This window comes from Frigoribacterium sp. CFBP 8754 (assembly GCF_014841815.1).
Classification (GTDB): Bacteria; Actinomycetota; Actinomycetes; order Actinomycetales; family Microbacteriaceae; genus Frigoribacterium; species Frigoribacterium endophyticum.
Map to the genome: position 1 here is coordinate 1 of NZ_JACYUO010000001.1, position 53219 is coordinate 53219.

63 protein-coding genes (1 of these 63 running past the window's edge) are annotated in these 53219 nt (G+C 73.3%); 31 read left to right on the forward strand and 32 right to left on the reverse strand.

Annotation, left to right across the window (positions count from 1 at the left end; genetic code table 11):
• Positions 1-253 precede the first annotated feature (253 nt).
• The 3 genes from IFT72_RS00005 to IFT72_RS00015 form a co-directional block, all read right to left on the reverse strand.
• Positions 254-706 (reverse strand): hypothetical protein, encoded by a 453-nt coding sequence (locus IFT72_RS00005; RefSeq protein WP_192045220.1) that lies wholly within the window; start codon positions 704-706, stop codon positions 254-256.
• A 156-nt stretch (positions 707-862) separates the two neighbouring features.
• A complete protein-coding gene (locus IFT72_RS00010) occupies positions 863-1810 on the reverse strand; it encodes an SDR family NAD(P)-dependent oxidoreductase (protein WP_192045221.1) in 948 nt (315 codons plus the stop codon).
• Positions 1807-2604, reverse strand: a complete 798-nt coding sequence (locus IFT72_RS00015) for an SDR family NAD(P)-dependent oxidoreductase (RefSeq protein ID WP_192045222.1) — start codon at positions 2602-2604, stop codon at positions 1807-1809. The genes IFT72_RS00010 and IFT72_RS00015 overlap by 4 nt, the downstream gene beginning before the upstream one ends.
• A 55-nt stretch (positions 2605-2659) precedes the next feature.
• Between IFT72_RS00015 and IFT72_RS16525 the strand changes: the two genes are divergently transcribed.
• A complete protein-coding gene (locus IFT72_RS16525; RefSeq protein ID WP_192045223.1) occupies positions 2660-3265 on the forward strand; it encodes a TetR family transcriptional regulator C-terminal domain-containing protein in 606 nt (201 codons plus the stop codon).
• Between the two features lie 155 nt (positions 3266-3420).
• On the opposite strand, the gene IFT72_RS00025 is transcribed toward IFT72_RS16525, so the two are convergent.
• Positions 3421-3753 (reverse strand): hypothetical protein, encoded by a 333-nt coding sequence (locus tag IFT72_RS00025; RefSeq protein WP_055974433.1) that lies wholly within the window; start codon positions 3751-3753, stop codon positions 3421-3423.
• Positions 3754-4737: 984 nt separating this feature from the next.
• On the opposite strand from IFT72_RS00025, the gene IFT72_RS00030 reads away from it, so the two are divergent.
• A complete protein-coding gene (locus tag IFT72_RS00030; RefSeq protein WP_162234626.1) occupies positions 4738-5367 on the forward strand; it encodes a hypothetical protein in 630 nt (209 codons plus the stop codon).
• Positions 5368-5420: 53 nt separating this feature from the next.
• On the forward strand, positions 5421-5954 hold the full coding sequence (locus IFT72_RS00035; protein ID WP_162234627.1) for an RNA polymerase sigma factor: 534 nt from the start codon (positions 5421-5423) through the stop codon (positions 5952-5954).
• 33 nt (positions 5955-5987) lie between these two features.
• On the opposite strand, the gene IFT72_RS00040 is transcribed toward IFT72_RS00035, so the two are convergent.
• Both IFT72_RS00040 and IFT72_RS00045 read right to left on the reverse strand, forming a co-directional pair.
• Positions 5988-6176 (reverse strand): hypothetical protein, encoded by a 189-nt coding sequence (locus IFT72_RS00040; protein WP_192045224.1) that lies wholly within the window; start codon positions 6174-6176, stop codon positions 5988-5990.
• A 113-nt stretch (positions 6177-6289) separates the two neighbouring features.
• Positions 6290-6643, reverse strand: coding sequence for a helix-turn-helix domain-containing protein (locus IFT72_RS00045; protein ID WP_043595645.1), 354 nt, complete (start codon positions 6641-6643; stop codon positions 6290-6292).
• 65 nt (positions 6644-6708) lie between these two features.
• Here IFT72_RS00045 and IFT72_RS00050 point away from each other — a divergent pair, with 65 nt between their 5' ends.
• Positions 6709-7557: an SDR family oxidoreductase gene (locus IFT72_RS00050; protein WP_192045225.1), complete on the forward strand. Its 849-nt coding sequence runs from the start codon at positions 6709-6711 to the stop codon at positions 7555-7557.
• A gap of 171 nt (positions 7558-7728) precedes the next feature.
• Here the strand turns inward: IFT72_RS00050 and IFT72_RS00055 are convergent, their stop codons facing one another.
• Positions 7729-8229 (reverse strand): GNAT family N-acetyltransferase, encoded by a 501-nt coding sequence (locus IFT72_RS00055; protein WP_192045226.1) that lies wholly within the window; start codon positions 8227-8229, stop codon positions 7729-7731.
• 215 nt (positions 8230-8444) lie between these two features.
• On the opposite strand from IFT72_RS00055, the gene IFT72_RS00060 reads away from it, so the two are divergent.
• Positions 8445-9941: an ABC transporter permease gene (locus IFT72_RS00060; protein ID WP_192045227.1), complete on the forward strand. Its 1497-nt coding sequence runs from the start codon at positions 8445-8447 to the stop codon at positions 9939-9941.
• A gap of 86 nt (positions 9942-10027) precedes the next feature.
• Complete coding sequence (locus IFT72_RS00065; protein ID WP_192045836.1) at positions 10028-10708, forward strand: ABC transporter ATP-binding protein; 681 nt, start codon at positions 10028-10030, stop codon at positions 10706-10708.
• Between the two features lie 140 nt (positions 10709-10848).
• Here IFT72_RS00065 and IFT72_RS00070 read toward each other — a convergent pair whose 3' ends face one another.
• Together IFT72_RS00070 and map are read right to left on the reverse strand one after the other, a co-directional pair.
• Positions 10849-12159 (reverse strand): cytochrome P450, encoded by a 1311-nt coding sequence (locus IFT72_RS00070; protein WP_192045228.1) that lies wholly within the window; start codon positions 12157-12159, stop codon positions 10849-10851.
• Between the two features lie 27 nt (positions 12160-12186).
• The gene (gene map / locus IFT72_RS00075) at positions 12187-12963 is read right to left on the reverse strand and encodes a type I methionyl aminopeptidase (protein WP_192045229.1); all 777 of its coding nucleotides are present in this window, start codon (positions 12961-12963) and stop codon (positions 12187-12189) included.
• Positions 12964-13075: 112 nt separating this feature from the next.
• Here map and IFT72_RS00080 point away from each other — a divergent pair, with 112 nt between their 5' ends.
• Positions 13076-13387 carry a helix-turn-helix domain-containing protein gene (locus IFT72_RS00080; RefSeq protein ID WP_192045230.1) on the forward strand — a complete coding sequence of 104 codons (312 nt, stop codon included), beginning with the start codon at positions 13076-13078 and terminating at the stop codon, positions 13385-13387.
• Positions 13388-13497: 110 nt separating this feature from the next.
• On the opposite strand, the gene IFT72_RS00085 is transcribed toward IFT72_RS00080, so the two are convergent.
• The gene (locus IFT72_RS00085; protein ID WP_192045231.1) at positions 13498-14427 is read right to left on the reverse strand and encodes an NADP-dependent oxidoreductase; all 930 of its coding nucleotides are present in this window, start codon (positions 14425-14427) and stop codon (positions 13498-13500) included.
• A 91-nt stretch (positions 14428-14518) separates the two neighbouring features.
• Here IFT72_RS00085 and IFT72_RS00090 point away from each other — a divergent pair, with 91 nt between their 5' ends.
• Complete coding sequence (locus IFT72_RS00090; RefSeq protein WP_192045232.1) at positions 14519-15013, forward strand: MarR family winged helix-turn-helix transcriptional regulator; 495 nt, start codon at positions 14519-14521, stop codon at positions 15011-15013.
• 148 nt (positions 15014-15161) lie between these two features.
• Here the strand turns inward: IFT72_RS00090 and IFT72_RS00095 are convergent, their stop codons facing one another.
• Both IFT72_RS00095 and IFT72_RS00100 read right to left on the reverse strand, forming a co-directional pair.
• Positions 15162-16658: a hypothetical protein gene (locus tag IFT72_RS00095; protein WP_192045233.1), complete on the reverse strand. Its 1497-nt coding sequence runs from the start codon at positions 16656-16658 to the stop codon at positions 15162-15164.
• Between the two features lie 256 nt (positions 16659-16914).
• Positions 16915-17460: a cysteine hydrolase family protein gene (locus tag IFT72_RS00100; protein WP_192045234.1), complete on the reverse strand. Its 546-nt coding sequence runs from the start codon at positions 17458-17460 to the stop codon at positions 16915-16917.
• Positions 17461-17589: 129 nt separating this feature from the next.
• Between IFT72_RS00100 and IFT72_RS00105 the strand changes: the two genes are divergently transcribed.
• On the forward strand, positions 17590-18213 hold the full coding sequence (locus tag IFT72_RS00105) for a DUF6226 family protein (RefSeq protein WP_192045235.1): 624 nt from the start codon (positions 17590-17592) through the stop codon (positions 18211-18213).
• Positions 18214-18249: 36 nt separating this feature from the next.
• On the opposite strand, the gene IFT72_RS00110 is transcribed toward IFT72_RS00105, so the two are convergent.
• The 3 genes from IFT72_RS00110 to IFT72_RS00120 are packed head-to-tail and all read right to left on the reverse strand — an operon-like array spanning position 18250 to position 19954.
• The gene (locus IFT72_RS00110) at positions 18250-18642 is read right to left on the reverse strand and encodes a hypothetical protein (RefSeq protein ID WP_192045236.1); all 393 of its coding nucleotides are present in this window, start codon (positions 18640-18642) and stop codon (positions 18250-18252) included.
• Complete coding sequence (locus IFT72_RS00115; RefSeq protein ID WP_192045237.1) at positions 18639-19292, reverse strand: Asp23/Gls24 family envelope stress response protein; 654 nt, start codon at positions 19290-19292, stop codon at positions 18639-18641. The genes IFT72_RS00110 and IFT72_RS00115 overlap by 4 nt, the downstream gene beginning before the upstream one ends.
• Positions 19289-19954, reverse strand: a complete 666-nt coding sequence (locus IFT72_RS00120) for an RNA polymerase sigma factor (RefSeq protein ID WP_371741112.1) — start codon at positions 19952-19954, stop codon at positions 19289-19291. The genes IFT72_RS00115 and IFT72_RS00120 overlap by 4 nt, the downstream gene beginning before the upstream one ends.
• Before the next feature lie 300 nt (positions 19955-20254).
• On the opposite strand from IFT72_RS00120, the gene IFT72_RS00125 reads away from it, so the two are divergent.
• The 8 genes from IFT72_RS00125 (at position 20255) to IFT72_RS00160 (ending at position 25095) form a co-directional block, all read left to right on the forward strand.
• Positions 20255-21256: a helix-turn-helix transcriptional regulator gene (locus IFT72_RS00125; protein ID WP_192045238.1), complete on the forward strand. Its 1002-nt coding sequence runs from the start codon at positions 20255-20257 to the stop codon at positions 21254-21256.
• Between the two features lie 173 nt (positions 21257-21429).
• Positions 21430-21867, forward strand: coding sequence for an Asp23/Gls24 family envelope stress response protein (locus IFT72_RS00130; RefSeq protein WP_185231464.1), 438 nt, complete (start codon positions 21430-21432; stop codon positions 21865-21867).
• The gene (locus tag IFT72_RS00135; protein WP_056052392.1) at positions 21864-22052 is read left to right on the forward strand and encodes a DUF2273 domain-containing protein; all 189 of its coding nucleotides are present in this window, start codon (positions 21864-21866) and stop codon (positions 22050-22052) included. The genes IFT72_RS00130 and IFT72_RS00135 overlap by 4 nt, the downstream gene beginning before the upstream one ends.
• Positions 22049-22402: a hypothetical protein gene (locus IFT72_RS00140; RefSeq protein WP_056052395.1), complete on the forward strand. Its 354-nt coding sequence runs from the start codon at positions 22049-22051 to the stop codon at positions 22400-22402. The genes IFT72_RS00135 and IFT72_RS00140 overlap by 4 nt, the downstream gene beginning before the upstream one ends.
• The gene (locus IFT72_RS00145) at positions 22399-22980 is read left to right on the forward strand and encodes a DUF6286 domain-containing protein (protein WP_192045239.1); all 582 of its coding nucleotides are present in this window, start codon (positions 22399-22401) and stop codon (positions 22978-22980) included. Before IFT72_RS00140 ends, IFT72_RS00145 begins: the two co-directional genes overlap by 4 nt.
• Positions 22977-23582 carry a hypothetical protein gene (locus IFT72_RS00150; protein ID WP_056052402.1) on the forward strand — a complete coding sequence of 202 codons (606 nt, stop codon included), beginning with the start codon at positions 22977-22979 and terminating at the stop codon, positions 23580-23582. Before IFT72_RS00145 ends, IFT72_RS00150 begins: the two co-directional genes overlap by 4 nt.
• A gap of 147 nt (positions 23583-23729) precedes the next feature.
• Entirely contained in the window at positions 23730-24605 is an 876-nt protein-coding gene (locus IFT72_RS16470) for an Asp23/Gls24 family envelope stress response protein (protein WP_192045240.1), read from the forward strand.
• Positions 24606-24681: 76 nt separating this feature from the next.
• Entirely contained in the window at positions 24682-25095 is a 414-nt protein-coding gene (locus tag IFT72_RS00160; protein ID WP_056052408.1) for a hypothetical protein, read from the forward strand.
• A gap of 94 nt (positions 25096-25189) precedes the next feature.
• Here the strand turns inward: IFT72_RS00160 and IFT72_RS00165 are convergent, their stop codons facing one another.
• From IFT72_RS00165 to IFT72_RS16530, 3 genes are all read right to left on the reverse strand, one after another.
• The gene (locus IFT72_RS00165; RefSeq protein ID WP_192045241.1) at positions 25190-25762 is read right to left on the reverse strand and encodes a hypothetical protein; all 573 of its coding nucleotides are present in this window, start codon (positions 25760-25762) and stop codon (positions 25190-25192) included.
• Positions 25763-25930: 168 nt separating this feature from the next.
• A complete protein-coding gene (locus IFT72_RS00170; RefSeq protein ID WP_192045242.1) occupies positions 25931-26881 on the reverse strand; it encodes an aminoglycoside phosphotransferase family protein in 951 nt (316 codons plus the stop codon).
• Positions 26882-26922: 41 nt separating this feature from the next.
• The gene (locus tag IFT72_RS16530; protein WP_192045243.1) at positions 26923-27561 is read right to left on the reverse strand and encodes a TetR/AcrR family transcriptional regulator; all 639 of its coding nucleotides are present in this window, start codon (positions 27559-27561) and stop codon (positions 26923-26925) included.
• A 137-nt stretch (positions 27562-27698) separates the two neighbouring features.
• Here IFT72_RS16530 and IFT72_RS00180 point away from each other — a divergent pair, with 137 nt between their 5' ends.
• The 3 genes from IFT72_RS00180 to IFT72_RS00190 all read left to right on the forward strand — a co-directional run bounded on the left by IFT72_RS00180 (position 27699) and on the right by IFT72_RS00190 (position 29339).
• Entirely contained in the window at positions 27699-28148 is a 450-nt protein-coding gene (locus IFT72_RS00180; RefSeq protein ID WP_192045244.1) for a hypothetical protein, read from the forward strand.
• Entirely contained in the window at positions 28145-28444 is a 300-nt protein-coding gene (locus IFT72_RS00185; protein WP_056052422.1) for a transcriptional regulator, read from the forward strand. Before IFT72_RS00180 ends, IFT72_RS00185 begins: the two co-directional genes overlap by 4 nt.
• A 100-nt stretch (positions 28445-28544) precedes the next feature.
• On the forward strand, positions 28545-29339 hold the full coding sequence (locus IFT72_RS00190) for an SDR family NAD(P)-dependent oxidoreductase (RefSeq protein WP_185231474.1): 795 nt from the start codon (positions 28545-28547) through the stop codon (positions 29337-29339).
• A gap of 101 nt (positions 29340-29440) precedes the next feature.
• Here IFT72_RS00190 and aztA read toward each other — a convergent pair whose 3' ends face one another.
• A complete protein-coding gene (aztA, locus tag IFT72_RS00195; RefSeq protein WP_371741113.1) occupies positions 29441-30136 on the reverse strand; it encodes a zinc ABC transporter ATP-binding protein AztA in 696 nt (231 codons plus the stop codon).
• Positions 30137-30181: 45 nt separating this feature from the next.
• Here aztA and aztB point away from each other — a divergent pair, with 45 nt between their 5' ends.
• The 4 genes from aztB to aztD are packed head-to-tail and all read left to right on the forward strand — an operon-like array spanning position 30182 to position 34680.
• The gene (gene aztB, locus IFT72_RS00200; RefSeq protein ID WP_197981087.1) at positions 30182-31123 is read left to right on the forward strand and encodes a zinc ABC transporter permease AztB; all 942 of its coding nucleotides are present in this window, start codon (positions 30182-30184) and stop codon (positions 31121-31123) included.
• Complete coding sequence (locus IFT72_RS00205) at positions 31120-32451, forward strand: ABC transporter (RefSeq protein WP_192045246.1); 1332 nt, start codon at positions 31120-31122, stop codon at positions 32449-32451. The genes aztB and IFT72_RS00205 overlap by 4 nt, the downstream gene beginning before the upstream one ends.
• Complete coding sequence (gene aztC, locus IFT72_RS00210; protein WP_192045247.1) at positions 32448-33386, forward strand: zinc ABC transporter substrate-binding protein AztC; 939 nt, start codon at positions 32448-32450, stop codon at positions 33384-33386. The genes IFT72_RS00205 and aztC overlap by 4 nt, the downstream gene beginning before the upstream one ends.
• Before the next feature lie 28 nt (positions 33387-33414).
• Positions 33415-34680: a zinc metallochaperone AztD gene (gene aztD, locus IFT72_RS00215; RefSeq protein WP_192045248.1), complete on the forward strand. Its 1266-nt coding sequence runs from the start codon at positions 33415-33417 to the stop codon at positions 34678-34680.
• 95 nt (positions 34681-34775) lie between these two features.
• Here the strand turns inward: aztD and IFT72_RS00220 are convergent, their stop codons facing one another.
• The 6 genes from IFT72_RS00220 to IFT72_RS00245 form a co-directional block, all read right to left on the reverse strand.
• Positions 34776-35591 carry an ATP-binding cassette domain-containing protein gene (locus IFT72_RS00220; protein WP_192045249.1) on the reverse strand — a complete coding sequence of 272 codons (816 nt, stop codon included), beginning with the start codon at positions 35589-35591 and terminating at the stop codon, positions 34776-34778.
• Positions 35588-36706 carry an iron chelate uptake ABC transporter family permease subunit gene (locus IFT72_RS00225; protein ID WP_235491129.1) on the reverse strand — a complete coding sequence of 373 codons (1119 nt, stop codon included), beginning with the start codon at positions 36704-36706 and terminating at the stop codon, positions 35588-35590. The genes IFT72_RS00220 and IFT72_RS00225 overlap by 4 nt, the downstream gene beginning before the upstream one ends.
• Positions 36703-37746 carry an iron chelate uptake ABC transporter family permease subunit gene (locus tag IFT72_RS00230; protein ID WP_192045250.1) on the reverse strand — a complete coding sequence of 348 codons (1044 nt, stop codon included), beginning with the start codon at positions 37744-37746 and terminating at the stop codon, positions 36703-36705. The genes IFT72_RS00225 and IFT72_RS00230 overlap by 4 nt, the downstream gene beginning before the upstream one ends.
• On the reverse strand, positions 37746-38774 hold the full coding sequence (locus IFT72_RS00235) for an iron-siderophore ABC transporter substrate-binding protein (RefSeq protein ID WP_056052442.1): 1029 nt from the start codon (positions 38772-38774) through the stop codon (positions 37746-37748). Before IFT72_RS00235 ends, IFT72_RS00230 begins: the two co-directional genes overlap by 1 nt.
• 182 nt (positions 38775-38956) lie before the next feature.
• On the reverse strand, positions 38957-39424 hold the full coding sequence (locus tag IFT72_RS00240) for a hypothetical protein (protein ID WP_185231484.1): 468 nt from the start codon (positions 39422-39424) through the stop codon (positions 38957-38959).
• On the reverse strand, positions 39421-40026 hold the full coding sequence (locus IFT72_RS00245; RefSeq protein WP_192045251.1) for a MarR family transcriptional regulator: 606 nt from the start codon (positions 40024-40026) through the stop codon (positions 39421-39423). The genes IFT72_RS00240 and IFT72_RS00245 overlap by 4 nt, the downstream gene beginning before the upstream one ends.
• Positions 40027-40066: 40 nt before the next feature.
• Between IFT72_RS00245 and IFT72_RS00250 the strand changes: the two genes are divergently transcribed.
• The 4 genes from IFT72_RS00250 to IFT72_RS00265 all read left to right on the forward strand — a co-directional run bounded on the left by IFT72_RS00250 (position 40067) and on the right by IFT72_RS00265 (position 43336).
• Positions 40067-41131 (forward strand): spore photoproduct lyase family protein, encoded by a 1065-nt coding sequence (locus IFT72_RS00250; RefSeq protein ID WP_192045252.1) that lies wholly within the window; start codon positions 40067-40069, stop codon positions 41129-41131.
• A 22-nt stretch (positions 41132-41153) separates the two neighbouring features.
• A complete protein-coding gene (locus IFT72_RS00255; RefSeq protein ID WP_156369882.1) occupies positions 41154-41324 on the forward strand; it encodes a hypothetical protein in 171 nt (56 codons plus the stop codon).
• A 71-nt stretch (positions 41325-41395) separates the two neighbouring features.
• A complete protein-coding gene (gene nhaA, locus IFT72_RS00260) occupies positions 41396-42706 on the forward strand; it encodes a Na+/H+ antiporter NhaA (RefSeq protein ID WP_192045253.1) in 1311 nt (436 codons plus the stop codon).
• A gap of 9 nt (positions 42707-42715) precedes the next feature.
• Positions 42716-43336 carry a maltose acetyltransferase domain-containing protein gene (locus tag IFT72_RS00265; RefSeq protein WP_056052449.1) on the forward strand — a complete coding sequence of 207 codons (621 nt, stop codon included), beginning with the start codon at positions 42716-42718 and terminating at the stop codon, positions 43334-43336.
• A gap of 49 nt (positions 43337-43385) precedes the next feature.
• Here the strand turns inward: IFT72_RS00265 and IFT72_RS00270 are convergent, their stop codons facing one another.
• On the reverse strand, positions 43386-43817 hold the full coding sequence (locus tag IFT72_RS00270; protein ID WP_056052452.1) for a BLUF domain-containing protein: 432 nt from the start codon (positions 43815-43817) through the stop codon (positions 43386-43388).
• 248 nt (positions 43818-44065) lie between these two features.
• On the opposite strand from IFT72_RS00270, the gene IFT72_RS00275 reads away from it, so the two are divergent.
• A complete protein-coding gene (locus tag IFT72_RS00275) occupies positions 44066-44671 on the forward strand; it encodes a class I SAM-dependent methyltransferase (protein WP_192045254.1) in 606 nt (201 codons plus the stop codon).
• 4 nt (positions 44672-44675) lie between these two features.
• Here the strand turns inward: IFT72_RS00275 and IFT72_RS00280 are convergent, their stop codons facing one another.
• From IFT72_RS00280 to IFT72_RS00300, 5 genes are all read right to left on the reverse strand, one after another.
• On the reverse strand, positions 44676-45695 hold the full coding sequence (locus IFT72_RS00280; protein ID WP_244634132.1) for a hypothetical protein: 1020 nt from the start codon (positions 45693-45695) through the stop codon (positions 44676-44678).
• Between the two features lie 41 nt (positions 45696-45736).
• A complete protein-coding gene (locus IFT72_RS00285) occupies positions 45737-46663 on the reverse strand; it encodes an NAD-dependent epimerase/dehydratase family protein (protein WP_192045255.1) in 927 nt (308 codons plus the stop codon).
• Positions 46660-47307: a MerR family transcriptional regulator gene (locus IFT72_RS16535; protein ID WP_192045256.1), complete on the reverse strand. Its 648-nt coding sequence runs from the start codon at positions 47305-47307 to the stop codon at positions 46660-46662. Before IFT72_RS16535 ends, IFT72_RS00285 begins: the two co-directional genes overlap by 4 nt.
• Positions 47308-47421: 114 nt before the next feature.
• Positions 47422-49251, reverse strand: coding sequence for an amidase family protein (locus IFT72_RS00295; RefSeq protein ID WP_192045257.1), 1830 nt, complete (start codon positions 49249-49251; stop codon positions 47422-47424).
• Positions 49252-49346: 95 nt separating this feature from the next.
• Entirely contained in the window at positions 49347-50099 is a 753-nt protein-coding gene (locus IFT72_RS00300) for a cohesin domain-containing protein (protein WP_056052467.1), read from the reverse strand.
• A 211-nt stretch (positions 50100-50310) separates the two neighbouring features.
• Here IFT72_RS00300 and IFT72_RS00305 point away from each other — a divergent pair, with 211 nt between their 5' ends.
• The gene (locus IFT72_RS00305) at positions 50311-50751 is read left to right on the forward strand and encodes a hypothetical protein (protein WP_167258177.1); all 441 of its coding nucleotides are present in this window, start codon (positions 50311-50313) and stop codon (positions 50749-50751) included.
• Between the two features lie 75 nt (positions 50752-50826).
• On the opposite strand, the gene IFT72_RS00310 is transcribed toward IFT72_RS00305, so the two are convergent.
• Complete coding sequence (locus tag IFT72_RS00310; RefSeq protein ID WP_192045258.1) at positions 50827-51789, reverse strand: LysM peptidoglycan-binding domain-containing protein; 963 nt, start codon at positions 51787-51789, stop codon at positions 50827-50829.
• Positions 51790-52036: 247 nt separating this feature from the next.
• Between IFT72_RS00310 and pgi the strand changes: the two genes are divergently transcribed.
• On the forward strand, positions 52037-53219 hold the 5' portion of the coding sequence (gene pgi / locus IFT72_RS00315; RefSeq protein WP_192045259.1) for a glucose-6-phosphate isomerase. It continues 545 nt past the right edge of the window; only the first 1183 of its 1728 coding nucleotides appear in the window; the start codon lies at positions 52037-52039; its stop codon lies beyond the right edge, outside the window.

A 53219-nucleotide genomic window follows, 5' to 3' on the forward strand; every position in this document is an offset into this window, starting at 1 on the left:
GGTGACCACGCAGCCTTCTTGGTCGTGACTGACGCGGGTGCCCGATAGGGGATCCCCCAGCGGCGAAGATCGCAGACGATCGGTTCTGGGTGTGGCCGCGGCGGGCTTGGATCAGCTGCTCGCAAACGACGAACGGTTGAAAACGGGGTTTTGGACCGGTTCGGGTTTCTGGGAAGCCCGCAGGCCCGGCGCTCCTCAGACGGTCCTGAGTCGGACGGTCAGCAGTTCGCCGAGCGCGCCTCCTCTAGGTCCGTTATTTGGCCAGGGAAAGAGACACGATGATCAGCCCGTCGGTAGGCACGGGGCAGTCCTCAAGGCCGTCGTAGGGCAGGACGGTGCCAGTCACATCTGCAGTCGCTGTCGAAACGCTGGCCGCCACACCGTCCGGCCCATCCAGATTTACGAGCTCGCCCTCCGCGCTCTGATGACGCTCCACGACCGTGAAGCCCTGATCTTCGAGGGCTTCAATCGCTTTTGGCGCGTTCGCTTCATCGTCGAGGACGACCTGACGGAGGTAGCTGTTTCCGGTTTGATCAAAGGGCCCAGGCAGATACGTAAAGTCGCATTTCAGGTCACCTAGTTCGCTGAGGTCTAGCTCGTCGAATTGCTCGTTGATGGCCGTCACCTGCGGCGCCGTAGTTGAGGTGCACCCGCCAAGAACCGTGACCAACGCGACGGTCATAGGGACGAGTGCTGTCTTCCTCATGAAAACTCCAACGGTTTCGGATTGACCACATTGTTCATGACCTTTACCTGAGCTCGTGCTGTTCGCTATACCCCCCGAGCAGCCGAGGGCCGACGGGAACGGTCACCGCCGCCCGTTAGGGGATCCGCTACCGGGTTGCCATCCGTCGGGGCGAATTCATCGTCGGGTCAGGGCTTCGGACTCTGACCAGAGGCGCTGAGCCACGTCGGGGTCGACGGCATGGCGCATGACGCCGTGGGTCCCGTCGATGATGTGGTCCACGACGTCGGCCGGGCTGCAGTCTTCCCAGTACGCCGGGGCGCCGACGCCGAGCTCCGCCCGTGTGGCGACGAACACCGATGTCGCCGCACCCTGCTCGACAGTCTTGACGCGGTGGGAGTATCGGCGCTTCATCTCGGCCAGCACGGCGGGGTCCCAGTGGCGTTGCAGTCCGGTCCAGATGCCCCCGGGCATCACGGCAGCGGCCGTGATGCCCTCGCCGTTCCATCTGTGCGTGGCCTCGATGCCGAACAGCACGTTCGCGGTCTTCGATTGCCCGTACGCGATCCCTGGGTCGTAGGGCGTCCGACGGAAGTCGAGGTCGCCGAAGCGAATTCCGCTCGCACCGTGGCCGCTCGATGACAGGGAGATGACGCGCGCTCCCTGAGCCATGGCCAGCGCCTGGTGGAGGCCGTTGGCCAGGGCGAAGTGCCCGAGGTGGTTGATGCCGAAGTGCCACTCCTGACCCTCGGGCGTACGTCGTTCGGGGACGTGCATGACGCCGGCGTTGGCGAGCAACAGGTGCAGGGGGCCCGACCACTCGGCGGTCAGTCGACGCACGGAGTTGAGGTCGGCGAGATCGAGCTCCCTCACCCGGAGGGTCGCGGCCGGGTCCTGGGCCCTGATCTCCTCGGCCGTCCTCTCGCCGGCCTCGACGTTGCGGGCCGCTAGGACCACCGTCGCGCCGGCCCGGGCGAGAGCCCGTGCCGTCTCGACGCCGATCCCTGAGCTGGCACCCGTGACCAGGGCAGTCTGGCCGTGCAGGTCTACGCCCTCGACCACGTCGAGGGCGGTCGAGGATGCATCGAACCGTCGGGCGTCCTCGAGTGTCCGGTCGGCGTTCATCCGAGTCGGACCGCAGCGATCCCGCCGTCGACGTCGACGGTGCTTCCGTGCACGAACGCCGCCTCGTCCGAGACGAGCCAGCGGACCGCGAAGGCGACGTCGACCGGTCGGACCGGTCGGCCCGCGACGGTGCCCGCCGTCATCGCGGCCAGGACGTCGGCGCTCTCGGCGTTGCCGGGCGTGCTCGTCGCGCCGGGCGACACGGTCGTGACTCCTACGCCGGAGGGCCCGAACTCGGCCGACCAGGTGCGGGTCATCTGCTCGAGGGCGGCCTTCGAGGCGGTGTAGGCGGCGCCGAAGGGGACTCCGACACGAGCCATCCACGAGCCGATGTTGACGATCGAGCCGCCTCCGCGCTCGACCATCGCGGGGGCGAGTGCTCCTACGAGCACGTGGGGCGCGCGGACATTGACCGCGAGGACGGCGTCGAGGTCAGCGTCGGCGAGGTCGGCGGTAGGGCCAACGGGGTAGATGCCGGCGTTGTTGACGACGACATCGACGTGGCCGCCGAGCGCGTCCTCAGCTGCCGCGGCGATGCGGCGCACCTCTGACGCGGTCCCGCCGAGGTCGCCGACCACGGCGTGGGCGTGACCGCCGGCCGCGGTGATCCTGCGCACGACGGCCTCGGCGCGTCCGGCGTCGCGCCCGTTCACGACGACCTCGGCGCCGGAGGCGGCGAGGACGCGGGCGATGGCCTCGCCGATGCCGCTGGTCGAGCCGGTGACGAGAACGGTCTTGCCCGCCAGGCGGGTGTCGACGGCGAGGGTCTGGAGTTCTTCTTCATTGGACTTCATGGTCCATTCTTAGCATAGGAATGGACTGTGCGGTCCAGGCGGGTAAGATCGCAGCGTGGACGAGACGAAGCTCACCGAGCGCGGCAGGGCGACCCGGCAACGGATCATCGAGGCGACGGGCGAGCAGATCCTCGCGTCGGGCATCGGCGGAACGACCCTCGAGACCGTCCGGGCGGCGACGCTGACCAGCAAGAGCCAGTTGTTCCACTATTTTCCTGGCGGCAAGGCGGAGCTCGTGCGTGAGGTCGCCGTGTGGGAGGGCGCCCAGCTGCTCGAGGCGCAGCAGCCGCACATCGACGACCTCGGCTCGTGGGAGTCGTGGAGCGCCTGGCGTGAGGCCCTCGTTGATTACTACCTGGGCCTCGGCCGGTGGGCCTGCCCGATCGGCTCGCTCGCGACACAGTCGGCCATGACTGATCCCGAGCTCGAACGGGTCATCGCTGAGAGCATGGGTGCGTGGCGCGACCTGCTCGCCGCGGGCGTGCGCAAGATGCAGGGGTCGGGCGACGTCGACCGCGAGGCCGACCCGGAGCGGATCGCGATGGTGATCCTCACGGCGGTGCAGGGTGGACTCGTGATGAGCCAGCCGCTGCGTTCGGCGTGGCCGCTCGAGGCGGCGCTGGACTCGGCGCTCGACCCGTTGCACCGCGCCCGCGTCTGAACTCAGGCCCGACCGTTCGTGCGGGGGCCGCATCGGACGGCCTGCTCGTCGCGGGGCTGCTCATGGCGTGTTGTCACACAACGTTGCACCTCTTGTCTGACTGTCGGAGCCGGAGCGTCCCGTAAGGGGATCGCTCGCCGGTCACCGATGCGTCGTCAGGCGGCGACGGTTTCGTATTCGGCGTCCATCTCAGATGCAAGCCCTTCCAAATCGACGGCCGAGGGCTCACCAGTAGCCACCCCGGTTAGGTCCACCACCATCCAGTTGCCACCGTGCACCAACGGCACGGGGCCTTGTTGGGTATCGCTCCAGAGGTTTAGAGCCTTGTCCAGTGCCGCCTGGTCCTTGTAGAGGTCGATCTGCACGTGGGGCAGGCACAGAACTTGGTCCGTGGGCAGGGCGTCGCCGTTCATCGGGGTGACAGGATCGCCGGCAGGGTCGGTGTCGCAGCCAAGGTGCTCGTCAACGGCGGAGACGAGCTGATCCATCGAAGTGAAGCTTGGCAGGTCGCCGGTCCCCGCCGCAGCAGTTCCGCCGCATCCTGATAGCAGTAGGCAGAGAACCCCTGCTCCTGCAGAAGCTTCGAGGATGCGTCGTCGGATCATCGTGTCCTACCCTTCGCGACAGTGCGGCTGGTGCGGCTGGTGCTGCTGCGAGCATACGCACACCCCTGCAGCTAAACGCAATGTCCTCTGCTCGGTCCGTCCCGATAGGGGATCGTCTATCGGGCACCGTTTGTAACCTCGCTCTAGCGATCTCCGTTACCGATCTGCCGCATCGCCATGCGTTAGCCAGTGACTGATGTCGATGGGCTGAGTTGGTGGCAGGTCAATGTCGTTAGGCCGGATCTGGTGCTCCGTGAGCCTGCCCTTCTGCAAGCTGTTCCGTCATCCAAGGAGAGCGATTGGCTGCCAGCTCTACGGTTAAGCCATGAGGACGCGACGAACTTTCATGGCGCTGGGTGCGGTCACCGGTGTTACGGGCGCTCTCGTCTTGACTCTTTTCTTGTTGCAGCCCTGGCGGTCCTGCTCCTACGACGACCGTCCGTCGGCCTGCGCCATGCTCCCTGCCGACGCATCCGTTCTCATGGTTTCGGCGATTACCACCCTTGCGGGCGTGACAGTTCTGGTGATGGCATGGCTGAGCGCTCAAGAACCGCGGTCGATGCCCGCCAGTCGGCGAGTCACAGTGTTTGGAGCCGTTCCGCTGTGCTTTGTGGTGGCCGTGGCCGGAGTCCTCTACTTCGTCTGATGCGGCGACCCTCCCAAGCTGCTCGTCACACTTTCACTCCTGCCGACATGACCTCCAATAGACGATCTATCTTCGGTGACCGAGTGTTGCTGGGCCACGGCCTGCACTTCGAGGAATTACGAAAGAGGAAAAGTCGATTCACGACGTCACACTTTGGTGCTCACTGGACATTACTTCTGTGACAGCGGAGAGCCCGCGGTCATCGGTTGGATCGGATCACCTTGCCCAAGCACAATGTTGACGAACTCCTCGCTGGGAGCCGCCCGGCGTTTACCACCTCAGTCGCTACGGAGGCGGCACTCGATGCTCTTGTGGCAGAGACTCGCGTTGCCACTGGGAGCCGGCGGCTTCCCCGGCGCCGAAAAGCACTCTGGCTCGTGCCCGGCAGCATTCTTGCCGTCGGAGCACTCACGGCCGGCGCAGTCGCCGTCGACGGGCTGACACGAATCGAGACCCCGATCCCCGTCGAGTACGTCACCGACACTGGGGTCACAGTCTCGTGCACTGCCACCATCGAAAGCTCGTACTTCTCGCCCAGGTTCACCGAGGTCTCCACTTACTACCGAAATGCCGACTTCACCACGAGCGGTCTCGGTCAGCGCATTTACGAATACGCCCTTGTTCTGGCTGGCGACAAGGCAGGCACCCCCGGCGATCTCCCCCAGTCAGTGCAGTCAACAGCGCAAATCCCGGGAATCGGAGATCAGCAGCCCCTCGAAGACGAATCGGCACTGTCCGTGTCCATGCTCGAGTTCATCGTCATGGATGTATCCGACGAACTCGGCCTGCCCGCCGGCACCGTGAGTGGCTGGGCAGAGATCGATTCGGACTGCGACGGACAACTCCATTGACGGGAACGACGAAGCCTCACCCTCACAGAGAAGTAGGCGCAGATCTCGCTGACTTGTTCCGCAACGAGGCTAGAGGGCTGCTCGGGTTCTTCATACGACGTGACGTACCAGCCGAGGACGCAGCGGATCTCGTCAGTGAAACGTTCCTCGCAGCCTGGCAATCGAGCACGACCCGCACAATCGAACCGGACATGCTTCGTGCCTGGCTGTTTGGCATCGCTCGCAAAAAACTCTCGCAACACCTACGAGGTCGAACCCGGCGGACCGCCTTGAGCGCACGCCTTCGGCTCACTGTGTCTGCCGATGCCCTCGAGCAACATGCCTCAACCGAGAACATGGAAAGAGTCGCCTACGTACGAGCGGCAATTGAGCAGCTTCCGGTGGTAGATCGGGAGATCGTGCGCCTCGTCTACTGGGACGGTTTCACCCAGGAAGAAGTGGCTTTAATCCTTGGAAAGCGGGCCACGTCAGTTCGTGCCCGCCTTTCCCGAGCCCGGAAGGTCCTCCACGATCAACTTGCCGACAAGGGCCCGCGTGACGTGCCCGGCGCATTCCGCGGGCGTGTCATTGGCACCACCGATGCCTGATAGGCGATCGGCCATTAGCTAGGGGTTCGCGAGTCAGCTCAGGGCGGCGATGACGCCTGCTACGAGGATTCCGGTTCCGAGTCCGATCGTGATGGTCATGGCTAAGAAGGGGCGACTTCCCGATCGCACCCCGCCTCGCTTCCTGAGGTTGAACGTGTAGGCGAAGCCTGCCGCGACGACGAGAGCGCCGATTACGGTCATGACGAGCGGAACGGTCTCCATGCTCGAACCGTAGTGCAGCTCTGCGAGCGGTTTGGCTAGTCGTCATAGCGGCCGCCCGCTAGGGGGCCAAGGAACGCGACCTCTAGCTTCAGAGTGTCTCGATAGACGATCCTCTACCGAGGAACCACCTCGATCTCTGCGTCGGGTGTCGGCGGGACGGACAACGCCCAGGCGTTCATCGACTCAAGCACGGGCCGGAGCCCCTGCCCCGTCGGGGTGAGCTCGTAGACGACGCGCGGCGGGATCTCGGAGTACGCCGTCCTGGTGACGAGGCCCGACGTCTCGAACTTCCGGAGGCGGTTGGTGAGGGTGTGCGCACTGATGCCGGGCAGCGCCTCCTTTAGCTCGGTGAAACGAGCCGGGCCCTCGAGGAGCTCTCGCACGATGAGCGTTGCCCAGGGGCCGTCGAGCAGTGTCAGGAACTTCGCGATGCCGCACTCGGGCCAGATCTCCCCACAGAAAGCCATGAACATGGACAGTACGCCATTGGTGCAGTTGACGTAACTGGTGCACCAGATGCATTGATAGCTTCATGACCTATCTCATCCACGGCGCTACTGGCGCCCAGGGCTCCCCCGTCGTCGCATCCCTTCTCGCTTCCGGCGCCGCCGTCACCGCGGCGGTCCGCGACCCGTCCGCCTATGAGGGAGGCGGCGCGCCCGTCGCCGTCGACCTGATGTCGGTCGCGTCCCTCGCGGCGGCCTACGCGGGCGTCGACGGCGTCTTCGTGCACCTTCCGGTCGGCGACGCCGCCCAGCAGCTCGCGCATGCCCGGACGGTCGTCGCAGCCGTCGAGCAGGCACGGCCGGCCCGGGTGGTCGTCTCGACCAGCGGGTACCCGACGGAGGGCGACGGTGCGGCTGAGAGTCCCGTCGGCGTCCTCACTGCCGGTCTGCGGGCGACCGGGGTCTCCGTCGCCGTCGCGGCCCCGCGCCTCTTCCTCGAGAACCTGCTGCTGCCGCCGGTCGCCGCGGGCGTGGAGCAGGAGGGCGTCCTCCGCTACCCGATCCGTGACGACTACGCCGTGTCGTGGAGCTCGCACCTCGACGTGGCCGACGTCGTCGCGCGACTGCTGCAGGACGGCTCCGTGACCGGTGTCGTCGGGGTCGGTGCGCTGCCCGGCCTCGTGGGCTCCGACCTCGCGGCTGGCTTCGCCGCAGCCTCGGGCACGAGCGTGCGGTTCGAGGCGCAGGACGTCGACGACTTCGGCCGCGTCATCGAGCCCCTCTTCGGCTCAGCCGGAGCGGACCCTGTCGTGGCCTCGTACCGGTGGCGGGCCACCCTGCCCTCCGAGCTCATCGACCCTGCCACGAGCGCACAGCAGCAGCTCGGGCTGAGCCCGCGCACGGTCGAGCAGTGGCTCAAGGACCTCCGGGCCTGACCCGTTCGCTGTACGACAGCAAGGGCTGCTCCCCGACCAAGGCGATCTTCAGTTGGGGAGCGGTTCTGATCTGGCCAGGGCCCGCTCGTGGTGTTCGTCGGCGCTAGTCACAAACGATCGTTTCTGCATGCCCGATAGGGGATCCGTGCCTGGGATGCTAGCGACGTCGGGTCAGGTTCGTCGTTCCATGCAGATCAGGTCAGGACGCGGGTCCCATGAGGCAACGGCTTGAAACCCTCGTCTGGAGTAGAGCCTGATCGCGTCATCCCGCCACCTCCATACTGTCAGCCGGAGCGGGCGCTGCTCGTCACGTGTCAGCGCTGCGTTGAGGAGCGCAGATCCTGCGCCAGTTCCGCGAGCAGCTGGATCGACCCACACTCTCTTCAGTTCGTCCGCGTCCTGGTCGCTGTGGACCACAGCGACGCCGACTAGGTGGCCTTGCAACTCGGCCACGTACACATCGGCAGAGGCATACGCGGAGTAAGGGTCGTCGACTTCGTGGCGGTACTTTTCAGGCAATGGCGTCGGACCGTGGGCGCCGTCTAGGTGCTCGGCCTTTTCCCGCTCGGTCTGGATGAGGTAGTCGGCGATGAGCTTTCCTACCTGCGCTGCGTCACTTCCGGTGAGATTCGCACGACGGACGGTCGGCACGAGTTGCTCGGGGGTGGACATGCCACCATCATTTCGTGCCGCGCGGAACACTCGTGCACTGCCCGATAGACGATCGTCCAGCGGCCGCGGCATGGCTCGTGGACCCTCGACAGGTCCGGCCATGACGGCGGGCTGGGGGTCTGGGTGCCATAGGGGTCTCTTAGCAAGGCCATCGGGTGCTGAGGGCGGTGTTTCTTACCGTGTTCCTCGTCCTGATCCCTGCACCGAGGAGAACCGTGTTCCTGACCTACCTGCTCAGAGAGCTGAGCAACAGACGCAAGCAGACCGTGATCATCGCGGCGGGCATGGCCCTGGCCATCGCCCTCGTGATGATCGTGAGCGGGGTGGCGGCCGGTGTGAAGAACGCCCAGTCGACCGTCCTCGAGTCGGTCTACGGCGTCGGCACCGACGTCACCGTCACGCAGACCGCCGAGCCGGGCGCCGACGGGCCCGGCCAGCAGTTCGCCTTCGGCTCCGGCGACGGCACCACCACCGACGACGGCAGCACCGAGGTCGCCCAGAGCACCCTGTCCGCCGCGCGCGGCACCGCGACCTTCGACTCGTCGGCCCTGACCACCGTCGAGGGCGTCGACGGCGTCTCCGCCGCGACCGCGACCCTGAGCCTGCAGGCCTCCAGCTTCTCGGGCACGGTGCCCGACTTCTCCCAGGGGGGTGCAGGAGGCGCGGGTGCCGACGGTGCGACCGGTGACGGCACCGACGCGGGCACGCAGGCCGCGCCTCCCACCGGCGGGGCCGACGGCGCGGGCGGCAGCGCGTTCGACGTCGACCAGTTCTCGGTCACCGGCCTCGACCCCGCGACGAACGCGGTCGGACCGCTCAGCAGCGCCTCGCTAGTCGACGGCCGCAGCTTCACCGCCGCCGACGCGGGGGCCGACGTCGTCGTGCTCGACCAGACGTACGCCACGAGCGCCGATCTCGCCGTCGGCGACACGCTCGCGATCGGCGGCACCGACTTCACGGTGGTCGGGATCGTGGCGTCCACGTCGTCGGACGCCGCCACCGCCTCCGACACGTACGTGCCCCTCGACACCGCTCAGGCACTCAGCGGCCTGACGGACCAGATCAGCGACGTGTACATCACGGCGTCGAGCGCCAGCGGCGTCGACGCCCTGAAGTCCGACCTGCAGGCCGCATTGCCGGACGCCACGGTGAGCACCCAGTCCGACCTGGCGTCGAGCGTGTCCGGCTCGCTGTCGACCGCGTCCGACCTGATCGGGAGGCTCGGCACCTGGCTCTCCGTGGCGGTGCTCGCCGCGGCGTTCCTCATGGCGATCCTCTTCACCGTCTCGGGCGTCGGTCGACGCACCCGCGAGTTCGGCACGCTCAAGGCCATCGGCTGGAGCGGCTCCCGCATCACCCGGCAGGTCGCGGGGGAGTCCCTCGTGCAGGGCCTGATCGGCGGAGTCGTCGGAGTCGCGGTCGGCCTCCTCGGGATCCTGGTCGTGAACCTCGTGGCACCGACCCTGTCCGCCGCGGCCACCGCCCAGGCGGCAGGCCCCGGCGCCGGCGGCCCCGGATCAGCGGGTGGAGGCGGCGTCGGCCAGCAGGTGGCGCAGGCCACCACCGACGTCGCCCTGACCGTGCCCGTGACGGTGTCGATCGTCGTCCTCGCGGTGGGCCTGGCCGTCGTGGGCGGCCTGCTCGCCGGAGCCGCCGGGGGATGGCGTGCCTCGCGCCTACGCCCCGCCGAGGCCCTGAGGAGCGTCGCGTGACCGACATCCACGAAGCAACGGACCCGATCCCCCGGCCGGCTGCGGCCGGCGAGACCACCACCATCGCCTCCGGAGGCACGCCGCCCATGTACACGCTCACCGCCGTCACCAAGACCTACCAGCAGAAGAAGCGCACGGTGACGGCCCTCGCCGGCGTCGACCTCGTCATCCCCACAGGGCAGATGGTCGCGATCCAGGGGCCCACCGGCGGAGGCAAGTCCACCCTGCTCCAGATGCTCGGCGCGCTCGACCGGCCCACGAGCGGCACGGTCCGACTCGGTGACTCCGAGCTCTCGGCGGCGGGCGACCACGCCCTGGCGGTGGCACGGGCCCGCGAGATCGGCTTCGTCTTCCAGGGCTTCAACCTCATCCCGACCCTGACGGCCGCGGAGAACGTCGAGACGGCCTTCGCGGACGGCTCGACGCCCCGGGCGGAGCGCCGGGAGAAGGCGAGGGCGGCGCTGGCGTCCGTGGGGCTCGCCGAACGAGCCGACCACCTGCCGAGCGAGCTCTCGGGCGGACAGCAGCAGCGGGTGGCCATCGCGCGGGCGCTCGTCAAGGAGCCGAGCGTGCTGCTCGCGGACGAGCCGACGGGCTCGCTGGACGAGGCCACCCGCGACGAGATCATGGACCTGCTCGAGGGCGTCTGGCGTGACCGCGGGCTCACGGTGGTCATCGTCACGCACGACTCGGCCGTGGCCCGGCGCGCACAACGCCGCCTTCGCATCGCGGGCGGAGAGCTCACGGAGCTGGGGCCGGCTGCCTGACCTCTCGCACCATGGCCGACGGTCAGATGACCGGGTGGCAGGTCGATCACGGAGCGGGCTCACCTCGATGATCGCAGCTCAGGCCCGGGGACGGTCGAGGGAGGCTGAGAGGTGCACCCCCGTGGAGCGTCCTCGCGACGTCAGTGGAACGGGCAGCGGGAGGGCGCTCCGGCGGCTCGGATCCGCCCGCCGGACGACGGCTTCGTCGGCAGCCGCCGGCGGTCGACCGAGAGCCCCTCGCCGAGGATCGTCAGACGGGGGTCGCTGAGGGCCGTGACCGCGGCGGCGAGGCCCGCGATCGCGAGCTTCTCGCCCGGGCACCGGTGGCCCGCGGCCGGGTCTCCGCCGCCGTGCGGGACGAACGTCGTGATCGCCTCGTAGTCGTCGACACCGGCGAAGCGCTCCGGATCGAACTCGGAGGCGCGGTCCCAGGACGCGTCGTCGGTGTCGGTGCCGAGGATGTCGAGCAGCACCCGGCCCCCAGCCGGCAGTCGCTGCCCGTCGAGCTCCACGTCGTCCCGCGCCCAGCCCGGCAGCATCGGCACGAACGGCGCAGTCCTCCGGACTTCCTGCGCGAAGGCGACGGCGAGCGGCCCGCCGGTCAGGGTCCCGCGCTCCGCGCCCTCCGCCGCGATCCGCCCTCGCCACTCGGGGCGGTCGTGCAGTTCCCCTGCCGCGAACGCGACGAAACGAGCCACGGCGATCATCGGGCGGATGCTGTTCTGCAGCTCGATCCCCGCCAGCTTCGCGGGCAGCAGCGAACCCTCGGGGTCCCGGTGCCAGGCCCACTCGTGCAGAGCCGTCCCCGGGTCGGGCTCGAGAGCGCCGGCACGGACGGCCTCCACGAGGCGTCGAGCGTGACGGTCCGACCACGCGCGGTTCGCGGCCGCGAGCAGGTACTCGGGGGAGTACGGCACGCCGAAGCCGTCGACGCTCTGTGCGAGGCGCGCGGACCATCGGGTCCGTGCTGCCGCCGTCCCGGGCAGGCCCGCCCAGGCCATGCTCGCTCGCCCGAACGCTCCGACGGCCGCGTCGTAGGCGGAGCGTCGACCGCCGGCCAGCCACTCGTCGACCTCACGGCGCCACTCGCGATCGAGCAGCGGCGTCAGCCGCGCGACCTCCTCGTCGTCGTAGGCGACGTCGAGGAAGGTCGCCTTCCGGTGCCGGTGCTCCGCCTCGTCGAGGCTGTGGACCGACCCCCGGCCGAACAGCGTCTGCTGGACGACCGCGGGCATGGCTCCGTGCCGTGCGATCCGCTGCTCGTCGTAGAACAGCTCGACGGCCTCGGCGCCTCGCACGAGCAACGCCGGCCGCCCGAGGAGCCGCAGAGGCACGGCCCGCGCACCCGGGCGGGTGCGGCCCCACAGTCGGGCGCCGAAGCCGTAGCCCCGAGTGAGCACGGAGAGGGAGTCGTCACGCAGCGGGTTCGTCTTGGCAGTCGAGTCGGACATGCGGCCATCGTGGCCTCACTCGCCAGTTCAGGGCCGCCGCGGCGGCAGCGTGAGGATCTCGGCGCCGTCGTCGGTGACGAGCACCGTGTGCTCGCTGTGCGCCGTGGCGCACCCCGTGGCGCTGCGCAGCGTCCAGCCGTCGGGGTCGGTGACGAGCTGGTCGGTGTCGGCCATCACCCACGGCTCGAGGGCGAGCAGCAGGCCTGGTCGGAGGCGGTAGCCGCGACCGGGGCGGCCGTCGTTGGCGACGTGCGGGTCCTGGTGCATCGTCGATCCGATGCCGTGCCCGCCGAACTCCAGGTTGACGGCGTAGCCGGCGTCGGTCAGGACGGTGCCGATCGCGTGGGAGAGGTCGCCCACCCGGGCACCGGGGCGGACGGCCGCGATGCCGGCGATGAGTGCCCGCTCGGTGGCCTCGATCAGCGCGGTGGCCTCGGGTGCGGCCTGGCCGACGACGAAGCTCACCGCGGAGTCGGCGGCGACGCCGTCGAGGGAGACCGCGAGGTCGAGGGTCACCAGGTCGCCGTCGACGAGCCTCTGCGCGCGGGGCCTGCCGTGCAGCACGGCGTCGCCGACGGAGGTGCAGAGGTGGTGCCCGAAGGGACCGCTGGCGAACGAGGGGGCGTAGTCGACGTAGCAGGAGTCGGCACCGGCTCCGTCGATGAGCTCGCGAGCCCAGGCATCGAGCTCGAGGAGGTCGGTGCCCACCTCGGCCCGGGAGCGGAGGGTGTCGAGGATGCTGCCGACCAGGGCCCCGCTCCGACGGGCTCGGTCGATCTCGGCTGGGGCGAGGATCTCGATCACGCGGGCTCCCAGGGGTCAGGCCGTCGAGGTGCGACGGGCGCACCACCCACGGGCGGTATTGTTATCCCGGTAAGACTATCCCGCCCCGCAGCCCGTCGGCTACCATCGCCCCATGGTCCGCCTCCCGCTCACGCCCGCTGAGATCGAGCGTGGCCGCCGGCTCGGCGCCGTGCTGCGCCGCACGAGGGGCGAGCGCCCCCTCCTCGAGACCGCCCTGGCTGCGGGGATCTCGCCGGAGACCCTCCGCAAGATCGAGTCCGGTCGCGTCGCGACGCCGTCGTTCGCGACGATCGCCTCCGTCGCCCGGGTCCTGGGGCTCTCACTCGACGCGCTCTGGGCCGACGTCGAGCTGCAGGACGCGGAGGCGCCAGGCGGCCTCCTCGGCAGCGAGACCCCCGGCAGTCACCCGGCCCTCGCCTCCTGACGTCGTCACGGCGCTCGGCGACGGAGAGGCTCGACGTCGACGTCACCGAGCTCGTCGTGCGCCCTGCCGTGCAGCGCTGAGCCGCTCGTCGACGCGGCGTCGACCCGCCGTCAGGGGAGGACGACCACCTTGCCCACGATGCGCCCCGTCTCCGCCTCGGCGTGCAGCGCGGGCAGCTCGGCCAGGGGGATGTGCCTGGTCACCTCGACCGTCAGCTCGCCGGCGTCGACGAGCGCGACGAGCTGCTCGAGGCGGTCGCGGTCAGGTCGCACGAACACCGTCGCGGCCCGGACGCGGCGGGACGCGTCGCCGGGCGTGGCGATGAAGGCGGTCGTGCTCACGACGACGCCGCCGTCGCGCACCGCGGCGACGTCGGCCTCGAACTGCGCGGGGTCGAGCGGCGCCAGGTTGAGCAGGACGTCGACCTGGCCTGCGAGAGCACCGAGCACGTCGGTCGCGGTGTGGTCGATGACCTGGTCGGCGCCGGCGGAACGGACGGCGTCGGCGCTGCGGGGGCTCGCGGTCGCGACGACGTGGGCGCCGAGTCGCTTCGCGAGCTGGATCGCGTACTTGCCGACGACGCCGCCCGCGCCGATGACGAGGAGACGCTGGCCGGCCCGCAGCTCGCCGTCGTCGACGAGGGCCTGCCACGCCGTCAACGCCACCGACGGCAGGGCCGCCGCGTCGGCCAGCGGGATGCTCGTCGGGGCGGCGACGAGAGCGTCGGCCGGGGCGACGACGAACTCCGCCGCGCCTCCGTCCCGTTCCATCGGCAGGAAGCCGACGACCTCGTCGCCGACGGCCAGGCCGTCGACGCCGTCGCCGAGCGCCTCGACCGAGCCCGAGACGTCGTAGCCGGGCACGTGCGGGAGCGCCACGGGGATCGGGAGGAAGCCGCCCCGCATGCCCGCGTCGGCCGCGCTGTAGGCGGACGCCGCGACGCGCACGAGGACCTCCCCCGCCGCGGGGGTCGGTCGCTCGACGTCGCCGTACTCGAGGACCTCGGGTCCGCCTACCTGGTCGAAACGCACTGCCTTCATCGTGTTCTCCTCCGTCGTGTGCTTCGAGTTCGAAGCAATTCCCAGAACGTAACACTGCTTCGAACTGGAAGCAACCAGTAGGCTCGGAGCCATGACCGACTCTCCGACCGTTCTCACGCCGGCGCAGCTCGCCGCCTACTTCGCGTTCACCGAGGTCAGCGCTCTGCTCCGGCCGTCGGTCGAGGCGCAGCTGCGGGAGTCGGGCGGGCTGAGCTACGTCCAGTTCCAGCTGCTCGCCCGCCTCGGCGACGACCCGGACGGGCGACAGCGCATGACCGACCTCGCCGACGGGGTGGTCCACAGTCGGAGCGGACTGACCTACCAGGCGCAGCTGCTCGAGCACCGCGGCCTGGTCGTGCGCTCCCCGTCGCCCGACGACGAGCGCAGCACGGTCGTGACCATCACGGGTGCGGGCCGAGACGTGCTCGCCGCGGTCTTCCCGGGGCACATCGAGACCGTTCGTGGCCTCCTCTTCGCCCCCGTGACGGACGACGACGCCGAGCAGCTCGCCCGCATCCTCGGCCTCGTCACCGCGCACCTGCGTGCGGCCCCGCCGCGCTCGGCGCGGAGGCGCGCGTCGAGCTGAGCCATCGGACAGGGATCACGCGAGCCGCGTGCTCCTCACCCAGGTCGGCCGCCGGTCGATCACCAGGGAGACGACGTGCGACCGCCCCGCGTGGTGACCACTGACGTCGTGTTCGCCTCACGGGGCGGTCGGGTGTGCTGATCCGGTGCTACTCGGCGGAGGGGACCGCCAGGGTGCGGCGGTGACGGGCGGCGACCAGCAGGCCGCCTCCGACGAGGAGCAGGAGAGCTGCGCCGATGACGCCCTGGCCGGCCTCTGCGCCGGTGTAGGCGAGACCCGTCGGCCGGGCGACGGGCGCCGCCGGGGTCACGACGGGCGGCACCACGGCGGCGGGGGCTGCGACGAGGCTGAAGGCGACGATGTTCGAGAACTCGGACACGCCTCCCGCCTCGTCGACGGCGCCGTCGGACGTGAGCTCGGCGGCGACGGCCTGGGCCACGTAGTCACCCGGCAGCAGCGAGACCGTGATCGTCCAGTTGCCGGCGTCGTCGACCAGGATCGGGTCGGCGAGGTCGGTGAGGTAGAACCGGCCCTCGGCAGGCGACTCGAGGTCCGTGCCGTCGAAGAACGACTGCTCGGCGACGGTCAGGACGATGCCCGAGCCGACCGGACCGGTGCCGGAGACGGTGACCGTCCCGCCCGAGACGACCTGCCCCTCCGTCGGGCTGGTGATGACCGGCGTCGGTGTCAGGACGACGACCTCGTCGACGACGGTGACCTCGGCGGCCAGGACGATGCCGGAGCGCACGCCGGTGAGGGTGATCGTGTAGTCGTCGGGAGCGACGGTGTCCGTGAACACCAGGGTGTCGGCGTAGGCGCCGAGGTCGTTCTCCGCGTAGTAGTTCAGGTCGCGATCGGCGAGCTCGACGGCGGCTCCGTCAGAGTCCGTGACGACCGTGCGCACCTCTTCGCCGGGGCTGAAGCCCGTCGCGGCGACCGTGATCCCGGTCGTCGTGGCCTGTTCGACGGTCACCTCGTCCGGGGTCGCGGTCACCGTCTGTGCGATGGCGGGCACGGGAGGCTGCGCGAAGGTGAAGGCGATCGAGAGACGACCGACCTGGGCGTCCGGGTTCGTCTGGGTGACGGTGGCGCCCGACCCGAGCGAACCGGGCGCGAGGTCGAGGAAGGTCGTGGGCACCGAGTATGCCCCGCTCGGGTCCGCGACGGCGGTGCCGGCGACCGAGTTGCCGAGGGCCTTGTTGCTGTAGGTGACCGTGACCGTGCTGCCGGGCTGCGCCGTGCCGGTGAAGACCGGAGTCGTCGTCTCGACGACCTCACCGGTGCCGGGCGACGTCACGGTGAACGGGAACGAGGGGTTCGGCGCGACGGCGAGCTCGAACGTGTACGCGGACGGCGTCACCTCGGGGTCGGCGACGCCGGACAGCGAGTCGGCGCCTGAGACGGTCGCCACGACGGTCGTCTCACCGGGGGGCAGCTGTCCGAAGTTGGCGTTGGCGGAGAACGACCCGTCAGCGTTGTGGGTCGTGCCGCTGAACAGGGCCTGGGCGGCCGTGCCCGTGCCGATGTCGTACGTGAGCACGAGGTCGTCGGCCGTGGGGAGGCCCGTCCCCGTGATCGGCACGACCTGGGGGAGGCCTGCCGAGTTGTCGTAGGTGGACCCGGGAGCCGGCGACGTGATCGTCACGGGAGCCGCGGCGGAGGCGGGGCCCGCGGCGAGCAGGACACCTCAGAGCGAGTGCGAGGGCCGTCGGCACAGCGACGAGGCCCCTGGTGGCTGAAGAGCGCAAAGGAGTGCTTTCTGTCGGAACGGATACATGCGTCATTGCAAGTCCGTCGGGGCCCAGCACCTCGACGAGCAGAAGAGGGCCTCAGCCCCCGTCGAGAAGCTATCAGTTGCTCACGTTCTTGAGGAGACGAGTTCTGTCACCCGGTCGCCGCAGCTACCGGCGGCTCGTCAACTCCACCCGGTCGTGCGTCTCGACGGCGAAGTGCTGCCCCGGGTAGCGGAGGCCGGCGAAGTACATGTTCGTGTGGGCGACGATCTGCTCGCCGGTGATGACGACGCCGTCGTGCTCCGCGTCGGTGGTCGTGTGGGCGTCCGAGACGAGGGTGACGTCGAAGCCCCGCACGGCCGCCGCCTGCGTCGTCGTGCGGACGCAGTAGTCGGTCTGGGCGCCGGCGACGACGAGGTGCTCCGCGCCCAGTCGCTCGAGCACCTCGTCGAGGTCGGTGCCGACGAACGCGTCGCGGCGGTCCTTCCGGACGAGCGGCTCGTCGTCCGCACGGGCGAGCGGCGGAGCCAGCTGCCAGTCGTCCGTGCCCTCGGGGAACTCGTCATGGTCCTGCACCCAGACCACGGGCACGCCCTCCGCCCTCGCCCGGTCGACGAGACGGGCGGTCCGCTCGAGGACCGCGTCGGCGTCGACGCACCCGACGACGACGCCGCGCTGGAGGTCGATGACGAGCAGGGCCGTGGCGGAGGTCATGCCGCGAGCATCCCAGCGCGGGGCGGTCCGCCGCAACGTCACCGCGGGCGGCTCGCCAGGCCGACGGGCCTGCGAGACTGGACGCATGCACCCCGTCGTCGTCACCGACACCCGCTGGGGTCCGCTGGCGTGACCGACTACGTGCGTCCGGCGTTCGCCGAGACCGTCTTCTCCCCGCGGGCGTCCGACCCCGACCTCGGCGACGACCCGTCGTACGCCGACCCGGAGACCTACCGCCCCGTCGCCGCCGTGGCCCAGGCGCTCGTCGAGCACGTCGCCCGCGAGTACGACGTCGTCGTCGACGCGCCGCTGGAGGTCCCCTCGGTGCACGCACGGTGGCTGCCCGAGCCCGTGTCGCGCATCGTCCGGATCTCTCCCGTGCACCCCGGGGAGGTCACGGTGTGGATCGTCATCGGCACCGAGCCCGGCGTCGTCGGCGTGGCCGCCGGCGCCTTCAGTTCGTTCGCCTTCCCGTTCTGCAGCTGCCAGCTCTGCGACGAGCCGTGGCAGCACGTGGCCGACGGCCTGGAGGAGGTCGTGCTGGCGCTCGCCCGCGACGGCGTCCGCGAGACGGTCGAGGCCGGGAGGCGAGGTCGGGCGGAGTGGGCGCTCTCGCGGTCGAGCCACGCCTGGTCGGGCAGGACCCCGACGCGCGGCGTCCGTCGGGCCGAGCTCCGACGCTGGGAGGACGCGCTCGCCGGGCTGCCCGACGGTCGCTGGGCGGGCTGGACGCCTCGCCGGCACGACGGCTGACCCGAGCCCTCGCGGGGTCGCACCAGAGCGCCCGACCTACTCCGCGGGCGGAGCCGCCTCGAGAGGCGCCTCGACCAGACGCGCCGTGACGCTGACGACGACCTCGTCGGCACCGGCGCCGAGCTCCGCCACGGTCTGACGGACCACGTCGGCGGCCCGGGCGAGGGTCTGCGGGGTGGGCACCGCCACGTCGGTGGCGACGTGCGCGGCGACGGAGAGCAGGCCGCCGGAGCGGTCGACGTCGACGAGGCCGGTGGGCTCCGCGAGCTCGAGCCCCTCGGCGACCAGGGTGACCGCCGCCTCGACGACGGGGTGGGCGTCGAAGACGTCGACGACGCCGGGCGTGCCGCGCAGCGCCCGGGTCAGGGCTCGCGACAGGGCCTGGTCGGTCTCGGCCGTCTCGGGGGCGTCCACCATCTCGTCGGTCATCTCCGCGCCTCCTCTGCTCCTGTGCCGGTGTGGGGGCCGGCGCCGGGGCCGGTGCCGCGGTCGCCCGGCAGCCACACGTCGTCGACGGTCACGTCGATCGCGGTCACGGCGAGCTCGGTGTGCAGCCCGAGCGTCGCGGCCACGCGGTCGCGCAGCTGGTCGGCCACGGCGTTGAGGTCGAGCCCGTAGCGCACCGCCGCGGTGACGCGCACCACGACGGGCGCTCCCGCCGTGTCGACGTCGCCGTCGAACGACGTCGAGCTGAGCAGGACCCCGTCGAGGTCGTCGCCGGCGCGGCGCACGAGCCCGCGCGCCGCGGCCTCGGTGACGCTGAGCTTCGTCGCCGGGTCGGGGTGCCCGACCGGGATGTCGCGGCCGCCCACGACCTCGTGGCGGATGGTCTCGAGCAGGCCGGTGATCCAGGTGTCGTCGCGGTCGGGCTCACGCTCGGCCTCGCGCTCGAGGGAGGCGTGCGAGAGTCGCGTCACCCGGTCGAGCGCCTGCAGGTACAGACGGCACTCGGCGGACCCCTCGATGCGCGGTTCGCGCGGCGTCCGGCCTCGGTCGAGGTAGTCGGCGAGCTCGTCGACGGGCACGCCGTCCACCAGCTCTGCCGCGTCGAGGGGCGCGGAGTCGTCGATCGGTGTCATCGCCATGCCTCCATCTCGCCCATCAGGAAGATCCGTGCCCGGGCGATCTGCCCGCGCACGGTCGAGGTCGGCAGGTCGAGGGCCTGCGCGATCTCGGCGTACGAGTAGCCCGCGGTCTCGCGCAGCAACCAGCAGCGTCGCTGGTCGAGGGGGAGCTTGTCGAGGGCCGACCACATCGCGTCGAGCTGGAGGCGCGTCTCGACCTGTCGGTCGGGGGCCTCCGAGCGCGGCGCCGGGCGCTCGTACGCGTCGACGTCGTCGTGGTCGCGGCGCACCCGCAGCCGGTCGATGCTCCGGTTGCCGACGATGCGCATCAGCCAGGCCCGGAGGGTGCCCGGGTCGTCGAGGTCGCCGAGCCGCCGCCAGGCGACGAGGAAGGCCTCCTGCACGACGTCGTCGGTCTCGACGTCGGAGCCGAGCAGCCGGCCGGCCAGCACGCGCATGAGGGGGCCGTGACGCCGGGCGATCACCTCGAAGGCGTGCACGTCGCCGTCCCGGGCACGCGTCGCGAGCGTGCCGTCCGAGGCGTCGAGGAGCGGGTCGTCGGCGATGGTGTCGACCTCCCGGGCGATCGGGCGGGGTGCGGCGCACCTCGCCGGGCGGGGCGTCGTGCCCGCGGCGGAGCGCGGGTGGGTGACCCGCGCTCCTGTCGTTGCTACCACGGCGGGCTGGGCGGGCGGCGCGTCCTGGCCGCTGGTCGAGTCCGGGGGCCTCGTGATCCGCGCCTCCCGGCCCACGCTCCCCGCACCGCGCTCCCGCCCCGCGCCTCCTCACCGGGTGCGGGGCGCGTCGGGGCGGACGACCCTGTCGGCCCGTCTTCTGGGGTGCCGACGCGACCCGTCGAACCCGTCCGCAGACACGAATCATCCTCACTGCACGACGGATCCGTGACGAACCTGCCACGTCGCACGTCCTGTCAGTGGTGCCCGCCCGAGGGCGTGCGCACCGGAGAGGAACCGAGCATGACCACGTACCAGACGCTCGCCGTCGCCCCCGCCCCCGCCGACGGCACGGCAGTCTCCGACCGACCCCGCCGGGCCAGCGCCTCCGGCACCGATCCCGACGAGGCCTGCCTGCACTACGAGCAGGTCTGGGGCGGCCGCGGCTTCCGGGCCGAGGCTGTCGACGACGCGTTCACGTACCGCTGCTCGTCCGTCGACGACGGGCGCGTCACCCTCCTCACGTCGACCTTCGGCGGGCGGCTGCACGGCGAGGTGCCGTGGCCCGACCGCTACGCCGTCGGCTGGTTCCGCGAGGGGGCCGGGTCCGTCGACCACCGCCGGGGCGGCCACCGCAGCCGCGCCTCCGACCCGTTCCCCCTGCCCACCGAGCTGCCCTACGAGCTGCGGCTGTCGCCGCACGTGCAGCACGTGGTGCAGGTCGAGCCCGGCTTCCTGGAGGAGACCGCCCGCGAGCGACACGGCGGCCCGGCCCAGCTCGTCGTGCTCGACGGCTCGGCGACGCCCACGCCCGAGGCGGTGCAGGGATGGAGGCGCGCCCTGGCCGCCGTCACCGGCCCGCTCGTCGAGGTGGGCACGTCGCCCCTCCTCCGCGCCGAGGCGCAGCTCGTGCTCGTCCACGCGATCCTCGACCTCTTCCCCTGGAGCGTCTCGGACGTGCCCGCGACCGTCCGGTCCGTCGGCCCGGGCCGCCTGCGCGACGCCGTGGACTTCGTCCACGAGCACGCCCACGAGCCCATCACGCCGTCCGACGTCGCGGCGGCCGCAGGGCTGCACCCCCGCACCCTCCAGCAGTCGATGAGCCGCCAGCTCGGCGCCTCGCCCGCGGCCTATGTGCGGCAGGTCCGCCTCGACCGGGTCCACGCCGAGCTGCTCCGCGCCGCCCCGCGGGAGGTCCACGTCGCCGACGTCGCGACCCGCTGGGGCTTCGGCAACCTGGGCCGGTTCTCGGCCTCCTACGCCCGCCGGTTCGGCGAGCAGCCGCGGGAGACCCTGCGGCGATGACGGATGCGCGGGCGGGATGTCCGGGAAGTGAGTGTCCTCAGCACGCTTCCTGACAGCCGCCTGAACCACCGTGACACCTGACCACGTCGATGCGTCTGAATGATGAGTCCCACCGACGGGAACACCGCACCACCACCCGGTGGGGCGCCACCAGCACGAGAAGGAGACAGACCATGACCAACGTCACCCCCGCCACCAGCACCAGCACCGCTGCCGCCAAGCACACCGGCGACGCCGCCGGCAAGAACACCATCGCCGAGGGCGTCGTCTCGAAGGTCGCCGGCATCGCGGCCCGCGAGGTCCCCGGCGTGCACGACCTGGGCAACGGCGCCGCGCGTGCCATCGGCGCGATCCGCAACGCCATCAACCAGCAGGACCGCGGCCAGGGCGTCTCGGTCGAGGTCGGCGAGAAGCAGGTCGCGGCCGACATCGTCATCGTCGCCGAGTACCCCGTCGAGCTCCAGAAGGTCGCCGACGACGTCCGCAAGTCGGTCACCGACGCCATCTCGCAGGTCGTCGGCATGGAGGTCACCGAGGTCAACGTGACCGTCTCCGACGTCTACATCCCGTCGGACGACGCCGACGACGCCGACGACAGCCGCGTCCAGTGACCGCCACCACCCGAGGCATGCTCGTCGGCGCGGTCCTCGCGCTGACGGCCCTGCAGTTCGGCTTCGGAGGTCTCCTCCTGGTCGCCCTCGCACTCGTGATCGGCTACTTCGTCGGTCGCTTCACCGAGGGCAAGCTGGACGTCCGCGGTGTCGCGGACGCCCTCCGCGGGCGGCGGTCCTCGTGACCGCGGCGGTGACGGCCGACCAGGCCCTCCACGGCCGCACCGTGATCACGTCGCGCGCCGTGCGCCGTGTGGTGTCGGCCGTCACCGCGGAGGCACTGGACGCGAAGGCGTCCGACGTGTCCGTGGAGCTGTCCGACCGTGACGGCGGGCTCACCCTCGTCGCCAAGGCCCCCGTGCGGCTCACCCCGCTCGGCGTGCCGAACCGCACGGCGGGCACCCTGCTGGACCGGCTCACGTCGGCCCAGTCCACCATCCGGCAGCGCGTCCTGCAGCTGACCGGCACCGAAGTCGAACGCGTCGACCTGCAGATCACCGGCGCCGAGCTCAGCCAGAGGAGGCGGGTCTCATGAGCACCAGCAGCACCTACCGCCGCGTCCTCCGGCGTGAGACGCACTCGTCGAGGTCGGGCGTCGCCGTGACCCTGGCCGTCCTGCTCGTCCTGGTCCTCGCCTGGATCGGCACGGAGTCCGTGCTCGCGGCCCTCGGCACCGCGCCCCTGCTCGTCGCCCCGGCGGACGCCGCCTCGGCCGTGCTCGGCGCGGCCGGCGCCCCGGTCGGAGCGCTCACCGCGATCGGTGCCGTCGTCGCGATCGTCGGCCTCGTGCTGATCGTCGTGTCGCTCGCCCCCGGCCGTCGCGGTCGCCGCGCCGCCACGGCGGACCGCACCGCCGCCGTGGTCGACGACCGGGTCATCGCCCGGTCGCTCGCCCGCACGGCCAGCTTCGCCGGCGACGTCCACCCCGACCGGGTGAGCGTCAGCGTGGGCAAGAAGGTCGCGCTCGTCGAGATCGACCCCGTGTCGGGCCGCACCGCCGACCTGCGCAGCATCGAGGAGGCCGTCCGCGGCGAGATCTCGAGCTACGACTACTCGCCGACGCTCCGCCCCCGCGTGAAGCTGTCCAAGAAGAAGGGGAAGGTCGGTCGATGAACGACACCAACCGCGCTCTCAACCGCATCGTCGTCTTCGTCGTCGGCCTCGTGCTCCTCCTCGCCGGCGCCGCCGTCGCGGTCGGCGCGCTGTGGCCCGACGTGCAGCAGACGGTCTCCGACGGCGCGTCCGACGCGACCGGCCCGGTCACGGACGCCCTCTCGGGCGGCCAGGTCTGGATCCTCTGGGTGACGGCCGCGGCCTGCCTCGTGCTGGCCCTCCTGCTCGTCGTGTTCATCGTCCGTCAGGGCGGCGGGCGCACCAGCACCCTGCTCGACCTCTCCGAGGCCGAGGGCAGCCACTCGCCGACCGGCGGCCACGTCGTCGTCGACGCGCGGGTCGCTGCCGACGTGCTGGAGGAGGCGCTGTCCAGCACGCCCGGCGTCCTCGCCGCCGACGTCGTCGCCTTCCGCGTCAAGGGCGAGAACGTGCTCCGCGTGACCGTCGACGCCCGCCGCGGCGCCTCGCCGGTCGACCTCCGTCGCGCCGTCGACGAGGCCGTGGCCCGCTGGGACGAGCTGCTCGGCACGGTCACCCCCGTCGTCGTGCAGATCAACGGCGGCCTCCGCACGCAGATGTCCGGAGCGACGCGGCTCGACTGAGCACCGCCCGGCACGACGCACCCGCACCACCGACGCGGCCCTCGACCTCGACCGAGGGCGAGGGCCGCTTCTCGGTCGCACGACCTTCCCACCCGCACTCCACTCCGAGCCGCCCGCGCGGCCGACCGCCCGAGAAGGGGCCGCACCATGAGCACCAGCACCAGCACCAGCACCACCCACCACGTCACCCGGATCGACCTCGACTCGCTCGGGCCCGTCGACGCCTCGTCGCCCGAGGCCGCCCTCGAGCGCACCATCGCGCTGACCGTGCTCGGCACGACCGGCGTGCACGCGCTCGGCACCCCCTCCGCGCGCCTCGTCGGCGCCGTGCGGTCGCGCCTCGGCAAGGGGGGCGTGATCGGCGTCACCGTGACGCAGGCGTCGACCGGCCTGCAGGTCGACGTCGCCCTCGTGGCCGAGTACCCGACCAACGTCACGGAGCTCGCCGACAAGGTGCGCACGCAGGTCGGCCACGCGGTCGGCCAGCTCGACGGCGAGCCGGTCTCGGTCGACGTGTCGGTGGTCGACGTGCACGGCCCGTTCGACGACGTCGCCCCCGCCGACGACGCGTCGCCCGACGCTGACGACGCGGAGCCGCGCCGTGGGGCGGACAACGAGGAGTCGCGGGTCGAGGACGGCGCACCGGCCGACGACCCGAGGTCGCTCGGTGAGCGCGCCTCCGACCTCGCCGACTCGGCGCGGACCGCGATCGCGGACGCCATCGACGGCACGGCCGACGCGGTGGACGACGCGTCCGGCGAGGCCCGCGACGCCGCGGCCCGTGACGCCTCCGCCCGTGACCCGAAGGCGGAGCCGGTCACGCACGACGCCGCCGCCGCCGTCGAGTGGGAGCGCGCGGCCGACGGTCACGGCGACGACGGCGACCGCACCGGCCCCGTCGACGCCGAGCGCGACGCCGCGGACGCGGCCGTCGACGCCGCCGAGGCGGCTGCCCGCGCCGCGGGGGCCGCGGCCGACGCCGCCCGCGCCGCCGCCGCCGACGACGACGCCCGCCGGGCCTGACCCGGCCCCGCCCCGCCCCGACCCGGCACGCCCTGACCGACCCGCCCTGACCCGACCGCACGCAGGAGGAACGACGATGTTCGGACGACGCACCACGACCAGCCGCCGACCGCACCGCCCCCGGGCGGTCTGGTGGGCCCTCGCCACCGGCCTGGTGGTCTGCCTGCTCGTCGTCGGCGGGGTCTTCGTGCCCGTGCTCGCCCTGATCGGCGCGGCCGACGGCGGCACCGCCGGTGCGCTCGACGTGCCCGTCGGGTCGATCGCGGGCGCGGCGGCGGTGGGCTTCCTGCTCGCGCTGGCGTTGCTCGGCCTGGTGTTCCTCTCCCGGCACGGCGCCCTGGCGTGGGTGCTGGCGGTGGCGGCGGTCGTCTCGACGCTGCTCGTGTCGCTCTGGCCGCTCTTCGCCACCGCCCTCGCCGGGGTCGACCAGGCCCGTGACGTGTGGCCCTTCATCCAGGACCTCGTGGCGCGGGCGGGCGTCGGCGGCTGACCCGCGCCTCCCGCACCGGCCTCGAGTGGTCGCCATCTGCTCCTCCCCGCCCCGGGGGAGAGCAGATCGCGACCACTCGGACGTGGGGCGGGGGTCAGGTCGTGAGGCGGAGGAGGACGACCGCGACGACGACGAGCGCACCGGCGCCCGCGACCGCGGCGACGACCCGAGCCCGCACGACGCCGGCGGCGGCCGCCGGCACCGTCCACAGCATCGGGACGAGCACCCAGTCGAGCATGCGGAGATCGGCGGCCGGCCCGGTGAGCAGCCCCGACCCCGCCCCGGCGATCAGGGCCACCTGGGCGACGAGGAGCACCGCGAGGGCGGCGGAGAAGACGCCCGAGAAGCGGCTGCCCCGCTGGCGCGTCCGGACGAACGCCCTGACGACGAGGGCGGCGACCAAACAGGCGACGAGGATGCCGCCGGCGAGGGCCAGCAGCACGGCGCCCAGCCCCTCCCAGCCGCTCGGCGCCGCGACGACGGCCACGAGGAGCACGACGACGACGGTCGCGAGGCCGGCGAGGACGCCCGAGGCCACGGCGGCGAGCGACCGCCCGACGGTCATCGGCACGGCGCCGACGGTGCCGCGCCAGCCGCCGCCGCGGAGCGCGGGCGGGAGGGTCGAGAGGTCGGGGAGGCCCTCCGGCCCCCGGTCGTCGTCGGTCATCTGCTGCTCCCCGCTGTCGGGCCCCCGGCCCGTCGCCCCGACGCTAGCGCAGCGGCGCCGAGTGGTCACGATCTGCTCCGCCCCGATCCGGATCGGAGCAGATCGTGACCGCTCGATCATGGGCGGGTCAGGAGCCGCGGGGCGGCCGGGCGAGGTCGGCCAGCGCCGTCACCGTCGGCGTGCCGCCCGGCGGTCTGCCCACCAGCCAGCGGCGGCGACTCCTTCGTGGTGCTGGAACGCCCTCAGGCTCGGCATCCCCTCGGGTGACGGTCGCCGGGCCTTGTCGAAGAACGACCCGGCGACGGCGGCGAGCACGGCGTCGACGTCGTCGGCGGGCACGTCGGCCAGCAGGGGGTGCGACCGGAGGACGGCCTCGACGTCGACTTGCTCGCCGCGCACGAGCACGTCGAGGAGGTAGAGGGCGCCGTCGATCCAGCGGGCGCCGATCGCGGCCCACGGCCAGTCGACGAGCCAGGCGGTGCCGACGGCGTCGACGAGCACGTTGTCGGCGCGGCCGTCCAGGTGCAGCAGGTGGTCGCCCGCGGCGGCCTCGGCGGCCCGCGCGGCCGCCGCACGGAGCTCCGGGAGGTCGCGGCGCACCTCGTCCGGGAGCGCGTCGAGCGCGCCGTCCGCCTCGAGGCGGTCCCAGCCGGCCGCCTCGCCGCCGAGTTCGTCGGCGGCCTCGGGCAGGCCCTCGAACGCGATCGACCCCCGGGCCACGGGCAGGGTCGCGAACGCGTCCAGGACGGCCTCGACGTCGGAGCCGTCGCGCGCCTCCCCGGGGTGCCGCCCCTCGACGTCGTCGAGGACGAGCGCGACCCAGTCGTCGGTGACCCACGACCCGAGCAGGGCGGGGGCCCGCACGGTCGCGGGCAGCGCCTCGGCGACGGCCAGCTCCCGTCGGTGCAGGTCGGCCGTGTCGGGGCTGCGGCGCCGGTCGGCCGTCTTGACGAAAGCTCGGCGGCCGTCCGCGGCGACGACGCGGTCGGCGCTGCCCGGCGAGAACCCGGCGACCTGGCTGACGGCGGTCACGACGGGGCTGCCGAGCACGCCGGCGACCGCCTCTCGCAGCTCGACGGGCAGGTCGTCCCAGCGGGCACGGGAGGGCATCGAGTCCATCGGCCCACGCTAGCGCGCAGCGAGCGGCGGGCTAGGGCGGGTCAGGAGTCGCGGGGCGGCCGGGCGAGGTCGGCCAGCGCCTCGAGCGCCTCGCGGATCGCGGCGTCGGGTCGTTCGTCGTCGCTCTCGACGGCCCACCAGCGGAGGGCCGCGTACGTGGCGGCGCTCAGCGCGTCGGCGAGGACGACGATCCGGACCGTCCCGACGAGGTCGGGCCGGCGCTCGGCGATGAACGCCGCGAGCGTCGTGGAGCGGCTGCCCATCCGCGAGCCCACCTGCGTCAGCAGCTCGGGGTGCGCCGCGATGATGCGCAGCCGGGCCCGCGTCGCGGCGAGGTCGAGCGCCGGCACCGCGAGGCCCGCGACGAACGCGTCGCCGTAGGCCTGGAGGAGGTCGCCGCCGGGCGGGCTCGACCGGAGCCTGCGCTGCATCTCGTCGCCGACCGGCTCGGCGCCGTCCCAGACGAGGTCGGCCTTCGTGGGGAAGTAGCGGAACAGGCTGCGGCGCCCGATGCCGGCCGCCTCGGCGACGTCGGCCATGCTGACCGCGTCGTAGCCGCGCTCCTCGAAGAGGGCGACGGCGGTGCGGGCGAGCGCCGCGGGGTCGATCTCGGCGGGGCGGCCCCGGGGCGGCCGGTCGCCCGCGGAGGCGGGGGCGTCGGCGTCGGCGGTCGGGGGCACGGTCCGAGGGTACCGGCGGTGCGGACGGTCCCGGTGACCAGCTCGCGGAAAGTACTTGCCAAAATGGAAAGTACTTGCCTAGTGTGGAGGCAGACGGACGGGCACCGAGGCCCGGCCACCACCGAAGGAGCCCCGTCATGACCACCGAGACCCCCGCCTCCGCCCCCAGCCCCGACGAGGCCCGCCGCCTGCTCGCCGAGGCCCGCGCCACCGGCCGGCTCACGACCGCCGCGGCCGGCTGGCCCGCCGTCGCCGTGATGCTCTCGCTCGGCACCGCCGTCTCGATGGGCACCCTCGCGATGGGCCTGACGGCCGGCGCGAACTACCTCGTCGCCCTCGTCGGCCTCCTCGCGTGGGTGCTCGTCGTCGTCGTCTTCCAGCTCGCGGTGATGCGCTCGACCGCCGCCGGCGCCTCCCGCCGCTGGATCGGCTTCATCGTCGCCCTCTTCGTCGTCTACGTGCCGGCGATGATCGTCGTCGCGGGCTCCCAGGGGGAGGCGGTCGTCGCGACGTGCCTGCTGGCCGCGGCCCTCATGGCGATCACCGTGGGCTTCGCGGCCGTCGAGGCCCGGGAGGCCCGGCGATGAGCGATCCGCACCCGCGACTCCGCCTCTCCGAGGTGCTGCACCAGCCGGTGCGCTTCTCGATCACCGCCGCGCTGGCGGCCGCCGACCAGCTCGACTTCGGCGACCTCCGCGACGCCGTGCAGGTGACCGACTCCGCCCTCAGCAAGCAGATCAGCACGCTCGAGACGGCCGGCTTCGTCAGGGTCAAGAAGGGCTTCGTCGGCAAGCGGCCGCGCACGACGCTGTCGCTCACCGCGGCGGGGCGGACGGCGTGGGCCGAGCACCTGGCGACCCTCCGCGAGATCGCCGCCGGCTGAGCCGACCGCCCGAGTCTCGACCGACCGCCCGCGCCTCGACCGCCCGCGGGTGCACGATGGGGCGGCGGCGCCCTCGCCGCCCCGACGGAAGGACCACCCCGTGCAGATCGACCTCACCGGCAAGGCCGCCCTCGTGACGGGCTCGACCCAGGGCATCGGCCGCGCGATCGCGCTCGGCCTCGCCCGCTCGGGCGCGACGGTCGCGGTGAACGGGCGCACCGCCTCCCGCGTGGACGACGCGATCGCGGGGCTCCTCGACGACGCACCGGGCGCCTCCTTCACGGCCGCCCCCGGCGACGTCTCGACGGCGGAGGGCGCGCTCGCGGTGCAGGGCCTCGTGCCCGAGGTCGACGTGCTCGTCAACAACCTCGGCGTCTTCGGCTCGGCCGACCCGCTCTCGATCGACGACGACGAGTGGCGGCGCTACTTCGAGGTGAACGTGCTGTCGGCCGTGCGCCTGACCCGCCTCTACCTGCCCGGCATGACCGGCGCCGGCTGGGGCCGCGTGCTGAACATCGCGAGCGACTCGGCGATCGTGACGCCGGCCGAGATGATCCACTACGGCATGTCGAAGACGTCGCTGCTCGCCGTGTCGCGCGGCTTCGCGAAGGCCGCGGCGGGCACGGGCGTCACCGTCAACTCGGTCATCGCCGGGCCGACCCACACCGACGGCGTCGAGGACTTCGTCTACGAGCTCGTGCCCCGCGACCTGCCGTGGGAGGAGGCGCAGCACCGCTTCATGGTCGAGCACCGGCCGCAGTCGCTGCTGCAGCGGCTGATCGAGCCGGAGGAGATCGCGAACATGGTGGTGTACCTCGCGTCGCCGCTCGCCTCGGCCACGACGGGCGGGGCGCTGCGGGTCGACGGCGGGTACGTCGACTCGATCCTGCCCTGAGGCGGGGCGCGCGGGCGCGGCGTCGAGGTGACGCGTCCCGGGGCCTCGACGAGCGCGAGGGCCCAGGACGAGTCGCCTCGACGTCAGGGCGCCGCCGCGGCTCAGTGCACGCGCCGCCCGTCGACCAGGTGCACCACGGCCACGTCGGGCCCGCGCAGCGACGCGTCGTGCGTCGCCTCGACGACCGTCGCCCCGCGCGCCAGCTCCGCGGCGACCGCCCGCCGGATCGCCGCCGTCGCCGCCGCGTCGACCCCGGCGGTCGGCTCGTCGAGCAGCAGCAGCTCGGCCCGCCGCGCCAGCCCCTGCGCGACCAGCGCGCGCTGGCGCTGACCGCCCGAGAGGCTCGCGAGCGGCCGCCCGGCGAGGCTGACGATGTCGAGCGCCTCGAGGCTCTCGTCGACGATCGCGCGGTCGCTCCGGCGCAGCGGGCGCCAGGCGCCGCGGTCGGCCCAGCGCCCCATCGACACGGTCTCGCGCACCGTGATCGGCAGTCGGTCGGTGACGGCGCTCCGCTGCACGACGACCGCCGTCGTCCGCCCGCGGGGCCGCTCGACGGTGCCCGACAGGTCGTCGTGCGTGCTGGCCAGCACGCTCAGCAGCGTCGACTTGCCCGAGCCGTTCGGCCCGACGAGCACGGTCAGCCGCCCCCGCGGCACGTCGACCGACACGTCGTCGAGCGCCACGGCCCCGTCGTGCCGGGCCGTCACGCCGACCAGACGAGCCAGGGGAGGGGCGTCGGGGCCGAGGGAGGCGCGGGTCGGGTCGAGGAGGGCGTCGGCGAGATCTGAGGCAGTCACATGAGAATCATAACGAGAATCGTTTTCATGTAGGGTCGCCGGGTGATGTTCCTCCTCGAGCCCTTCTCCACGGCCTTCCTGCTGCGCGCCCTCGTCGGCGGCGTGCTGGTCGCCGCGCTGTGCGGAGTCGTGGGCACCTGGGTCGTCGTCCGCGGCGCGGCCTTCCTCGGCGAGGCCATGGCCCACGGGGTGCTGCCCGGCGTCGCGACCGCCGCCCTGCTCGGCCTGCCGCCGGTGCTCGGCGCCGCCGTCAGCGCGAGCGTCATGACCGCCGGGGTGAGCATCGCCTCCCGCCGCTCGCGGGTCTCGCCCGACACGGCCATCGGCCTGCTCTACGTCGCCCTGCTCAGCCTCGGCGTCGTGATCGTCTCGCGCTCCCGGTCGTTCGCCACCGACCTCACCGCCGTGCTCTTCGGCGACGTGCTCGCGATCGACGCCGGCGACCTGGTCTTCCTGGCCGTCGCCCTCGCCGTCGCGGTCGCAGTCGTCGTCGCCTTCCACCGACCGTTCGTCGCCCTCGCCTTCGACCCCCGCGTGGCGCGCACCTCGGGCCTCCGGCCGCAGCTCGCCCAGGTGGTGCTGATCGGGCTGGTCACGCTCGTCGTGGTGGCGTCGTACCAGGCCGTCGGCAGCCTGCTCGTCGTCGGCCTGCTGCTCGGCCCCGCGGTCGCGTCCGGCCACTGGATGCGCCGCATCCCGAGCACGATGCTGCTCGCCGCCGCCCTCGGCGCCGTCGCCGTCGTCGTCGGGCTCCTCGTCTCGTGGCACGCCTCCACGGCGGCCGGCGCGAGCATCGCGTTCGTCGCGGTGGCCCTCACGGCCGTGTCGGCGGCGGTCCGCGCGACGGCCACGCGCCTCCGGCGCCCCTCCTCCACCTCCGACGCGCACGGCGCTCCTGACGCGCCGGGCGCGCCCGACGCGCACGACGCGCCCGGCGCGTCGACCGCCCTGCCCGCCCCGACCCCGAAGGAGACGGTCCACCCGTGACCTCGCGCCCCGCCCGCACCTCCCGCCGCCCCGCCCGCTCGTCGACCGTCGGTCGCCGTGCCCTCCTCCTGCCCGTGGCTGTCGCGTCCGCGCTGGCGCTCGCCGCGTGCGGCAGCGGCCCGGCGGCCGACACCGACGACGCCGCCGCCGACCCCGACGCCGCCGCGACCGCCACCACGGGGGCCGGCCACGGCTTCGTGGAGGGCGCCGACGAGCTCCAGGAGCCGCAGCTCCGCCTCGTCGCCCTCGCCGACGGCGCCCTGACCGCCTTCGACCCGGCCACCGAGCAGAGCGTCACCCTCGCCGAGGGGGTCGACGCGACCCGGCTCGGCACCGACGGCCGGTACGTCCTGGCGTCGACCGACGACGGCGCCGTGACCCTCGTCGACGGCGGGGCGTGGACGGTGCCGCACGGCGACCACTCCCACTACTACCTGGCCGACCCGCGCGTCGTCGCGGAGCCCGGCGAGATCGACGGCGGCGACGGAGCGGGGGAGGCGCGCATCGCCTCGAGCGCCTCGCTCACGGCCGTCGCCTTCGACGGCTCGGGGACGGGCGTCGTCCTCGACGGCGAGGCGCTGGCCGACGGCGAGCTCGACGAGCGGGCGCGGGTCGAGGGACTCGGTGCCGAGGGCGTGCTCGTGCCGCTCGGCGGCCTGCTGGTCGCGAGCACCGCGACGGGCGCCGCCGGCGAGGACGTGGCCGACGCCGTCCGTGTCCGCACGGCCGAGGGCGACGAGGTCGACGGTGCCGTCGCCTCCTGCCCCGACCTCCGCGGCGCCGCCGCGACCCGGGTCGGCGTCGTCGTGGGCTGCTCCGACGGCGCCCTGCTGGTCACCGAGGGCGACGACGGCTCGTCCGCCGTGGTCGAGCGCATCCCATTCCCCGCGGGCACCGCGCCCGCCGACGTCGCGACCGCGTTCGAGCAGCGCCCCGGCCGACCCGCCCTCGCGGCCGTCGCCGGCACCCGCGGTGCCTGGCTGCTCGACGCGCGGGCCCGCGCCTGGACCCTGATCGAGACCCCCGAACCGTTGCTGCGCGCGACCGCGGTCGGCGACTCCGACGACACGGTCGTCGGGGTCGACGCCTCCGGGCGCGTGGTCGTCCTGTCGCCCGACGGGCTCGTGGCGCAGACCGAGCCGCTGCTCGCCGGCGACCTCGTCGACGGTGCCCTGCCCGAGGGCGTCCGGCTCGAGGTCGACGCCTCGCGCAGCTACGTGGCCTCGCCGTCGACCGGCCAGGTGCACGAGATCGACCACGCCGACGCGGCCCGCGTCGCGCGCAGCTTCGCCCTGCCGGCGAGCCTCCTGGTGGAGACGGGCCGATGAGCGCCGCGCGCACCGCCCTGGCCGCCGCCGTCGCGGCGGGTGCCCTGCTCGCCGCCGCCGGCTGCACGGCCGCCGGCCCGGGCACCGCCGGCACCGGCGACCGGCCGCGCGTCGTCGTGACGACGAACATCCTCGGCGACGTCGTCGGCGAGCTCGTCGGCGACCAGGTCGACGTCGTCACCCTGATGCCCCCGGGCGCCGACCCGCACTCCGTCGAGATCTCCGCCCGCGAGGCGGCCGAGATGCTCGACGCCGACCTCGTCGTCTCGAACGGCCTGGGCCTCGAGGAGGGGCTGCAGCAGCACGTCGACGCGGCCGGGGCGGCGGGCGTGCCGGTCGTCGAGGCGGGCGACCTGATCGAGCCGCTCGCCTACGTCGACGGCGACGCGGAGGGCGAGCCCGACCCGCACCTCTGGACCGACACGGGGCGCGTGCTCGACGTCGTCGACGGGCTCGAGCCCGTGCTGGCGACCGAGGTCGACGGGATCGACGTCGACCGCCTGACCGCCGCCACCGCCTCCTACCGGGCCCAGCTCGAGACGCTCGACGCCGAGCTGACCGCGACCTTCGCGGCGATCCCGGCCGAGCGCCGCGCGCTCGTGACGAACCACCACGTCTTCGGCTACCTCGCCGAGCGCTGGGGCTTCCGGGTCGTCGGGGCGGTGCTGCCGAGCGGCACGACCCTGGCGGCGCCGAGCGCCTCCGACCTCGCCGACCTCACCGACGCGATCGAGGAGGCGGGGGTCGCCACGATCTTCGCCGACTCGTCCCAGCCCGACCGGCTGGTGCAGGTGCTCGCCGACGAGGCCGACGTCGACGTCGAGGTCGTCGCCCTGCACACCGAGTCGCTCAGCGCCCCCGGCGGGGGCGCCGCCACGTACCTCGAGATGATGCGCTCGAACGAGCAGCTCATCTCGCACGGCCTGTCTCCCTGACCGGCCGCCACCCCGAAGGAAGGACCCCATGACCCAGCGACACCAGCGACACCCGCGACGCCGTCGAGGCCTGGCCGGGCTCGCGCTCACGGCCGGCGCGGCCCTCGCCCTCACCGCCTGCTCGGGAGGCGCGGGCACCGACGCCGAGGCCGGCGCGGGCTCCGAGGCCGGCGGCAGCACCGCCTCCGCCGCACAGCCCCGCGTAGCCCTCACCTACGACGGCGGGCTGCTCGTGCTCGACGCCGACACCCTCGAGCAGCGGGCCGACATCGAGCTGGCCGGCTTCAACCGCGTCAACTCGTCCGGCGACGGGCGCCACGTGCTCGTCTCCACCACCGACGGCTTCCAGGTGCTCGACACGGGCGCCTGGACCACGGCCGACGGCGAGCACCGCGTCGCCGAGCCCGAGTTGACCGACCTCGTCTTCGACGCTCCGACCCCCGGCCACGTGGTGCGCCACGGTGACAAGACGATCCTCTTCTCCGACGGCACGGGCGAGACGACGGTCTTCGACACCGCCGACCTGCTCGACGCCTCGTCGACCGGCGAGCTGCCCGAGACGGAGCAGATCCCGGCGCCCGAGGCCCACCACGGCGTCTCGATCGAGCTCGAGGACGGCACCCTGCTGACCACCATCGGCGACAGCGAGGGCCGCACCGGCGTGCGGGCGCTCGACGCCGACGGCGACGAGATCGCGCGCAGCGAGGAGTGCCCGTCGGTGCACGGCGAGGGCACGACGGCTGACGAGGTGGCCGTGTTCGGCTGCAGCGACGGCGTGCTGGTCTACGACGACGGCACGTTCACCAAGCTGCCCGCCGCGGACGCCTACGGCCGCACGGGCAACGCGTACGTCACCGACTCGTCGCCGGTGATGTTCGGCGACTACAACTCGGACCCCGACTCCGAGGGCTACGAGCTCACGCAGCTGACCATGGTCGACACCGCGGCGAAGTCGTCGAGTGTCGTCGACCTGCCCGAGGGCGTCGCCTACACCTGGAAGGGCGTCGCCCGCACCGTTGACGACGACGTGCTCGTGCTCGGCACCGACGGGGCGCTGCACCGCCTCGACGGCGAGACCGGCGAGGCCACCGACTCGTGGCCGGTCATCGACCCGTGGGTCGGCCCGGTCGAGTGGCAGGACTCGCACCCGAGCCTGACCGTGGTCGGCGACTCGGCGTACGTGACCGACGCGTCGACGCGCTCGATCCACCGCGTCGACGCGGCGACCGGCGAGGTGCTGGCCTCGGCCGAGCTGCCGGCCGCGCCGAACGAGATCGCCGTCGTCACGGGCTGACGCCCGAGCGACGAGCCGACGCCCCGGGGAGGCGCGGTGCCGGTGCGACCGGCAGCGCGCCTCCCCGGGGCCGTCCGTCGTGGAGCGCCCGCGCCTCAGGCCGTCGGCTCGGCGACGACGTGGTGCCGCCCGAGCGGGAGCATCATCGGCGCGCCCGTCGTGGGGTCGGCGACCACACGGCTGTCGAGGCCGAACACGGCTCGGACGCAGTCCTCCGTCAGCACCTCGGCGGGGGCGCCCGCGGCGTGCACCCGGCCCGCCGCGAGGGCGACGAGGTGGTCGGCGTAGCGCGCCGCGAGGTTGAGGTCGTGCAGCACCATGACGATCGTCGTGCCGCGGCGACGGTTGAGGTCGGTCAGCAGGTCGAGCACCTCGACCTGGTGGCTGACGTCGAGGAAGGTCGTCGGCTCGTCGAGCAGCAGCACGTCGGTCTGCTGGGCGAGCGCCATGGCGATCCAGACGCGCTGGCGCTGGCCGCCCGAGAGCTCGTCGACCGATCGGTCGGCGAGGGCGGTCGTCTCGGTGGCCTCGAGCGCCTCGGCGACGGCGCGGTCGTCGTCGCTGCTCCAGCGCGAGAGGAGGCCCTGGTGCGGGTGGCGGCCGCGGCCGACGAGGTCGGCGACGGTGATGCCCTCCGGCGCGACGGGCGACTGCGGCAGCAGGCCGAGGGTGCGGGCGAGCTGGCGCGCCGGGGTGCGGTGCACCTCGCGCCCGTCGAGCACGACCTGGCCCGACCGGGGCTTGAGGAGGCGCGACATCGACCGCAGGAGCGTCGACTTGCCGCAGGCGTTGGCCCCCACGATGGCGGTGATCCGCCCGGGCGGCACGGCGAGGCTGAGGTCGTCGACGACGGTGAGCTCGCCGTAGCCGAGGGTGAGGTGCTCGGCGTCGAGCGTGTGGTCGGCGGTCACAGGGAGCCTCCCGATCGGTTGGTGCGGACGATGAGCCAGATCAGGTACGGAGCGCCCAGCACGCCCGTGACGACCCCGACGGGGAAGCGCGTGCCGAGCGCATACTGCCCGACGACGTCGGCGACGAGCACGAGCAGGGCGCCCACCAGGGCCGACGGCACGAGCAGCGAGCCGCTCGGCCCGACCAGGCGGGCCGCGATCGGCCCGGAGAGGAAGGCCACGAACGCGATCGGCCCGCAGGCGGCCGTCGCGAACGAGATGAGCCCGACCGCGGCGACGATCACGACGAGGCGCGTGCGGTCGACCCGCACGCCGAGCGCCGACGCGGCGTCGTCGCCGAGCTGCGTCGCCGCGAGGTCGCGCGACCGGCTGAGCAGCAGCGGCGTCAGCACGACCAGGGCCACGAGCACGGGCACGACCTGGGGCCAGCTGCTGCCGTTGAGGCTGCCGGTGAGCCAGCGGGTCGCCTCCTGCAGGTCCCACTGCGCGGCGTTCGACAGCACGTACGCCGTCAGGCTGTCGAGCATCGCGGCGACGCCGATGCCGACGAGCACGAGCCGCGTGCCGGCGACCCCGCCGCGCTTCGACAGCAGGTAGACGAGCACCGCGACCGCGAGGCCGGCGGCGATGGCGAAGGCCGAGACCTGGCCGTCGTCGAGCGACAGCGTCACGATGGCGAAGGCGGCGGCGGCGCTGGCCCCCGAGCTGATGCCGATGATGTCGGGGCTCGCGAGCGGGTTTCGGAGCATCGTCTGGAAGGTCACGCCGCCGAGGCCGAAGCAGAGGCCCGCGGCGACGGCGAGCACCGCGCGGGGGAGGCGGAGGCGCCCGACCGTGAAGGTCGCGCCGGGCACGTCCTGCCCGAGCACCACGCCCAGCACCTCGCCGGGGCCGTAGAAGGTGCGGCCGACCATGAGGCTCAGCACGAAGACGACGACGAGGGCGGCGACGAGCACGCCGACCACGGCGCGGCGTCGGCGGCCCCGCCGGGCACGACCCGCGGCGACCGAGGCGGCGACGGCGTCGAGGCGGCTCGAGCCGGGGCGGGCGGGCTCACCGCCGGCGCCGCGGGGCGGCACGGGCGTCGACGCCCGGAGGTCGGTCGGCGCGCTCACAGGGCCTTCACCTTCGAGCGTCGGACGATCCAGATGAACACGGGCGCTCCGATCAGGGCGGTGACGATCCCGACGTCGATCTCGGCCGGGCGGGCCACGACGCGGCCGACGACGTCGGCGCCCGTGAGCAGCACGGCGCCGGCGACGGCCGAGAAGGGCAGCAGCCAGCGGTGGTCGACGCCGGTGAGCAGCCGGCAGGCGTGAGGCACGACGAGGCCGACGAAGCCGATCGGGCCGGTGACGGCGGTGGCCGCCCCGCAGAGCACGACGGCGCCGAGGGCGGCGGCCCCGCGGGCGACGGCGACGCGCTCGCCGAGGCCGGCCGCGAGGTCGTCGCCGAGGGCGAGGGAGTTGAGGGCCTTGGCCGAGAGCAGGCAGACGACGACGCCCACGACGAGGAAGGGCGCGACCTGCTCGAGGCTCGCCCAGGTGCCGCCGCCGACCCCGCCGATCTGCCACGAGCGGATGCTCGACGCGATGTCGCCGCGGGGCAGCGCGATCGCGGTGATGAACGACGCCAGGGCCGCCGAGGTGGCCGCGCCGGCGAGCGCGAGCTTGAGCGGCGTCGCCCCGCCCCGGCCGAGCGAGCCGATCGCGTAGACGACCAGCGCCGTGGCGCCGGCGCCCGCGACGGCGACCCAGATCGTCGTGGTCGAGGCGCTGAGGCCGAAGAACGCGATGCCCGCGACGACGGCGAGGGAGGCACCGGTGTTGACCCCGAGGATCCCCGGGTCGGCCAGGGGGTTGCGGGTCACGCCCTGCATCACGGCGCCGGAGACGGCGAGGGCCGCGCCCGCCGCGACGGCGAGGACGGTGCGCGGCACCCGTTTCGCGACCGACGCGCGGTCGAAGCCGTCGGTCGCGCCGCCGAGGGCGGCCCACACGTCGGCGAGCGACACGTCGCGCGAGCCGACCGTCACGCTGAGCAGCACCACGCCGACCAGCACGGCCACCAGCACGAGCAGCCAGACGGCGCGCAGACGCCGCGGGCGTCGCACGACGGCGACGCCCGCGGCGGGCAGCGTGGGGGCTGTGGTCACTACGACTTCGCGGCGGCCTGCGAGAGGAGGTCGACGTAGTCGTCGAGGATCCACGAGATCGACAGCGGCGTCGGGTTGGCAGCCGTGCCGAGCGGGGTGGTGCCGGGCAGGGCGACGATGGCGCCGTTCTTCACCGCGGGCATCTGCGAGAGCACGGGGTCGGCCTCGAGGGCGTCGACGAGGGTCTCGTCGCCGTAGGTGACGATCACGTCGACGTCGTCGAACGCGTCGGCCTGCTCGGCGCTCTGCGTCAGCGAGAACAGCTCGGTCGCGTCGCTGGCCTCGGTGATGCTGCCGGGCTGCTCGAGGCCGAGGTCGTCGAAGAACTGCACGCGGGTGTCGTGCGTCGTGTAGAAGCTGACCTCGCTGAGGTCGCCGGTGTCGACGTGGGTGAGGAACATCGCCGAGGTGCCGGCGAGCTCGGGGTGGGCGTCGGCGGTGTCGCTGATCTCGGACTCGAGGTCGCTGACCAGCTGCTCGCCCTCGTCGGCCATGCCCATGGCCTCGCTGTTGAGCTCGATCATGTCGCGCCAGGCGGTGCCCCACGCGGTCTCGGGGTAGGCGACGACGGGCGCGATCTCGCTGAGGGTGTCGTAGTCCTCCTGCGTCAGGCCCGAGTACGCGGCGAGGATGACGTCGGGGTCGGTGTCGGCCACGGCCTCGAAGTCGATGCCGTCGGTCTCGTCGAAGAGCACGGGGGTCTCGGCGTCGAGCTCGGTGAGCTTCTCCTCGACCCAGGGCAGCAGGCCGTCGCCGTCGTCGTCGCCGAAGTTCGCGGCGGCCATCCCGACGGGCACGACGCCGAGGGCCAGCGGCACCTCGTGGTTCGCCCAGGCGACCGTGGCGACGCGCTCGGGCTTCGTCTCGATCGTCGTCGTGCCGAGGGCGTGCTCGATCGTGATCGGCGTGAACCCGGACGACCCCGAGGAGGCGTCGGTCGAGTCGCCGGCGTCGGCGGAGCACCCGGCGAGGCCGAGGGCGAGGGCGGATGCTGCGCTGATCGCGAGCAGGCGCGTGGTGCGGGGCATGGGTGTCCTTCCGGGACGGGTGCAGGGGCCCGGCTCGACGCTCCGGGAGGGCGTGCTCGGGAGCACGCCGCGTCGGAGGGGTGCTCGTGATCGGAGCGACCCGTGGTCGGCCTTAGGTGAGCCTTACCTTAGCAGTGGCCCCGCCGCGATCGGCAAGCCGGTCGTTCGGCGTCGAGTGATCGTCAAGATCGTGCACGACCCGCAGAGAAGGGCGGCATCATCCCGATGACCTTCTCGCAGGCCTCGACGAGGGCGAGGGAGTCCTGGAGGTTGTCGCGGACATCGTCCGGGTGGAGATCGGTGAGCGTGTAGTCGCCCTCGTGCCGCAGTCGCCTGACGACGTCGTAGACCCCCAGCAGCCCTCTCCCGCCGCCGAGCATCGACTGGACGGCTCGACGAGGGGCGATGTGCCCGCCCTTCTTGGTGGATCTGAGACCGCGGTCGAGGAGCACGGCCTCCAGCGCCTTCCTGTTGCCGGCGTGCAGGGCGTCGGCGGCGATCTCCGTGTCGTCGTCGATCAACGACCGCGCTGTCTCCACGTGTCGGCGGGCCTTGGTCAGCAGCGCTCTCGCGCCCGCGGCATCGGCGGGACAGGCCTCCAGGTCTCCGTCGGAGACCATCGCTTCGAGATCGGCCTGCCCGTAGCTCACGGGAGCAGCTCCAGCCTCGGCTCGCCGAGGATCCTCGTCACGATCTCGTCCTCAGCAGCGTCCCAGCGGTCATCGCTCAAGAATGTCACATTCACCTCGCGTCGCAGGGCCTGGTCGAGCGGGTCGAGGGCGTCGTAGACATCGCGACGGACCGGGCTCCCGACGATGAGCAGGTCGATGTCGTCCGGCGCCGCTCCCGGGGCTCCCGTGGACCGCGCGGCGAACGACCCGAAGATGAGGGCCCGGCTGATGCCGGGGACATCCGCGAGTGCCGTCGTGATCAGGGCCTGCGGGCCGCGCGACAGGGTGATGAGCGTCCGCAGCGGCGCGACGGCAGGGTTCGCCTCGTCAGGAGCGAACAGTGCGCTGCGGCCGACCGTGGTGCGTACGAGCAGCCCTGCGTCGACGAGCCTCGTGAGCTCGCGGTGGAGGGTCGGCTGGCTCGCGCCCGTCGCCGTGATGATCTCCCGCGTCGAGAGCGGCCGATCGCTCAGCAGGAGTGCTTCGAGCGCAGCAGCCTGTGCCTCCGTCTTGAAGATCGGGAGGGTGCCGTCGTTCCTATTCATGGTGTGGATCATGCTATTCATTTTCTGCATGAACATGGAAATGTCCGTGTCGGGGGTGCCGGGTAGACAAGGGGCGATGACTCCCTCGCCGCTGCTCGACGTCCGTCGCATCTACGCCGAGCCCGAGGCGGCGGCCTCGCCCCGCGGGCAGGAGATCATCGGGCGCTGGCCCGAGGCCACGGTCGTGCCGGTCGAGTCGCACTGGCGCATCCCCGAGGTGCACGGCGACGAGGCGAACGTGCGCCGGTGGGTGCGCATCAAGACCGAGGCCCTCGTGCTCGGCGTCAAGAAGAGCGTCGTCACCCGGCCGAACGGGCGCTCGGCCGACTTCATCGCCCCGTCGCTGGCGAACGGCTGCGCGATGGCCTGCGTCTACTGCTACGTGCCGCGGCGCAAGGGCTACAGCAACCCCGTCACGCTCTTCACGAACGTCGAGCAGATCTCGCGGCACCTCGCGCGCCACGTGCAGAAGCAGGGCCCGAAGACCGAGCCGAACCAGTGCGACCCCGAGGCGTGGGTCTACGACATCGGCGAGAACAGCGACTGCTCGGTCGACGCGCTGCTCGCCGAGAACGTGCGCGACGTCTGCGAGCTCTTCCGCATGACGCCGACGGCCAAGGCCTCGTTCGCCACGAAGTACGTCAACCGCGACCTGCTCGACTGGGACCCCCAGGGCCGCTCGCGCATCCGTTTCTCGCTGATGCCGGCGGAGGTCGCCAAGGTCACCGACCTCCGCACGAGCTCGATGAGCGAGCGGATCGCCGCGGTGAACGACTTCGTCGCGGCGGGGTGGGAGGTGCACCTCAACTTCTCGCCGGTGATCATGACGCCGGGGTGGCTCGACGACTGGCGCGAGCTGCTGCGGGAGGTCGACGACGTGCTGTCGCCGGCGGCCAAGGAGCAGGCGGCGGCGGAGATGATCTTCCTGACGCACAACGCCGCCCTGCACGAGGTGAACGAGCGCTGGCACCCGAGGGGCGAGGAGCTGATCTGGCGCCCTGACCTCCAGGAGGCCAAGACCTCCGAGAACGGGGCGGAGAACCTGCGCTACCGGTACGACCTCAAGGCACAGGGGGTCGCCGCCCTCACGGCGCTCGTCGCCGAGGTCGCGCCGTGGTGCCGCATCCGGTACGCCTTCTGACCGGAGAGGTACCCTTGTCGTCGTGTCCGCCTCCCTCAGTTCGTCGTCGTGCCGTCGTGCGCGCGTGCGGGCTCAGGCGTTCCCCAACCGCCTGGTGCTGACGAAGCGCACCTGCGGCACGAACGGCTGGATGAGCCTCTGGGGCAGCAACGCCCACGGCGAGATCGCCGGCTGCCCGCCGCCAGCGGCGTAGACCTGCGGGCCCCGAGCCCGGCAGGTCGCCCCCCGACCCGTCACCGCTCGACTCGACCCCTCTAGGACACCGTGCCCGACTCCGCCACGCCCGCCCCCGCCTCCTCGACGCCGCCCTCGCCCTCGGCCGCGCCCGCCTCCCGGGCCCAGCGCCTCTCGCGCTTCGTCAGCCGTGACACCACGGGCGGCCTGCTGCTGCTCGGGGCGACCGTGCTCGCCCTGGTCATCGCGAACAGCCCGGCCGGCTCGTTCTACGCGCAGGTCCGTGACACCACGTTCGGCCCCGAGGCGCTGCACCTCCACCTCAGCGTCGGCACCTGGGCCGCCGACGGCCTGCTCGCGATCTTCTTCTTCGTCGTCGGCCTCGAGCTCAAGCAGGAGTTCGTCGCCGGCTCGCTGCGCGACCCCCGGGTGGCCACCCTGCCGATCGCCGCGGCCGTGGGCGGCGTCGCCCTGCCGGCGCTGATCTTCACCGCGATCAACATCGGTGCCGGGCCCGACGCGCTGCAGGGCTGGGCCATCCCCGCCGCCACCGACATCGCCTTCGCGGTGGCCGTCGTCGCGGTCGTGGGCAAGAAGCTGCCGCCGGCGCTCCGCACCTTCCTGCTCACCCTGGCCGTGGTGGACGACCTCATCGCCATCACCATCATCGCGATCTTCTACACAGCGGGCATCGCGGTCGTGCCGCTCCTGCTCGCCCTGCTGCCGCTCGCCGCGTTCGCCGTGCTCGTGCGCCGGGGGGTCCGCTCGTGGTGGCTGCTCATCCCGCTCGGCGTCGTCGCGTGGGCCCTGGTGCACGCGTCGGGCATCCACGCCACGATCGCGGGCGTCGCCCTCGGCCTCCTGGTGCCGGCGATCGCCACCCGGTGGGCCGGCGTGACGCACGTCGACGCCGACGGCCACGAGGAGCGCCACGCGCTCACGCACCACTTCGCCGAGCGCTGGAGCCCGATCTCGTCGGGCGTCGCCGTGCCGATCTTCGCCTTCTTCTCGGCGGGCGTCTCGGTGGGCGGCCTCTCGGGCCTCACCGAGTCGCTCCGCGACAGCGTCGCGATCGGCATCGTCGTCGCCCTCGTGGTGGGCAAGTCGGTCGGCATCACCGGGGCCTCGCTGCTGGTGACGCGCCTCCCCGGCATCAAGCTCGACCCGAGCCTCCGCTGGCCCGACGTCGTCGGCCTCTCGCTCGTCGCGGGCATCGGGTTCACCGTCTCGTTGCTCGTCGGCGAGCTCGCCTACGGCACCGGCAGCGAGCAGGACGACGTGGTCAAGGTCGGCGTGCTCGTCGGGTCGCTCATCTCAGCCGTGCTCGGCGGCGTCGTGCTGTCGGCGCGCGGCCGCTGGCACGAGCGCCACCGGACCGAGCAGGGCGTCACCGCCCCGTAGCCTGGCCCGATGAACGAGCGCGACGACGACGTCCGCCGCCGGATGGCGGCCCACGAGCTGTACACCGACGGGGGCCCGGGCCTGGAGGACCTCGCGGAGCGGCGCGTGCGCGGCAAGGAGCTCGCGTACGACTACAACGCGACGCGGCCGCGGGAGACCGAGCGCCGCCGCGAGATCCTCGACGAGATGCTCGGCTCGGTCGGCACCGGGGTCTGGGTCGAGCCCCCGCTGCACGTGGCCTACGGCGACAACGTCGTGCTCGGCGACGAGGTCTACGTGAACTTCGGCCTGACCGTGGTCGACGACGTGGCCGTCGTGGTCGGCGACCGGGTGATGATCGCGCCGAACGTGACCATCAGCACCACCGGGCACCCGGTGCACCCCGAGGTGCGGCGCGACGGCAGCCAGTTCTCGGCGCCGGTCCACCTCGGCGACGACGTCTGGGTCGGCGCGGGCGCGGTCATCCTGCCCGGCGTGACGGTCGGCGCCGGCTCGGTCGTCGCGGCCGGGGCCGTCGTGACGGCCCACGTGCCGCCGATGGTCGTCGTCGGGGGAGTGCCGGCGCGGGTCCTCCGTGAGGTCACCGACGCCGACCGCGACCACCGCTGGCGCGAGCCGCGCTCGCTCTGAGGCCGGCAGCCCGGGGGAGCAGGGCTCCCGAGGAGTCGCGGGTCGGGCCTCAGGCGCCGGCCGGCAGCGGGGCGCGGAACCAGTCGAGCAGCGACCGGACCGACGGCTCGAGGTCCGGGCGCGAGCGCGCGACGTCGAGCGAGGCGCCCGACACGTCGGCGTAGCCCGGGATCTCGTCGACGAGGGTGTCGGTCGTGGCGCGGTAGCCCATCGTCCACGCGCCGAAGCGGCGCTCGTCGATGGTCTCGCGGAGCAGGACGTCGAGGTCGGTGTGGCGGGGGTCGGCGGCGATGAGCGCGTAGCGCTGCTGGACGGCCTCCTCGGGCCCCTCGAGCACCTGGACGAACCGGCCCTGCTTGTGCATGAGGAAGCCGGAGAGACCCAGGCGACGGTTGTTGGCGCGGCTGTTCATCAGCAGGGTGGCGAGGTCGCCGTCCGAGAACGGGGTGCGGGCGGCACTGGTGTAGACGAGCGAGAGCACGGGGTCCTTCCGAGAGAGGTGCTCACCGAGCCTGCCCCATCCCGGCACCCGGTGCCACACCCCGATCTGGGGCGTGCCGGGAGCGCGCCGGACGCGTGGCGGGGTGCGACCACGTGCGACGAGCGGGAGTCGTGGTCCGGATCCGCTGATCCACTCCGGAGTGGATCAGCCTTCCTGGACCGTCCTGCCCGGGGGCCCAGCCGTCTCGCTCCGCTGCGCCGCGCCGCGCCTCCTCGTAGGCTCCCCGCATGACCTCAGACGTCGAGCACGCGTACTCGCGCCGGGCCGCCGAGTACGCCGAGCACCTCGGGTCGATGTCGTCCGTGCACCCGTCCGACCGCCAGCTGGTGGAGGCGTGGGCCGCCGACGTCGACGGGCCCCTGCTCGACGCCGGGTGCGGGCCCGGGCACTGGACCGCCCACCTCGCCGGGCTCGGTGCCGACGCCCGGGGCGTCGACCAGGTGCCGGCCTTCGTCGAGCACGCCCGCGCCGCCCACCCCGCCGTGCCCTTCACGGTCGCGAGCGTCGACGCCCTGCCCGACGGGGCGGGGACGCTCGGGGGAGTCCTGGCCTGGTACTCGCTGATCCACCACGAGCCCGCGGCGGTGGGTCGCGCGCTCGCCGAGTCCGCCCGGGCCCTCCGCCCCGGCGGGCGGCTGCTCGTCGGCTTCTTCGTCGGCGACGAGCTGGAGCAGTTCGACCACGCCGTCGTGACCGCCTGGCGCTGGCCGGTCGGCTGGCTCGCCGACGAGCTCGGCGCGGCGGGCTTCGAGGTCGTCGAGACGCACACCCGGACGGGCTCGCCGAAGGGTCCGCGGCCCCACGGTGCGGTGCTGGCCCGCTCGCGGGGCTGAGGCGTCAGGCGGGCCCTCGCCGCGCCTCCCTCACGCTCCGACGGCGGCGGCGACGAACTCGATCTCCACCCGTGCTCCGCGGGGCAGGGCGGCGACCCGGTAGAGAGCGCATCCTGGATGACGGGCCGCCGGGTGCGCCGCGCGCGCCGCGACCGCCCCGCGCCACGACGACCGCGGCGACCGCCACGGCGGCGCCCGCGATCGTCCACGCCGCGACCGCGACCGCGCCCGCCGGGTGGACGACCGACTGCCCCAGCGACGCCTGCACGGCGAGCAGGACGGTCGCCGCCCCGTAGGCGACCGCCGTCACCAGCACCAGCCGGAGCTGGGCGACCGGCGACGCCAGCAGCGGCACCCGCCGCCCGAGCGCGCCGAGCAGCAGCGCCGCGAGCGGCAGGGCCTGGAGGGCGTGCATGCCGACGAAGTGGGCGACGCGGTAGTCGCCGCCGACCGTGCTCCACCCGAGCAGGGCCAGCCCCGGCCCACCGTCGACGACGCCCACGGCGTGGGCCCCGACGATGCCCGTCGGGCTCGCGATCTGGGCCCCGGTCGGCCCGGTCATGAGGAAGGCCACGCCGATCCCTCCGAGGGCGATCAGCGCACCTGCCCGGACGGCGATAGTGAGGGCCGGCGTGGGGAAGCGCAGCCCGACGAGCATCAGCGACGTCACGAAGGTGCAGAGGTACATGACCGTGATCGCGACGGCCATCGTGCCCCAGACGACGACGTGCAGGCCGTCGGAGACGTTGAAGTGGCTCGTCGTGCCGGTGGCGACCGCCCAGACGATGAGCACCTGCTCGACGAGCAGCGTCGCGGCGATGACCGTGCCGAGGCGCCCGGCGAGCACCCGGCGACGCGGCAGGTGCGCGATCAGCCACGCCCAGGTCACCGCGTAGAGGCCGATCGAGAGCGAGAACTTGAGCGGCTTGGCCCACGCGGGCGCGCCGAGGATCGTCCGGGGGTCGACCACGAGGCCGACGACGCAGGCCACGGCGCACACCGCCATCACGGCGGCCAGCGCCATGAGCGGAGGGTGCCAGGCGACGGCCCGGCGCAGCCCGGCGCTCACCGGGCCACCGCTCGGGCGTGCTCGAGCGTGGCGGCGACGCCGACCGACGCCGGGGTCGCGGTGAGGCCGAGCTCGCGGGAGGCGCGGCTCGAGTCGAAGACGTACGGGGCCGTGCTCTGGTACGTGAGCTCGAGCGTCTCGCGCGCGGCCGGCGCGAAGAGCGCGCCCAGGCGGAGCGTCGCCAGGCTCATCACCGACATCCGGTCGGGCGCGACGCCCGCGAGCTCGCCCCACTCCCGCCCGGTCAGGGGCGGTGCCGTCGGCACGTGCCAGGTCCGGCCCCGGGCGCGCTCGTCGGTGCCGAGCACGGCCAGCGCGTCGCCGACGTCGGGCGTGTAGGTCAGCGAGTGCGGCTGGTCGGCGTCGAGCAGCCAGGTGGGCCGCTTCCCCGCCACCACGCGGTCGACCACGAATCCCTGGAACGCGCTGGTGGCGGGGCCGGGGCCGTAGAAGTCCGCGCTGCGGGCGGTCGTCACGGTCAGCCCGCGGCTGCGGAGGGCGTCGAGCTGCCCGAGCGCCTCCGCCCGCACCGCCCCCTTGCGGCTGGTCGGGCGGAGCGGCGTCTCCTCCGTCATCGGGCCGTCGACCGGCCCGTACGCGTAGACGTTGTCGAGGTGGACGAGGTGGACGCCCTCGTCGAGGGCGGCCCGGGCGGCGTGGCGGACGACGGTCGGCCACTGCTCGCGCCACATGCGGGTCGAGTACGGCAGGCCCGCGACGAGGTAGGCGACGTCCGCGCCGCGCAGCGCGCGGCGCACGTCGTCGCCGTCGAGGAGGTCGGCGACGACCGAGCTGCCGTCCCCCTCCGTGACGGGGCGTCGGCCGACGGTGACCGGGTCGTGGCCGCGGGCGCGGAGCGCGCGGGCGGTCTCCCGCCCGACGACGCCGTGGCCGCCGAGGAGCACGTGCCGCGACGCGCTCACGAGCGTCGGCCGTCCTGGTCGGCGACCGGGAAGAGGTCGTGCGTGACGTCCTCGTGCGCGAGGCGGCGCAGGCCGGCGAAGAGCGGGTCGCCGAGCACGGTGCCCACGACCATCAGCTCCGCGACGTCGTCGCGGTCGTGCCGGCCGCCCAGCGCCTCCACGTCCGCCCGGGCGGCCGTCGCCGCCGCGGTCAGGTACGCCTGCAGGTAGTCGTCGGTGGGCTCGAAGTCGATCGTGGCCAGCCCGTCGAGGGCGCGGGCGGCGGCGTCGAGCCCGGGGTTCTCGTCGGTCGTCGCCCAGCCGGCGGCGCTCGTCAGCGCGGCCACGCGCTCGCGGGCCGCGGGGCTCGGCGCGGCGTCGTGCGCCCGGGGCGAGCTCATCGCGTGCTGAGCCGCGGCGAACGCCTCGGCCAGCGGGGCGTCGTCGGCGTCGAGGGCGGCGAGGACGTCCTTCGTGGCCGCGACCGAGAGGCCCCCGACCTCGAGCAGGGCCCGGACGAGGCGCACCCGCCGCACGTGCCGGTCGTCGTACGAGGTCTGGTTCGGGGCCGTCTTCTCGCCCGGGGGCAGCAGCCCCTCGCGTTGGTAGTACTTGACCGCCGTGAGCGGTGTGGTCGCCTCCTGGGCGATTTCGGATATGCGCACTATCGGAGAGTAGCGCTATCCATTCGTGCGGCACAAGGGGTGGCGACCCCCGTCGACGACGAGGAGGCGCGGTGCAGGTCTCCCCGCACCGCGCCTCCCGCAGGCTGCTCGCGCCTACTTCGTCAGCGGACCGTAGAGCGCCGGCGACGTGCGGGCGTGCGTCGCCTGCTCGAACGCGTAGCCGAGGCCGATCAGGGTCGACTCGTCGTAGTCGCGGCCGAGGAACTCGAGGTTGACGCCCGCGCCCGTGACGGTCGCGTCGGCCGCGATCGCCTGGCCCATCGGCACCGTCACGGCCGGCATGCCCGTGTTGGGGCTGAGGCGCATGTTCGTGCTGAACGAGTTGTACGCGACCGCCGAGGGGTAGATCAGGGCGTCGAGGTCGCCCCCGTCGAGCATGCCCGTGACGAGCTGCTGGCCCGCGGCGATCTGCGTCGTGTGCGACCCGGTCGGGCCGGCCCAGGCCTGGTACTGCGCCTCGGTCACCGCGGCGCGCGCCGTGTAGATGCTGGCCCGCGACTGGACGTAGCGACCCGACGCCTGGATCTCGGGGATCGTCCGCGCCGTGACCTCGGGGGCGAGGTGGTCGCGCGTGTAGGCGGCGAGGTCGTGCGCGAACTCGTTCGTGCTGCCGCTCGACTCGGAGAGCACCCGGGCGAACCCGGCGGGCGGCGTGACCGGGACGACCGTCGCGCCCTGGGCCCGGAGCGTCGCGAGCGACGCGGCGAAGAGCCGCTGCGTCGTCGCGTCGGTGCTGACCATCGAGGCGACGTAGCCGATCCGGGTGCCCTCGAGTGCCGTCGGGTCGAGCGCGGCCGTGTACGAGGTCGGCACGCGGCCCTGCTGCTCGGCGGTGACGGGGTCGCTCGCGTCGACGCCCGTGACGGCGTCGAGCGCGATCGCGGCGTCGGTGACGCTGCGGGCGAGGGGGCCGCCGGTGTCCTGGCTGAGGGCGAGCGGCACGATGCCGGTGCGGCTCGTGAGCCCCACCGTGGGCCGGACGCCGACGAGCTGGTTGTACGACGACGGGATGCGGATCGAGCCGCCCGTGTCGGTGCCGAAGCCGATGCCCGCGAGGTTCGCGGCGATCGCCGCGCCCGTGCCGCCGCTCGAGCCACCGGCGGTCCGGCTCGTCACGTACGGGCTGGCGACGAGGGTCGTCTGCCCGGCGGGCTGGCCCGCGGTGTACTCCGAGGCGAAGCCGTAGGCGAACTCGTCGAGGCTGGCCTTGGCGAGGATCACGGCGCCCGCGTCGCGGAGCCCCGCGACCATGGTGGCGTCGTCGTCGGTCTGGTTCGCGTCCCAGCAGCCGCAGCCGGCCGTGGTCGGCATGTCGACGGTGTCGTAGTTGTCCTTGACGGCGATCGGCACGCCGAGCAGCATGCTCGTCATGCCCTGCGAGGCACGGGTGGCGTCCGCCGCGGCGGCCGCGGCGAGGGCCTCGTCGTTCGTCGTGATGATCGAGTGCAGCGGGCGCCCGTCGGCGGCCGGGTCGACCTTCGCGGTGTCGTACGCGGCGATGCGGGCGAGGTAGTCGGTGGTGAGGTCGACCGAGCTGACGACCCCGGCGTTCATCGCGGCCTGCATGTCGACGGCGCTGGCCTCGACGAGCTGGAACTCGCCGTCGTCGTAGATCGCGCGCTGCGACACCGCGGCGACGTCGGCCACTGTGATCACGCCGTCGGCGTCGACGTCGGCCGGGGCGACCGCCTCGAACTCGGCGGAGGGCGACGTGGCCCCGAGGGCGGCGGAGACCAGCTCGAGGTCGGCCGCGGTGACCTGGTCGTCGCCCGTGAGGTCGAGCTCCGTGTAGTACGGCGCGAGGAACGCCGCGACGGGCGCGTCGTCGGCGGCGGCGCCGGGCGCGACGACCAGCCCGCCGACGGCGAGGGCCGAGATGATCGAGGTCGCGGCGACCGTGGCGGTGCGTCGGCGAGGGGTCATGGCGGGCAGTCTCCGGGGTGACGGCGACGAGGGCGTCGCGGGGGCGAGGGGAGCGTGGGAGTCGCGGGCCGGCAGCCCGGCCCGGTCGCGGGCGCTCATCGGGTCGCCGCCGCACGGCGACGGAGGGCGACCGCGGCCACGACGAGCAGGCCCAGAACGAGCAGCCCTGCTCCGCCGGCCACGAGGAGCCAGCTGTCGGAGCCGGTGAACGCGAGGTCGTCGCGGGAGCCGGTGGCGGTCGGGCGGCCGGCGGCCGCGCCCGTGACGGGCGTCGCGGCGGTGGGGCTGGCCGAGGGCGCGGGCGCGCCGGCCGTCGGGCTGGCGGACGGCTGCGGGGCCACCGGCGCGGCCGCGACCGCGACGACGGCGGAGGCCGTCGGCGTGACCACGAGGCTGCTGCCGTCGGCGCCGATCAGCTCGACGGAGTCGAGGGACACCGCGGCGCCGCCCGCGGCGACCGCGGTGAACTGCAGGTCGACGGTGAGGTCGCCGGTCAGGGCCGGGGAGCTGCCGAGCCGCGTGTGCAGGATCGAGAGCGACCCGTCGGCCACCTGGACGTCGTCGAAGCCGCCGCTCGGCGAGGTGGCGCTGTCGGCGACGTAGTCGAGGGCGACGTCGTCGAAGCCGAGCTCGAGGTCGTACGCGTAGACGTCGGCGGTGCCGGTGAGCACGACCGAGACGTCGACGACGTCGCCGACCGTGGCGGTCGCGGGGGCCGTCACGGTGGCCGAGGCCAGGACGGGGGCGGCGGAGGCGGGGGAGGCGCCGAGCGCGACCGCGGCGAGGGCCAGGGCGACGGCCGTCGCGGAGCTGCGGGCGCGCGGGAGGCGCCGACGGAGGGGCTTCATCGGGAGGGAGTCCTTCTCATGGGGAGGAGCGGCGGAGGGTGGTGTGCAGGAGGCTCGAACGGTATCCAGGGCGTGTTTCCGGCTCACGCGCAGCTCCGTTTCGGGTTCGTTACGTCTGGCCGAGGCGCGGGGCGACGGGCGGCGTTGTGCGCCTCTGCCCGGCCTGTCACCATGAGCGCGGGCGGCACGCCCCCCTCAGACAGGAGACGACATGGCCGACGACGGCTTCACCAAGGAGGAGCGCGCCGCGATGAAGCAGCGCGCCGCCGAGCTGCGGGTCGAGGCGAAGCGCCAGAAGCTCGCCGACAAGGCGGCGGCGGAGGAGGCCGACGCGCTCGCCGCGATCGCCGCGATGACGGACGTCGAGCGGCCGATCGCGCAGATGGTGCACGAGATCGTCGCCGAGCACGCCCCGAGCCTGCGCCCCAAGACCTGGTACGGGTTCCCCGCCTACGCGCGGGAGGACGGCAAGGCCGTCGTCTTCTTCCAGCCCGGCGCCAAGTTCGGCACGCGGTACTCGACCCTCGGGTTCCAGGACGGCGCGCAGCTCGACGACGGGGTGATGTGGCCCACGGCGTACGCCGTCACCGGCGTCGACGACGCGACCCGCGCCTCCCTGGGGGCCCTGGTCCGACGCGCCGCCGGCGACTGACGGGCGCGCACCGGCGGCGGCAGCGCCCCGGCGGTGGCAGCGCCCCGGCGGTGGCAGGGTCGGACGCCGTCGGGGTCAGACGCTGTCGGGGTCGAGGTTGATCGTGTTGCCGTAGATCAGGTACTGCTGGTCGCCGGTGACGAGCAGGCCGGCGTTGAGGTAGATGAGCGCCGCGGGCGTGATGCCGAAGCGTGCCGCGACGGCGTCGATGGTGTCGCCCGCCGCGACGAGGTAGCCGCGCGGGCCGCCCGCGGGCGTCGACGACACGACGGTGCCGGTCGCGAGGTCGGCGGAGCCCGAGTCGGCGACGACGATGTTCGTCTGGCGGCCGGGCACCGACCACGTGACGGGCGTCACGGCGAGCACCTTCTCGGGGCCGATCTCGACGGGCAGGTCGGCTCCGTCGGTGGCGGCGGAGTAGGTGACCAGCGTGCCGAGGTAGCCGGGCGTGCTCGTGCCGAGCAGGGTCGAGGTGGCGAGGGCGGGCTCCGTCGTGGGGCCGCCGAGCTGGAGGTCGCCCGGGCCGTGCGCCGTGAGGCCGTCGCCGACGCTCGGCGCGATCTCGATCAGGGTCGCGCCGACCGGCACCGGCAGCGTCGAGGTGAAGCCGGAGTACTCCATCGAGAAGGTGTCGTCGCCGTTCGCGGTCGCCCGCCAGTGGTAGGCGACGCTGCCCTTCGGCGAGCGGACGTCGCCCTCGGAGACGACCGTGCCGGCGGCGACCGGCGTGACGAACGGTGCGGGGACGGCGGGGTCGGCCGGCGGCGCCGTCGCGGGCCGCGGGGTCGGCGAGCCGGTCGCGGTCGCGACGGTCGGCGTGGGCGAGGGCGTGCTCGGCGCGACGGCCTGCGCGGTGCGCGTGGCGGTGCTGACGGGCGTCGGCGCGGCCTCGCCGGGCCAGAGGGCCCAGCCGACCGCACCGATGGCGATCGTCGCCACGGCGACCACGCCGCCGACGATCGCGATCACCCGGCCACGGCCGCGCGGCGGCGCCTCGGTGCTCGTGGTGGTGCTGCCCGTGGTGGTGCTGTCGTCCATCTGTCGTTCCCCCTCGGGCCAGCCTAGGGGGGTCCGCGGGCCGGGCGCGAGCAGCGCCGCCCCCTGCACCGCCCCGCACCGCAGCAGCGCTCGCGCTCGCGCCGGCTCCCACGTGCGCAAGCCCCCGTCGCACATCGGACGAGGCGGGGCGCACGGCGGGGCGGAGCAATAGAGTTGGGCTCGGTCCGTCACGCGACGGCGCGTCTCCCGCGGGCCGTACCGCTCATCCGCTCCAGGAGGACCACCCGTGACCGAATCCGTTCCCGTCGACCCCACCTCGACCGAGGCGTGGCAGCAGCTCGCCCGCATCGCCGACGGCTTCTCGCCCGACCTCCGCGCCTGGTTCGACGCCGAGGCCGACCGTGCCGAGCGCCTCACCTTCCAGGCCGCCGACCTCACCGTCGACCTCTCCAAGGGCCTCGTCACCGACGAGGTCCTCCAGCACCTCCTCCAGGTCGCCACCGACACCGGCGTCGCGGAGCGCTACCAGGCCATGATCTCGGGCGAGCACATCAACGTCACCGAGGACCGCGCCGTGCTGCACACCGCCCTGCGCCGCCCGAAGGACGGCGCCGAGCTGGTCCCCGCGGCCGGCTTCGTCGTCGACGGCCAGGACGTCGACGCCGACGTCCACGCCACGCTCGACAAGGTCTACGCCTTCGCCGAGAAGGTCCGCTCCGGCGAGTGGGTCGGCGTCACCGGCAAGCGCATCGAGACCGTCGTCAACATCGGCATCGGCGGCTCCGACCTCGGCCCCGTCATGGTCTACGAGGCGCTCAAGCCCTACGTGCAGCAGGGCCTCGAGGTCCGCTTCGTCTCCAACATCGACCCCACCGACGTCTCCGAGAAGACCGTCGGCCTCGACCCCGAGACCACCCTCTTCATCGTCGCGTCGAAGACCTTCGGCACGCTCGAGACCCTCACCAACGCGCGTCTCGCCCGTGACTGGCTCTGGCGCGGCCTCGCCGCCGCCGGCGCCCTCGACGACACCGACGAGGCCCGCACGGGCGCCGTGGCGAAGCACTTCGTCGCCGTCTCGACCGCCCTCGACAAGGTCGCCGCCTTCGGCATCGACCCCGAGAACGCGTTCGGCTTCTGGGACTGGGTCGGCGGCCGCTACTCCGTCGACTCCGCCATCGGCACCTCGGTCGTCATCGCGATCGGCCCCGACGCCTGGCGTGAGTTCCTCGCCGGCTTCCACGCCCTCGACGAGCACATGCGCACCGCGCCGCTCGAGCAGAACGTGCCCGTGCTGATGGGCCTGCTCAACGTCTGGTACTCGAACTTCCTCGGCGCGCAGAGCCACGCCGTGCTGCCCTACTCGCAGTACCTGCACCGCTTCCCCGCCTACCTCCAGCAGCTCACGATGGAGTCGAACGGCAAGAGCGTCCGCTGGGACGGCTCGCCCGTCACCACCGACACCGGCGAGG

Bases quoted from the DNA above. Each gene is read 5' to 3' on its own strand.
- IFT72_RS00005 (WP_192045220.1), bottom strand. From the start codon at position 706: ATGAGGAAGACAGCACTCGTCCCTATGACCGTCGCGTTGGTCACGGTT.
- IFT72_RS00010 (WP_192045221.1), bottom strand. From the start codon at position 1,810: ATGAACGCCGACCGGACACTCGAGGACGCCCGACGGTTCGATGCATCC.
- IFT72_RS00015 (WP_192045222.1), bottom strand. From the start codon at position 2,604: ATGAAGTCCAATGAAGAAGAACTCCAGACCCTCGCCGTCGACACCCGC.
- IFT72_RS00025 (WP_055974433.1), bottom strand. From the start codon at position 3,753: ATGGATCAGCTCGTCTCCGCCGTTGACGAGCACCTTGGCTGCGACACC.
- IFT72_RS00040 (WP_192045224.1), bottom strand. From the start codon at position 6,176: ATGGAGACCGTTCCGCTCGTCATGACCGTAATCGGCGCTCTCGTCGTC.
- IFT72_RS00045 (WP_043595645.1), bottom strand. From the start codon at position 6,643: ATGGCTTTCTGTGGGGAGATCTGGCCCGAGTGCGGCATCGCGAAGTTC.
- IFT72_RS00050 (WP_192045225.1), top strand. From the start codon at position 6,709: ATGACCTATCTCATCCACGGCGCTACTGGCGCCCAGGGCTCCCCCGTC.
- IFT72_RS00055 (WP_192045226.1), bottom strand. From the start codon at position 8,229: ATGTCCACCCCCGAGCAACTCGTGCCGACCGTCCGTCGTGCGAATCTC.
- IFT72_RS00065 (WP_192045836.1), top strand. From the start codon at position 10,028: ATGTACACGCTCACCGCCGTCACCAAGACCTACCAGCAGAAGAAGCGC.
- IFT72_RS00070 (WP_192045228.1), bottom strand. From the start codon at position 12,159: ATGTCCGACTCGACTGCCAAGACGAACCCGCTGCGTGACGACTCCCTC.
- IFT72_RS00080 (WP_192045230.1), top strand. From the start codon at position 13,076: ATGGTCCGCCTCCCGCTCACGCCCGCTGAGATCGAGCGTGGCCGCCGG.
- IFT72_RS00085 (WP_192045231.1), bottom strand. From the start codon at position 14,427: ATGAAGGCAGTGCGTTTCGACCAGGTAGGCGGACCCGAGGTCCTCGAG.
- IFT72_RS00090 (WP_192045232.1), top strand. From the start codon at position 14,519: ATGACCGACTCTCCGACCGTTCTCACGCCGGCGCAGCTCGCCGCCTAC.
- IFT72_RS00100 (WP_192045234.1), bottom strand. From the start codon at position 17,460: ATGACCTCCGCCACGGCCCTGCTCGTCATCGACCTCCAGCGCGGCGTC.
- IFT72_RS00110 (WP_192045236.1), bottom strand. From the start codon at position 18,642: ATGACCGACGAGATGGTGGACGCCCCCGAGACGGCCGAGACCGACCAG.
- IFT72_RS00115 (WP_192045237.1), bottom strand. From the start codon at position 19,292: ATGACACCGATCGACGACTCCGCGCCCCTCGACGCGGCAGAGCTGGTG.
- IFT72_RS00125 (WP_192045238.1), top strand. From the start codon at position 20,255: ATGACCACGTACCAGACGCTCGCCGTCGCCCCCGCCCCCGCCGACGGC.
- IFT72_RS00130 (WP_185231464.1), top strand. From the start codon at position 21,430: ATGACCAACGTCACCCCCGCCACCAGCACCAGCACCGCTGCCGCCAAG.
- IFT72_RS00145 (WP_192045239.1), top strand. From the start codon at position 22,399: ATGAGCACCAGCAGCACCTACCGCCGCGTCCTCCGGCGTGAGACGCAC.
- IFT72_RS00150 (WP_056052402.1), top strand. From the start codon at position 22,977: ATGAACGACACCAACCGCGCTCTCAACCGCATCGTCGTCTTCGTCGTC.
- IFT72_RS16470 (WP_192045240.1), top strand. From the start codon at position 23,730: ATGAGCACCAGCACCAGCACCAGCACCACCCACCACGTCACCCGGATC.
- IFT72_RS00160 (WP_056052408.1), top strand. From the start codon at position 24,682: ATGTTCGGACGACGCACCACGACCAGCCGCCGACCGCACCGCCCCCGG.
- IFT72_RS00165 (WP_192045241.1), bottom strand. From the start codon at position 25,762: ATGACCGACGACGACCGGGGGCCGGAGGGCCTCCCCGACCTCTCGACC.
- IFT72_RS00170 (WP_192045242.1), bottom strand. From the start codon at position 26,881: ATGGACTCGATGCCCTCCCGTGCCCGCTGGGACGACCTGCCCGTCGAG.
- IFT72_RS00180 (WP_192045244.1), top strand. From the start codon at position 27,699: ATGACCACCGAGACCCCCGCCTCCGCCCCCAGCCCCGACGAGGCCCGC.
- IFT72_RS00185 (WP_056052422.1), top strand. From the start codon at position 28,145: ATGAGCGATCCGCACCCGCGACTCCGCCTCTCCGAGGTGCTGCACCAG.
- aztB (WP_197981087.1), top strand. From the start codon at position 30,182: ATGTTCCTCCTCGAGCCCTTCTCCACGGCCTTCCTGCTGCGCGCCCTC.
- aztC (WP_192045247.1), top strand. From the start codon at position 32,448: ATGAGCGCCGCGCGCACCGCCCTGGCCGCCGCCGTCGCGGCGGGTGCC.
- aztD (WP_192045248.1), top strand. From the start codon at position 33,415: ATGACCCAGCGACACCAGCGACACCCGCGACGCCGTCGAGGCCTGGCC.
- IFT72_RS00235 (WP_056052442.1), bottom strand. From the start codon at position 38,774: ATGCCCCGCACCACGCGCCTGCTCGCGATCAGCGCAGCATCCGCCCTC.
- IFT72_RS00245 (WP_192045251.1), bottom strand. From the start codon at position 40,026: ATGTTCATGCAGAAAATGAATAGCATGATCCACACCATGAATAGGAAC.
- IFT72_RS00250 (WP_192045252.1), top strand. From the start codon at position 40,067: ATGACTCCCTCGCCGCTGCTCGACGTCCGTCGCATCTACGCCGAGCCC.
- IFT72_RS00265 (WP_056052449.1), top strand. From the start codon at position 42,716: ATGAACGAGCGCGACGACGACGTCCGCCGCCGGATGGCGGCCCACGAG.
- IFT72_RS00275 (WP_192045254.1), top strand. From the start codon at position 44,066: ATGACCTCAGACGTCGAGCACGCGTACTCGCGCCGGGCCGCCGAGTAC.
- IFT72_RS00280 (WP_244634132.1), bottom strand. From the start codon at position 45,695: ATGGCGCTGGCCGCCGTGATGGCGGTGTGCGCCGTGGCCTGCGTCGTC.
- IFT72_RS00295 (WP_192045257.1), bottom strand. From the start codon at position 49,251: ATGACCCCTCGCCGACGCACCGCCACGGTCGCCGCGACCTCGATCATC.
- IFT72_RS00300 (WP_056052467.1), bottom strand. From the start codon at position 50,099: ATGAAGCCCCTCCGTCGGCGCCTCCCGCGCGCCCGCAGCTCCGCGACG.
- IFT72_RS00305 (WP_167258177.1), top strand. From the start codon at position 50,311: ATGGCCGACGACGGCTTCACCAAGGAGGAGCGCGCCGCGATGAAGCAG.
- IFT72_RS00310 (WP_192045258.1), bottom strand. From the start codon at position 51,789: ATGGACGACAGCACCACCACGGGCAGCACCACCACGAGCACCGAGGCG.